This is a genomic window from Calditrichota bacterium (genome assembly GCA_013152715.1).
Lineage (GTDB): Bacteria > Zhuqueibacterota > Zhuqueibacteria > Thermofontimicrobiales > Thermofontimicrobiaceae > 4484-87.
This window is the reverse complement of sequence record JAADFU010000144.1, coordinates 1-51467: the sequence shown is the minus strand read 5'-3', so window position 1 is coordinate 51467 and position 51467 is coordinate 1. Positions and strand designations below refer to the sequence as shown.

Below are 51467 nucleotides of genomic sequence, written 5' to 3'. Positions count from 1 at the left end.
TTGTTTCATCGGAATCGAGATAACCTTGATTGGCGACCATGGTGATGGATTCAGTGACCAGCACGGTGAAAGAAATTGTTACCGTTTCCGATTCATTGGGCGCAACGGAGCCAATTTCTACGCGCAAAACAGGGCTTGTGGCAGCTATTGTGCCCTTGGAAGTAAAAGCGGAACCCTGCACGTACTGCGTGTAATTGGGGATCGAATCCGTAAAAACTACATTGTGCGCAGTTCCCTGGCCTGAATTTTTAACTGTGATGGTGTAGCGAATGGAGTCGCCGGCATCGATTTTGCCGTTATCGTTAGCATCAAAAAAAGAATCGCTTTTTGTAAGATCCGTTGCGCCGGTGAAGTCCGGAACAACGGTAATTGTTGGATCGTCTTCTTCGTCCGTGTCCGGGTCGTCAGTCGGAATGGAATCGTTCTCTTCGCTGTTTAAAAACCCCTGATTTTTAACGCTGTCAGTGGGGCTTGTGACGCGAACTTGGTAAGAGATGGTAACTCTTTCTTGACTCCCGGGCGCCATGTTGCCAATTTCAACCTCAAAAACAGGGCTTGTAGTTTGGATTGTTCCTTTTGTCGTGCTCCCACTGCCGGAAATGTAGGCGGTATTAGCAGGAATAGTGTCGGTAACAAAAATATCATGGGCGATCCCCTTGCCCGAGTTAGAAATTTCTATTGTGTACTCAATGACGTCCCCGACAGATAAAGTATTACTTCCGTCCGCATCAATGAAACGGTCCTTTTTGGTCAGATCGGTTAATGCGCGAAAATTTGGGTGTCCGTAAATAATCATGCTGTCAATGTGCACACTTTGTCTGTCACCAATGCTGTCGCCGACAACGATAGCCATCAATTCAGATTCAGGCACATTGGCGACCAACTGGCGCGAAGTCTGTTCTTTGAAAACAGCATTGTAGTGGTGCATGAGAATTTGATTTTCTCCGGGGAGAAGATAAAAAAGTCCGGTGTTTCGCCAGAGTGTGTCCGGCACTGCCGAGGTATCTCTGAGCACTTTTATCATGCCCAGATTTTTATCCAAAGGCGTGATTATAGAATCGCCATTAACAACAGTAACGAAAACGTGCTCATTAAGCTGGGCGTCTCCGCTGTAGGCGAGATGGAAGAATATCCTATACCAGCCGGCTTGGTCGGTGGTTAGTGTAACCCGATCGATGGAAGTGTGCCTGGCTGCAGAGTCAGGCAGACCATCCACGTAAACGCGGAAATTCGGATCAATAAGTTTAGCAATGAAAACATTGTCTGAACTTTGGGGAAAGGCATTTGAAACGAATAAAACAAACAGAAAGATAATGAAATTTCTGATCGTTTGAGAAGGGGGGTATTTTTTCATGTTGGCGCACCTCTTTTATTCCGGCACCTAACACGCAAACTTCATACCAATACAAAATTAAATGCAATAATTTCAAAAGAATAAGTGCAACTTAATTGCACGGGTAATGTTTGTGACGTAACTGTCGCAGAATATTAAATATATGCTATTGGCTAATAGGTAACAAAATAATAAACAAATTCAAGTAAGCCAATGCGAAGCAGCCTGTTGGAAATTGTCAGTGTCAGATTGTATTAAGGTGAGACAGTTAGTTAAAAAAAATAGCGGATTAATTACAGAAGTTGCAACATGAAATGTCAATTTTGTTCCACTGTAGTGGCGATAATCAGTTTTTCCAATCCACTCAACCGGGCAATGTCCATGACTTTCACTACTGTGCCGTGAGGAATAGTTTTGTCAGCTTTCAACACAAGAGATTTTTCCTGCAGCCGGGGTAACATTTCCTTAAATTTATTTTCGAGATCGTTCATGGAAACCGGATTGTCGTTAAGAAGTAAAGTGCCATCGGCAGTGATTTCCACGACCAATTCTTTGATTTTTTCCGCAGTTGAGGATTTCGATTCCGGAAGCTCCAGTTTCATACCCGGCTGCTCTACGAAAGTAGAGGAGACCATAAAAAATATGAGCAATAAAAACAGCACGTCGATGAGAGAGGTAATGTTGATGATAGGTTTTCGCTGTTTTTTTTCACTAAACTGCATGTTTCACCTCGTCGATCGCGGTATCCATTTGAAAACGCACAAATTTGCGCAGTAATTTTGAAGTATATTTTTCAATGTCCATGATCATATTTTCGGCTTTATCGGCAAAATAATTGTAAAAAATGAGCGAAGCGATTCCAATGGATAACCCTGCCACGGTGGTAATCAACGCTTCTGATATTCCGCCGGAAAGCGCTTTTGTTTGTCCCAGTCCCTGTTCTGAAATGACGGTGAAAACTTTTATCATCCCCAAAACAGTTCCCAGCAAACCGAGCAGCGGCGCGATGCCGGCAATCGTTTCAATAATAACCAGTCCTTTTTGCAGCGAGCGAACTTCCTGCCGGCCCTGGTCTGTAATTAATTCTTTCAATTCATCGCGCGGCAGGCCGTTATTTTCAAGCCCCAATTGAATGATGTTCGCAAAGGCGCCTTTATTCTGATTGCAGATAGAAATCGCCAGATGGATGTCGTCTGGCTTTTTGATCTCTTCGATGACGCGAATGATTTCCGGGATTAGTATTTTTTTCTTTCTCAGGATAATGGAGCGCTCAATTACAATTGCTAATACAATAATTGACGACAACAATAACGGAATCATCATGATTCCACCGCGTTCAAAAAACAACCAGGTTTCTTGCATATTTTCGTTTCCGTTTTTATTTGTTAAAAAATTTTATTTTCTCTGAATGTAGTAGGAGAATTTCGCTGTAACTTCCAAATAATTCTCCGGAAAATCAGCCGGCAGCGGCTTAAATGGTGATGAGTTCAAAATTGCCTGCACGCTGGTTTCCTTCAAGGATTTGTGCCCTTTGTATTGTAAAACTTCCACATCTTTCACTTCGCCGCCGGGCAAAACTTTGAATCGCAAAATGGTCTCACCGCTGATCAGTCCCATGCGCGTGAAAGCGGGTGGCGGAAAAATATTGCGCTCCACTTTACGCTTCATCCCCAGCATATACGGCGCAAAATTCCAGGCATAAGTGTTAAACGTCAAACCGCCGAGGTCTTCGGCACGAAATTTTTGATTATTGTACGTGGGTCTGTTCGCGGATTGGGTTTGTGCCATGCTGAATTGTTTTCTGGCGTCTCTTTTTATCAATTGCTGGCGGCTGAATTTCTCAAATGTAAACCCGTCTTTTAAATCTGCTTGCTGTTGTTTTTCTGCTTCATTTTGTTGCTGCGCCGATTGGTTCGCCGGGCTGGCAGGCCTTGCCATTGAAGCAAATGTGGGCAATTCGTGCACATTCATATCGCCCCGCGCGTAAGGGGCGCCGACTGGCAAGTCAGCCCTTTGCTGCTGATTTCTGGCACGGGAATTTTTGTCCGAAACAAGATTTGTGTTTTCTGGCGGCGTTTCGCTGCGGGCGTCTTCCGGCGTTTCCACCAGCTCAAATTCGATTCTTTTTTCAACTTCATTGGGCTTGTCCTGCTTGAGAAGCTCGGCAATGGGAAAAAGCTGCCATTGCGAAATAGGACGGTAGAGCAGCAGAAAAAGAAAATGAATGAGCAAAGAAATGAGAATCGAAATCTTTAACAGATGCTTCTGAAAAGTTTCTTTTTGAATGAAGTACATCGCTTCTATTTGAATGAATTTTCTTTATTTTTTTGTCATTCAGCCGTCAAGACTCCAAGGCGCCAAATTTTAATTAAAATCTTTGCGCAGCCCTCATTTAAAAATGACGTTATCATACTTGATTGGACTATCCGCCTGTTTTTTGTCGTTGAGTTTTCGTTTGCACAATTTTTAACAAAAACAGGCTTTATATATTTTTTTAAGCGATTCAGAACCGAAATTTTATGCGTGTAGAAGAGAGGTATCTACAATTTTTTTGCTGAAAATTTTTCTTTGTTGATGAGAATATATCGGTTCTTTTTTTTGCCCTTTGAGTCTTGGAGAGTTCAAGGCTGAAATAAGTGCATTTCTTTTTGAATATTGCAATAAAAATTGACACAGAAACGCGGAGAGCGCAGCATCCCTCTACCAATTTTCTTTGGATTTTTCACTCTTACTTGCTATCTTCTGAGTCCGGCAGCAAAAGGTTCATTCAAGAATTAAACACTGACAGTCATGAAATCTTGCGCCAAAGACAATTTTCCTTTGAATATTTTAGGCACGACTTCGCGAATCTCGGCAAACAACTCCTCCTGTGGCGGATAAAAATGCGTTAGAATCAAGTGTTTGCATTGAGCGACTTTGGCGATTTCCGCCGCTTCCTCAGGGATCAAATGTCCTGCTAATTTTCTTTTTTCCGGAAAAGAGCATTCCAAAATGAGCGCGTCAGCTTCGTGCGCCAGATGGATAATTTCATCAGTAACGTCAGTGTCGCCGGAATAGACAATCGATTTTCCTGCTGCATCTTCAATGCGATAACCCACGGCATTTTTACTGCCATGATTCATGGGGCTCGTGGAAATGCGCAGCGACGGCAGAGAAAACACCGACTGTTCCATCTCTTTGATTTCTAACGGAAATTCCGGCTCGTAAATCCAGTCGCCGAACGCCGCTGCCAGATTTCTCAAGAATTTGTCTAATCCAATAGGTCCCAAAATCGTCAGCGGCTCTGTCCGTGCGTAAAACGGCGTTGTCCATAACGCCTGAATCAGCGGCGCCAGATCGCCGGCGTGGTCCGAGTGAAAATGCGTCAGAAAAACCCAGCGCAGTTGCGTGTAGCTCACGCCCAGTTTTAGCAATCGGACTAATGATCCCGGGCCCATGTCAAATAAAAGAGGACCATCGGCTGTTTCCAGCAGAATCCCCGGCGCGCTGAACTCCAGCGACGGGATCCCGCAGCCGGCGCCTAAAATCACGATTTTCATTTTATTTTTCCAATCGCATCAATTGGGGCTTAGCCGATTTCATTTTTCACCCAGTTCAGGTAGCCCTCTGATCCGGCAATTATGGGCAGCGCGATGATTTCCGGCACCTCGTAGCTGTGCAAATTTTTCACTTCGGCGACGATGTCGTCCAGTTTCTCGCGCGTCGATTTAATCAGCAGTAAGCATTCTTCTTCGCGGCAGATTTCCCCTTTCCAGTGAAAAATAGAAGAAATTTTTTCCACGATATTGCAGCAAGCTGCTATTTTTTTTTCAACTACAGCCTGCCCGATTTGTTCCGCCTCTGACTTTTTCGAGGCAGTTACTAAAATTAAGACGAATTCCTGGCTCATAATGTTCTATCTTTTTACTTTTCTGCCTAATTTTTCCTCGATGGATTTGGGTTTTCCCTCGAGACGATTAGTTGCGCCTTTTCTGTCGTCGATGGCGATGTGGGTAATGACGCGCCGCGACATCTCGCGCATTTTCAAATGGCATTTTTTGATTAAATCAAACATTTCGTCAATATCGCCTTCGACGGTCGTGCCCATGGGGCCCAAACGGTAGTCCAGACCGCTTTTGTCGATCAAGTCGATGATTTGCGCCACGTAAGCGCTGAGGCTTTCGCCTTTGTCGAAAGGCGCGATGCTGAATTCGGCTAACATGGTGGACTCCTGTAATTTAAGGTGCAAAGTTTTTAATCAAATATGTAAACTCGAAACTTACAAAAACAAATCCACAAAATCGAATTTTTCCACATCAACCAATCCTAAATCAGTGAGTTTCAGTTTGGGAATGACAGGCAGCGCCAGAAAAGACAGCGCCATGAACGGATCGCTCAGCGTGCTGCCTAATTTTCGAGCGGCATTGTTCAGAGCGGTCATTTTTTTATTTACCACCTCAATGGGTTCGCTGGACATCAGCCCGGCGATGGGCAGTTCGAGCGCTGCCCGAATTTCACCCTTTTCTGCGACAGCTAATCCGCCGCCCATTTTGTCGACCTGTGTGACTGCTTTAAGAATATCCTTGTCGTCGACGCCGACAGCAATGATGTTGTGCGAGTCGTGGCCAATGGAAGAGGCTAATGCACCCTGTTTTAATTCGAAACCTTTAACAAGTCCCTTGCCGATATTTCCGGACGCGTGATGACGCTCCACCACAAAAAGTCGCAGTACATCGCGCTCCGGATCGGAAACGACGTTGCCGTCAGTAATTTTCGCATCGGTAAGGAACTCTCGGGTAACAATTTGATCCCGGACTAATTCGATCACGCGGCATTTTTTCCCTTTGGCCGGAATTTGAAATTCGTTGCCTTCCAGAAATTTGATATTCACGGAGCTGCGCAACTTGACTTCCGGCCGAGTCAGCGGATCATAAATTGCCTCGCCGTCGCGTGCGACGATTCTGCCGTTTTTCAGCACCATTTTGACGTTGAAATTTTTCAGATCGTCTAAAATGACGATGTCTGCGAAATTTCCCGGCTTGATGGCGCCCAATTTGCGCAGGCCAAAATATTCAGCGGAATTGAGCGTCGCCATGCGAATGGCGTCAACCGGATTGATGCCGTATTTGATGGCGGTTTTAATCATGAAATTAATATGTCCCTCTTCCAAAATGTCCCGCGGATGGCGGTCGTCAGTGCAAAATAAACAGCGCCGGCTGTTTTCCGGTGTAATGATGGGAAGCAGCGCGTTGAGATTTTTGGTGCCGGTTCCCTCGCGTATCATAACGAACATGCCGTTGCGCAATTTTTCCATCGCTTCCTCGGGCTCGGTTGACTCATGGTCTGAGAGAATACCCGCGGCGATGTAAGCCATCAAATCTTTGCCTGTCACGCCCGGCGCGTGTCCGTCGATGCGTTTTTCAGCGGAAATTTTTATTTTGTCCAGCACGTCGGGATCGCCGTGAATAACGCCGGGGAAATTCATCACTTCGCCGAGGCCGAGCACCCATTTTTCCTGAAGAAAGGGAAAAATGTCAAAAGCGCGCAATTGAGAGCCAGCGGTTTCCAAATTTGTCGCCGGGACACAGGACGGCAGCATGAAAAAAACATTGAGCGGATTGTATTTGGCGTACTCCATCATAAAACGAATGCCCTCGTAGCCCATCACGTTAGCGATTTCATGGGGGTCAGCGATGACAGAAGTTGTCCCCAGCGGAACGACTGCCCGGGCAAATTGCGGCACGACGACCATCGAGCTTTCGATGTGCACGTGTGAGTCGATAAACCCGGGCGCTGCAAAAAGTCCTTTTAAATCCAGAGTTTCTTTTGCGTCGTAATGATTGCCTATTCCGACAACGAGTTCATCGTGGATGGCGATGTCTGTGGTGTAAATTTCTCCGGAAAGCACATTGATCAAATTGACATTTTTGAGCGCCAAATCGACGGGATGTTCGCCGTGGGCAGCTTTGATAATTTCATTCAAGGGCTGCATGAGGAGGATTCCTTTCGCAAAAAAACGTGATGCAAATTTGCTGCTGTGAAAAAGAAGTATTCGATGAGTTACCACTCGGGCATGTGGACAATGATTTCTTTGACTAAACGAATAAATGTATCTTTAATACGATTGGCTGTTTCCTGCACTTCTTCGTGATCCAATTTTTTCTGAGAAATTCCCGTGGCTAAATTTGTGATGCAAGAAATTCCCAGCGTTCTGATATTTTGCTGCCGCGCAGCAATGACCTCCGGCACTGTTGACATGGTCAAAGCATCGGCGCCGATAGCTTTTGCCATGCGAACCTCTGCCGCTGTTTCGTAAGATGGCCCTTTGGACGTGAGCAAAACTCCTGATTGCAGTTGAATGCCGAGAGAGCTTCCCAAGGCGAGCGTGTTTTTGATGAAAGTTTTGTCGTAAGCATCGGACATGTCAACAAATCGCTGCTCCGCGGGAACCTGATTGTCTCCGAGGAGCGGATTGTCGAATAAGAGGTTGATGTGATCGGTAATGACCATCAGGTCGCCCGGAGAAAAATTGGGATTTGCGCCGCCGGCAGCATTTGTCACAATGAGTTTTTCGATACCGAGTTTTGCCATGAGCCGAATGGAATAAGTCACTTTGCGCGCCGAGTAACCTTCGTAAGTGTGCACTCTGCCCTTGAGTGCCAAAATGGGCACATCTTTGACAAATCCGAGAACCCAGATTCCCGCGTGGTCCGGAACCGTAGAGATCGGATAGTGCGGGATTTCCGCCGTGGGAATGACGGTGCTGTTTTCCAGTGTGTCCGCCAGCGAGCCAAGTCCGGAACCCAGAATGATGGCTAATTCTGGCTGAATGTCAATTTTGTCTTTTATAAATTGAAGCGATTTTGCTAATTGTTGTTTTTCATCCATTTGACACCTTTTAGCCGGCAAACTTGAAATTTCAAAAATAATTTTTTAAATTTCTGACAAGTTCCAATGAATAAAATTGATTAAACAAGGAACATCCCTCAGCCCGCTCGAGTGGTTCCGGCATATTTTCTTAAATCTTTTTTGTGTAATCCGCGGAAATCCGCGTGCCATTTTTTATATCAAAATACCGGCAATTGTCGCTGTCAGCCATGATGCCAGAGCTCCTGCAAACATGGCTTTCAAGCCAAGCTTTGCAAGTTCGTGGCGCCTTTCAGGTGCGATGCTGCTGATACCTCCGATCTGAATGGCAATGGAGCTGAAATTCGCAAAACCGCACAAAGCGTAAGTGGCGATGGTGTAGGAGCGATCAGAAATTACGCCCTTGAGTTGGGCCAAGTCCACGTAAGCGACTAATTCGTTGATAGAAATTTTCGTTCCCAGGAGATTGCCAAATTCGCCGATGTCTTTGAAATCTACTCCCATGACGAACGCCAAGGGCGAAAAAATGACGCCGAAAATTTTCTTCAGGCTCAAATCCCAGGCAAAATGTGTATGGTGAAAAGTGGCAAGATTCACGATGTCATCAATCTTGCCAAGGAAAAAATTGAGCATGGCGATTAACGCGATGAATGCCAGCAACATGGCTCCGACATTCACGGCAAGCTTCAGTCCGTCTGCGGCTCCGCTGGCTGCCGCGTCGATGACGTTGGACGTTGTCTTTTCCACTTTGAGTTTGACGCCGCCCCTTGTTTTGGACTCATCGACTTCAGGGAATACAATTTTTGCCATTACCAGTGCCGCCGGAGCTGACATAACACTGGCGGCCATCAAATGTCCCGCGTCAACGCCGAACCGGACATAGGCCGCCATCACGCCCCCGGCAATTGTGGCGAAACCTCCCGTCATAATCGCCATTAGCTCGGACTTTGTCATCGATGAAATGTAAGGCTTGATGAGCAGCGGCGCCTCGGTTTGTCCGACAAAAATATTCCCGGCGGCAGAAAGGGATTCCGAGCCGCTGGTGCCCATGGTGATTCGCATAATCCAGGCGAAAAATTCGACAATTTTTTGCATGATGCCCCAGTGATACATGATTGCCATGAACGAGGCAAAAAAGATGATCGTGGGCAAAATGTGAAAAGCAAAGATGATACCAATATTTACGAAATGCTGAGTGGCCGGATCCCAGAGCTGATAAGGGCCTCCCTGCCCCATGCTTTCTGCGATTCCCGGGTCGCCCAGATACAGATTGCCAAATAGAAATGAAGCGCCGGCGTCGGTGAAGCTGAGCAATTTGGTGATGAATGCCCGCGCGTAGAAAAAAAGCGCTTGCCCGGGGCCTGTTTTCAAAATGATAACAGCGAAAAGAATTTGCAAGGCAATGCCCCAAGCCACGACGCGGTAATCAATTTTTCTGCGGTTGTTCGAAAGCAGCCAGGCAATACCTAAAAGGACGAAAATGCCGATGATGCCAATTAATCTTTGTAGCACGTCATGTTTCTCCTTATTTTAAAAATCGGTTCGATTTCATTTTTTTTGTCGGATTAAACCGGCGGTTGATAGCATTCCCAGCACACCGGCGCATAAAACTCTTTGCGCAGTTCAATTTTCGGATCATCTTTTGTAATGGGAACGGTATGCTCTTTGTCGCGAAAACGCTGCGAAATGATCGCCGTTTGTTTTTTGCATTTTGCGCACACGCCGAGCAAAACAGTGACATTTTCCGCGCGTCCCATGAGTTCTACCATGGCTCCAAAATTTTCGCCAAAAGAATTAAGCTGAAGCCCAGCAATAATAATCTCAATTTTTTTTCGGTTTCGGTTACAAAAATTGATCAGGTCTTGCGCTTCAAAAAGTTGAGCGTCGTCGATAGCGACGGTTCCCACGTCAGGTTCCAACGCCGATTCAATTTCTGCGACCGTGGGCACCGTAATCGCCTTCGATTTGAATCCCACTCGTGAAACAACGTGTCCCTCGTGAACCGGAAACGCGAAAACCTGAACTTTTTTCCCCATGAGTTTCGCATCGCTGATTCGTTTGTACAAAAGCCAGGTCTTTCCTGCCTCCATAGCGCCGGTGATCACTTCAAGCATGTAAACCTCGTGTGTTTTATGGTTATGTTTTGAATTATTTCAATGGCCTCTTTCCCGAAGCAATGCGCGGATTTTTGTTTTTAACAAATCAATGGCAACGACATTGTAACCGCCTTCCGGAAGAATGATGTCGGCATATCGCTTCGTCGGCTCGACAAATTGAAGATGCATGGGCCGGACGCTTTTTTCGTACTGTTCGAGAATGGAATCCAGACTGCGGCCCCGTTCCTGCACGTCGCGGCGGATGCGGCGAATCAAGCGAATGTCGTCCGCAGTATCCACGTAAACCTTGATGTCCATAATATTTCTAATTTCAGGGTAATGGAGAATGAGAATTCCCTCGAGAACAATAACCACATTGTCGCTGACTTTTTGCATTTTTTTTCGTCGCGTGTGGTTTTTGAAGTCGTATAGCGGCACTTCAACTTCATGTCCGGACAGCAATTCGATCAGGTGATCGAATAGTAATTTGTTGTCGAATGCATCGGGATGGTCAAAGTTCTGCTTTTTTCGTTCGTCAAAGTCGAGATGACCCAGGTCTTTGTAGTAAGAATCTTGTTGGATAATTGTGACTTTGTCCGATCCGATTTCGTCATAAATCCGTTTGGAAACAAGCGTCTTTCCTGATCCCGACCCCCCGGCGATGCCAATCAATATTATTGATTTCATAAATTATCCTAAAAAATCGTAACTATTCAGCCTCGAAGCCGCCAAGGCTCCAAGGTTTAATTATTTAGTAAAAAAATAATTTTTTGGGAACCGCTTTGAATAAAAATGTGTTTTGAACAAGCGCTCAGGTTCATTCAGAGGTTGCAATCAGTCAATTTGTCCAAAACAAATACGTTGCGATTGTTGAATCCGAGAATCATATTATTTTAAAAAGTCTGACGTAAAAGTATTTCTAACATTTGGAATGTCGTTTTGTGTTAATTTGTTACTAATTTAAACCTGGAGTCTTCAAGCCTTTGTGGCTGAATGGTTACAAAAAATCAAAGAAACGAACGATCAAATCCAACTGGCAATAGTTGGCTCATTTTCATTGTTTTGTGTTCTCCGTTGCGGTTGATCATAAAAACTTCAATGTCGCCGGCAAGTTCCCACAAAACCTGACGGCACGCGCCGCAGGGAGAAGTTATCTTTTCCGAATCCGAAGCAATGAAAATCGCTTTGAATTTTTCAACGCCATCGGCGCGGGCTTTGAAAACAGCCAGTCTTTCCGCGCATATCGTCAGCCCAAACGAGCTGATTTCAATGTTGACGCCTTCATATTTGGCGTTATTTTCAGTTACTAAAATTGCACCCACGCGGAAATTGGAGTAAGTAGCGTGAGCTTTCTCTCGTAATTTTAAAGTTTCCTGAATTAGTTTCTCGATGTCCATAAAATCCTTCTTGTCTCGCTACCCTTTAAATATAGGAATTTTTTTTTTAAAGGCAACAATTTTGATAAAAAAATCCGAGAATAGTTTTCTCGGATTTTTTTTGATAGGCGTGATAAAAACGCTAAAATTAAAATGGCAAATCATCATCTACCGGTTCCTCGGGAGCGACATCGGCTTCCGGCGGCGGAGCAGCGCTTGTTTCCTGAGCCGCCGGCTGCGCTTGCTGTATGTCGCCTACTGCTGATTTTGGCCCTACCATCTGCACTATTTCGGCGATTATTTCTGTCTTATAATGTGTGACCTCATTTTGGTCGGTCCATTTGCGCGTTTGGAGACGGCCTTCGACGTAAACCAACGAGCCCTTTTTTAAATATTTCTGAGCAAATTCCGCCCACTTACGCCACACCACAACATTGTGCCAATCTGTTTCTTTGACTTGTTCATTTTCCTGATTGCGCCATACGCGATTTGTTGCCAGCGAGAAATCTGCCACCGCAGCCCCGGATGGAGTATATCGAATTTCCGGATCCTTGCCCAGTCGTCCCAAAAGAATTACTTTATTGACTGTTCCACTACCGATAGCCATTCGACCCTCCTCTTTCTAATTTTATGATTTATTTAATTCGTTGAATTTTAATAAAAAAAAGGAAAATAGTCAAGTAATTTTTTTCAAAAAAGCGTATTTATGAAAACAAATTTATCCGTTTGCCCGCTATTGCACGACCAATACTTTGGCGCCGCGTATCTTGCGTTCTTTCAATTCAACTAATGCCTGATTTGCTCGTTCCAGCGGGTAGGTTTGAAATTCAGGTTTGATGGGAATTTTCGCCGCGAGCTCCAAAAATTCCGAAACATCCTGCCGCGTCACATTGGCGACGCTTTTGATTTCTTTCTCCATCCACAGGTGCTCGGGGTAGTCCAATTGCAATAAATAATTTTGGTCGATATTTTCTTTGCGAATGGCATTGATGACTAATCTCCCGCCGGGTTTCAGATTTTTCATCGCTTCCACTACCGGCTTCCAGACCGGCGTGGTGTCGATGATGCAATTCAAATTTTCCGGAGCGGTGTCAGTCGTATTCCCTGCCCAGACAGCGCCTAATTCATGAGCAAATTTGCGCTCTTTTTCGCTACGGGCAAAAACATAAATTCTGGAATTCGGAAATTGGAAGCGAACCATTTTCAGCACGAGATGCGCTGAAGCGCCAAATCCCGTGAGCCCTAAATTTTGGCCATCTTTTAAGCCGGTTAATCTGATCGACCGATAGCCGATTGCTCCGGCGCACAAAAGAGGCGCCGCTTCGGCGTCGCTGAAAATTTTCGGAATGGGGTAGGCAAATTTTTCCGGAACGACCATGTATTCCGCGTATCCGCCATTGGCGTCGCGTCCCGTCGCCAAAAAGTCCGGACATAAATTTTCCTGTCCGCTGCGGCAAAATTCGCACTCTCCGCACGCCGAAAAAATCCACGCCACGCCAACGCGGTCGCCTGATTTGAAGCGTGCGGCATTTTTTCCAAAATTTACCACGCGTCCCACGACCTGGTGGCCTGGAATCATGGGATAATTCGGTGGCGGAGTCCTCCCCTCGATTTCGTCCAATTCTGTGTGGCAGACGCCGCAGGTGGAGACTTTAATCAAAATTTCCTTTTCCGCAGGTTCAGGAATGGGAACATCTCTCAGAGTCAGAGGCTCTTTGTCCTGACGAAGATCGATAACTTTTTCCATAAACAATGCCTTCATCGCTGCACCTCTTTGATTAGTCAAGTAAAATTTTCGGATGGACGCTGTGAGTGTTATAAGATAATAAGAAAATTTTTGGTCATTGTCAATAGGTTTTGCCAGATGAAAAAAATTCCTTGAATATTTGAAATGAATTAGTTAATTTAACAAACAAGCTGATGTGAGAGAAATTTTCTTGTGGAAAAAATGGAGGTGCCAATGGAGTGTAAAAATTATCAGAAAAATTTGAGTGGTTGCAATTGTACCTATGAACCTTGCAGCAGAAAAGGCTATTGCTGCGAATGTCTGGCGTATCATCGTCGGCTCGGAGAACTGCCTGCGTGTTATTTTTCTGATGATGTCGAAAGAACTTACGACCGTTCCATTGAACGATTCATTTCTCTCCATCTGTCGTAAAAGTGAATTTTTTCATTCAAAAAACAGCAGGGGTTTTTATGATTAAAAAATTATTTAGAAAATATTTTCCGGCGTTATTGACAATTGCAGTCATTAGCCTTTTAATTTTCTCTTGCCAGGCGAATCGGGAATTGCCAAATGAAGTGACTCAAGTGATCGAGCAAGTAAAGCAGAAAGCTGCGCCTGACAGACGCGTCACAGTTTTTTCCGTGGACGGCTATCGCTCCGGGAAAAAAATTATTCTGCGCGGAGAATTGTTATCGCCTCAGGCAAAGAAGGATTTGCTCGATGGAGTTCGCGCTCAAACAAAACTTACAGTTGTGGACAGTTTGACTGTTTTGCCGGATATTTCTTTGGGGGCAGATACTTGCGGCGTGATCCGCGTGAGTGTCGCCCAGGTGCGCCGCCGGCCTGACGTAAACCAGGAAATTATCACTCAGGGACTGCTGGGAACGGAAGTGCGCCTGCTCAAAAAAAGAGACGGCTGGTATTATTTGCAGTTGGAAGATCAGTACCTCGGCTGGGTGATGCGAAAATCCGTTGCGGTGGGAAATATCGAATTTTTGAATGACTGGAAAGATAGAGAAAAATTAGTCGTCAAACAAAATTACGGACAGGTCTGGGAAAATCCTGCCGCGAAAAACTCGTTTCCGATTTGCGATGTCGTATTGGGCAATCGGCTGGGTTTTGTCAGCAAAAAAGGCGGCTATTTTCGGATTGAACTTGCCGACGGCAGAACCGGATTTGTCGTGCCCGAGTTGGTCGAATTTGAGAAAAAATTAAACGCGAGAGAAGCGCCCGGTGCGAACGATTTAATTCGGACGGCGAAACAATTCATGGGTATTCCCTATTTTTGGGGCGGAAAATCAACCAAGGGCTTTGATTGCTCGGGATTCACGCAGACGATTTACAAATGGAACGGAATTCAATTGCCGCGCGATGCAAATATGCAAGTGAAAATTGGGACGGGAATTCCCATTGATGATTCACTGAGTCAAGTGAAGCCCGGTGATTTATTATTTTTCGGCAGCGCAAAAGATCACATCACCCATGTCGCCATGTATTTGGGGGGCGGAAGATTCATTCACTCGGATGGTCTGGTGCACATCAATAGTTTGTTTCCCCAGCACGATGATTACAGTGATTATCGCAAAAAACATTTTCAGGCAGCGCGGCGAATTTTAAAATAATCAGGTTTCGAGGTTTGGGCGGAAGGAAAAAATCAGCAACTCTGTACTATGAACTTTGAACGATAAACTTTGATTTTTGAACCACAAAAAATAAACCAAAACAAGAAGGGAAATTCCCATGCGAATGAGTCGAAAAGAGTTTTTGCGGACGAGCGGAAAAGCCATTGCTGGCATTAGCTTGCTGGGCACTGGTGCCGCCTCTTTCTCTCAAATTGCAGGATGCCAAAGAACCAATGGAGGAGCCATGCTTGAGTACAAAATTAGAGATTTGAATCTGGTACACACGTGGACCATTTCACGAAATTCATCAGACGTAAAACACAATGTTTTTGTGAAATATACCCAAGATGGCGTCAGCGGCATCGGCGAAGCGGCGCCGAACGTTCGCTACAATGAAACGGCGGAGAGCACTGTCGAGGTCATCAAAAAAGCCAAACCAATTGTTGAAAAGGCGGATCCCTGGAAATTTGTGGATCTGGGCTATCAAGTCCGCGATTTAGTGGAAGAACAAACCGCTGCCAAATGCGCTATTGACATTGCCATCATGGACTGGGTGACGAAAAAATTAGGCGTGCCGCTGTATCAATATTTAGGTCTCGACAAATCCAAAACTCCGCTCACCACATTCAGCATCGGTATCGACAAGCCAGCGGTGATGCAGCAAAAAATCCGCGAGGCCGAAAAATATCCGATTTTGAAAATCAAAGTCGGAAAAAAGAACGACCCGGAGATCATGGCTGCGGTCAGGGAAGTGACGGACAAGCCACTGCGTGTGGACGCTAACGAAGGCTGGAAAACAAAAGAAGAAGCGTTGGAAAGAATTAAATGGCTGGAAACTCACGGCGTAGAATTTATCGAACAGCCCCTGCCGGCAGAAATGTTAGAAGAAACCCGCTGGCTGCGCGAACGGATAAATATTCCGATAATCGCAGACGAGGCAGTAAAATCCGCGCACGACATTCCCAAATTAGCCACAGCGTACGACGGCATCAACATTAAACTCATGAAAAGCGGCGGTATTCAGGAAGCTTTGCGCATGATCTGGATGGCGCGCAGTCTGGGCATGAAAATAATGCTCGGCTGCATGATCGAAAGCAGCGTCGCCATCGCCGCAGCAGCACACCTCAGTCCGCTTGTCGACTACGCCGATCTGGACGGAAATTTGCTCATTAAGAATGATCCGTTTCATGCGGTGGATGTTGTCCAGGGGAAGCTGATTCTACCGGATAGGCCTGGATTGGGGATAGAAGGGGAGTTTTAAATCTGAATTTTGATGATAAAGTGAAATAAAAAGCAATCGCAAGCCAGTATTTTTTGCGGTTGCTTTTTTTATTTGTTAAAACGACTTAAATTTATGGGGCCGAAATGAAAACAAGGAAATTTTTTGTTAATTTTAGATTTTTCTTGACAATACGGGATGTTTTTTGTATAATATAACAAAATTATCATTGCCTCTCAAAAATTGCGAAAGTGGTGAGTAACCATGGTTTGCAAAAGATCCCTCAGGACAATCCTTTCAGATTTTTTTCAAAACTTAAAATCAATATTTTTTGGAGATTTCAAATATGTTCTCAGGAAAGCAGGCCCTTATTTACCCATTGGTATCTATCTGGTCGATGAAGAAGGATATTTTCAATATTGTAATGAAGTTTGCCGGGAGATACTTGGGATATCGTGTGATGAAAAAGTGGATAATTTGAGTATTAGAAATTTTTATCTTTTTCCTGAAAGGCGCGATGAATTACTAGAGAAACTAAAACAGAAGGGAGGTTTTTTACAGAAGCAGCCAATTCAATTTAAAAAGCGCCAAAATGATACAATTATTACTGTGGAGGATTGCTGCCGCGTGCATCAGGGGAGGTTTGGGAAAAAATATTATGTCGGCAGCTTGACGGATATCACTGAGGAATCGCATTATAGAGAGATGTTTGATGATTTGCCTTCCGGAGTTTTTCGGGTTAATAATGATCATAAGTTCGTAACTGTAAATAGAGCAGTGGCAAAGATTTTTGGCTTTGAGGATCCTGATCAGTTAATTAGACGCGATGTACGGGAGTTTTGGAAAAATAAACAGAAGTATAATCAGTATTTGGAGCTTGTAAATAAAGAGAAACAAGTAATCAATTTTCATGCGCGCATGACGCGTCGCGACAGGAAAAATATACATATTTCAATAAATGCAAAATTGTGGATCGGCGAAGACGGAAAAGTGTTGGGCAGAGAAGGGACGTTTACGGATGTTACAAATGAAATTAAGTATTCTCAAAGTTTTGAAAAATTTTCTATCGGATATTACGAAGTGCATTACGAAGACGGAAAACATACTATTGTGAAATGCAATGATACCTACGCGAAAATGCATGGTTACCATTCACGTGAGGATGTGATAGGCCAAGACATCATGAAATTTCATGCCGATCCTACGCAAAAAGAAATTTTTTTAAAAACGCTGAGAAATGCTGAAATAAGTGGTGGGAATATAGTAAATAATATCCGGCTTAAAGCGAAAAAAAAAGACGGCACAGCTTTTTGGGTTCAAGTTGACTTTTCAATTGAAAGAGATGCTGCAGAGCGCGTTATAGGCAGGCAGGGAATTGTTGTGGATATTGATGAGAGAATGAAGCTACAGGAGGAGGTAAACAAAAAGGAAGTGGCGTTATCGAAGACACTGAGAGATATGGATAGGTTTGTTCATCAATATATTGCCCCATTAATGAGTGTCGATAGTACAGCACAAACATTATTTGAAATATTAGAACATCGATTAAGATTTTCAATAGATAAAATCAATGCATTTGAAATTGATCATTCAACTACCTGGAAGCTAATTGAGAAATTAGAAGTCTTATTAGAAAAAATTGAACAAGAGGAAAGAAAGAAAGACTTCGTGCGCGAAGTACATGGTTTGAAACAAAAATTAGTCTTTGGGAAGCAACAATATTTGCAGTCTGATTTATCAGAATTGTTAATCCGAGAAATAATTTTTGATATGTTAAAATTAGCAAATCGATTGGAAAGAAATTTTGCGAAATTGGATAATCGTGAATTTCAAGAGGAACTCAACGAGATCAGGCAGGAAATTAAAGAGATTTATGATACCTACATTATGCAATTGCTCAGAAGAATCTTGAATAGCACTAAAATAACGAATAATGTCATCGAATCTTTAAGGCGATATCTCTTTTCCGGCGAAGAGGCTGAGTTCGAATTTACAAAGACCAACATCATTAATATCATAAAAGAAAATATCGCCATGTATTTCAATCTTGCCAAGCAAAAAGGTTTAACCATCGTGCCGCCAAAGCAAAATTATGTCATGATAGAAATATCAGTGCCCCACGTAGATCGCATGTTATCTAATCTTATTCAAAATGCTATTAAATACTCCTATCATCGAAAAGGCGGGTTTGTTGATATTCGTTTATTTGAACAAAGAAACCTCGTGATAATAGAAATTGTAAATTATGGTGTACCCGTGGAGAGAGAAGAAATAGATAGGTTGTTTGAATTTGGCTATCGAGGAAAACATTCATTCGACTGGAATCGCACCGGATCCGGAATTGGGCTTGCCGACGCCAAAAAGACAGTGGAAAAACATGGCGGAGATATCCATATAAAAAGCGAGCCTATGGATAAAGGTGAATCTATGGGAATAGGCCCGAGAAAAGGAAGGAAAAAGCCCCCGTATTTAACAACAGTAACAGTCATTTTGCCAAAACGAAGGGAGAAAAAATAAATGGCAAGAATTTTATGGATAGAAGACGAAGCAAAAGATCAGCTTATTGAATATGTTGCACCGCTGCTTCGCGCCGGTCATTTTGTGGAGTTAGTCGGTGATGCCTCAGAGGCTTATCAGCGATTAAATGAAGCACGTTTTGATGTCATCATCTTTGATTTGTTGATCGGAATCGGAGATGATTTTGTGGCAGACACTGACTACCCAGGATTGGATTTGTTAATAAAGCTTTTTCGAGATGATTCGAAGGCGCCAAGAATCGACAAAAATCGGGTCATTGTTTTTACTGTTGTGACAAATCCAAACATTATTGATGAGATCAAAAATTTAGGGATTCAGAATATCAAAACAAAGCAGCAGATGCATCGGACCATGCTTATGCGATTTGTCGAAGAAGTGCTTGCCAAGAACAGTCATGGGGAAATTTATGAAAGCAAATGACAATCAATGGAAAGATATCGTTTGTGAAACGTTAGCGAATTTATTCGTTCTTATGTTTGCTTTTTTGTTTGCTCTTTTTACCTGGGAAAGTCTTGGCTCAGATCGCACAGTAAATCATAATCTGGCGGATATTTTGGCAGAGATACTTGGATTGATTTTTATTCTTCCTCAAGTTGTCATACAATTAACTATCACTCCCCAGCAAAAAGATTTAAAAACAATTTTTAAAAGTTTTATTTCATGGTATTTGTCATTTTATATTGTGGCCATTGTTTTTTTATCTTATGATTTTGTTTATGATTGGATTGATGAGAAATGGGCTGACATAATCTGTATAGCGATTTTTATTAGTGCTTTGTTACAAATCGCACCTTACCTTTATTTTTTTATTAAAAAACATTCGACTTCCAGCAAGATAAAGAAGTTAAAACAGAGAATTTTAAAGCGAGCAAAAAGATTAGCTACATGTGCAGAGAAAACTCCCGACGAAAATAAAGTGAGAAAATTAAGGAAAGTTTTAATCGCAGATATTGATAGTTTGGGAGAATATATTTCTCTGCAAGGGAATGAAAACGAGGAAATTGTAAGTCTTGGCGCTGAAGTTCTTGTAACTTTGATAAAAAAATTGCATGAATTTGAAAACAAAGAGATTGATATTTTTTTGTTATATGTGATAGATGGTATTGGAGAAGTAGGGGCCAGTATCAAAAAAGAAGGAAATTCAGAAATTATATTGGAGTCGTTGAAAGAAACAGCTCTCTACATTATTGAAGGAAATTGTCCTCCGGAAAGGATGACCAAGTTTGTGCTTCCAATGATAGTGAAAATCGCCGATATTTCCCTAACTAACGCTGGCAGATTGTCTGAAATGACAATCTTAAAAAGTATCAAAGCGTTAGATGAAATTTCAAAAACTGGGCTAAGGCACAGACCACCCAAAGAAATAGAATACCATAATATAGTTGTTCAAATTACTCGATTCGGAATGTTTTCCATGGCGAGAAACTATACTTATGCGACAAATGCCGTATTTAATTGCCTGAATCAAATGTCGCAATTGTCATTTAGATTCCTGCCTCAAAAAAGTTCGCCCATTCTGAAAATTTCCGATGCTATGGCAGATCTGGGAAAATTTGCTACTCAAAAAAGGAATGAGACTTATGTTTTTGAAACCTTTAATAGCCTTGAACAAATTATAATCGAAGTAAAAAATAGACCTGAATTTGAGTTGGATTATTGTATCGCGTGTTTTATGCAGTTGGGTGGCGCAGTATTTCAAAACATGCCTCTTTTAGAAGAATGGCTATGCAGAAAAATGAAAAGTCTTGAGAGAAATGCAAATATTAAATTGAGTGACTTTTTCGAATCGTCAGAAAGAATTATTTCGGACAAGAGCGAAGTGGAAAGACGCTGGTTTCTCGATTTTCTCGACTTCCTCAAAGACTGCCTCGGCATTTCTGATGACGAACAACCTGAAGAGGAGGTAGAATAAAATCCAATTTGCTGTTTATTTTTTCGCCGATTTTGCCACAACAACAGCCTCGCGTATTTTTTTCACCACACCTTTTTGATAATGAATCGCCTCTAACAACACAATGTAAATCCCCACCCGGCAAATATGCCCAAAATTATCCCGTCCGTCCCAGATGAGCGAATTTGACGTCGCGCTGGGTTGGTTGTCCGTAAGTGTGCGAATCAAGCGGCCGCGGGAGTCGAAGATGGAGATTTTTACGCGGGAGAGGTTGAACGGTAAATTGTATTGAATGATGGTCACGTCGTCTCTGCCGTCGTTGTCGGGGGAAAAAGGATTCGGCGAAATTGAAAGCGTCGCCTGTCCCGGGAGTTTGGAGACAAAGACGCTGTTTTGCTTTCCCGGCGTGGCGCCAGCTAAAGCGACGCAACCGGCCCAGTTGCTGCTGTCTTGCGAAGAAATGTCGGGATTGATGCGTTCCAATGAAACGCCGGTTTTGTCGCTCCACTCAGGAAGGAAATTGACATGGTCGATGATGTTGTTGTTGGGATCGAAAAGGAAGATCGCGTCGCCGGAGTTGTTCAGCCCCGGGAAATTTTTGGGGACAATGATATTTCCGTCTGATAAATTGAATTCCGAAATAACCGCTGAATCGGCTGCGATCAGGGCAAAAGATAGCGATGGAATTTCAAAATTTTCATCTGCCAAAATTGATCGTTGGCCGGAATCTGCGTCTGAAAAACACCACTCTTGCAAATTTATCGGAAAATCCTGGCGATTATAAATTTCAAACCACTCGCTATTGCCGCTGTACGGCGCGTACATGATTTCGTTAATGACAACATCTGCCGCGGAAAAGTTAATTGCGATGCGGCTGAAAAGGGTGTCGTTGGCGGGATTGTCATCTGCTGCCTCTACGGCGCAGGCAAGTTCAAATGCGCCGGAGCGATCGAGTGAAAACTGCAATGGAATCTGCAAGGAGTCGTTCGGCGCAAGCGGCTCGGAAAAGTTTTCGCTGGCGGCATATTTTTCTTGTTCCGAAAAGTGGTTGTCGAAGTTTATGTCTACAAAAAGTGAAACGCGGAAATTAGCAACAGGGTTTACACCGAGATTTTTTGCTAAGACCGTCGCGGCAATTTGCTGATTTCTGTCCGGTTTTTGGGGTGAAAATGATATTGATGAAATCGCCAGGTCGTAATTTTGCGGTGTGGCACTATTTCGAAATCCTGGCGTGCCGTTCAATGCCAGACTGTTCGCCCAGTTTGCCGGAGAGTTGTCGTTGTTCATTTGAATTTTTTCGTCGGAGTGGCCTGGTTCGTTGTCCAGGGAATAGGTGTATTGTGCGACGGTGTCGCCGGCGCTATTGATGAGCGTGACTGTTTCCGCCGTAGAATTGGATAATCCGCCTGACCCAAAGGCAGAGTTGTCTATGGTTAAAATTAAGGCATTTTTCGGAACGAGGCTGTCATATTGAGTAGAGGAAGTAAAATAGCCGGGATCAAGAATGAGTCCGAATTGCCCCGGCGCTATTTTTGTGCCGAAGAGATGTTCGATGATGAAGTCGGCAGCGGTGCCGTCGCTGATTTGCCAGCCGGACAGGTCAACGGTGTCCGTCGGACTCGAGTTGTAAATTTCGATGAATTCATTGTAGTATTCGCTGCCGGCAGGATCGAACATGATTTCCGATAAAATGATTTGGCCCAGCGCAAAGGCAGGGGCGACCGACAGGAAAGTGGAAATTAAGAAAAGAGAGATAGCGGAGTGGAAATATTTTTTCCTCATGGAAATTCCCGAAAATGTTTACAACGAGAAAATTATTTTTTCAACAAGTAATATAACAATACTTCAACAATAATCAAGTCAAAAAATTTTGCTTTTCATTTTTTCTTGTTCGGAAATTTTCAGGGTTGGCCGGATAGCAGATGCCAGCCCAAATCAGGTGTCTGACTCTTGAGCTTGCGATAAATTTTTATTGACTTTTAGTCTAAAAAAAACTATATTGTGGGTTCAAAAATTCAGAATTTGTCAGCGAAAACATTGCTCACAAAAAGTTGATATATAATTCACGGGAGGTTTTTTAAAATGAAAAGGAAATTATTGTCGCGTTTCATTTTAATTGCTACATTAGTGCTTTTGGCTCTGTGGCAATTGTATCCGACTTATAATCTTTCTCGCTTAAATAAGCAGTACGATCAAAGTGTTGAGAAACTGCTGACCATGGTCGATTTGTCTAAAAAAGACGTGAAAACCGCTTTGATCGATGAAAATTTAGAGGCATTGGTAGTTGGACATTTGAAAGATAAAGCGACAGAAAAAGAAACGCGTCAATTAGCGGCGAAAATTCAGGAGTTGGATCAGAGAATATTTGAAACTGAAAAAAAATCCATCAAGCGCGGTCTTGATTTACAGGGCGGAACGTATCTGGTTTACGAGATCAATTTCCCGGATTTTTTGAGCAAACTGGCTAAAACCAGCGACGAACAATTTCAGACATTGCTGAAAGAGGTCGATCTGGAATCCAAGCAAAAGGACATGGAATATTTTGACGTGTTGGTTGCGAAGTTTCACGAAAAAAATATTCCGCTCAATCGCTATTTTGGAAAGAAAGGCGATTCCGACAACAAAATTCTCACATTTTTGCGCAAAGAGGCAGAGGATGCAGTGGATCGCAGTCGCGAAGTTTTGGTCAATCGCGTCGATCAATTTGGCGTTTCCGAGCCGACAATCGTCAAGCAGGGGAATCATCGAATTGTTGTTGAGCTTGCCGGCGTGCAAGATGTGAATCGCGCTAAGGCCGTAATCGGAAAAACAGCGCAGTTGGAATTTAAGCTACTTCGCGAACCGGATTACACCAGCTCGATTCTGATGAAGATAGATAAGGTTGTAAAGTCCCGCCGTCTGGGGGCGTTAGATTCGACAAAATTGGCGGAAGTTTTGCAGGCTGATTCGACGGCTCAGGATTCTGCGGCTAAAAAGAAAAAGGTTCGCTCCGAAGCCGAAGTGGATTTGAACGAACTTTTTGGCCAGAATACTCCCGGCCAAGTGAAAAGCGGCGATACGACTCTTTCGGTCGATAAAGATATGTTTGAAGCGAATCCGTTTCTCGCTTTGTTGGGAAATGTGGGCAACATGGTTGCCGCGCCCAAACAGAATATGCGTGCGGTAGATGTTATTTTGAATTACCCGGAAGTGAAAAAAGTTATTCCAAAAGATTCTCAATTTCTCTGGGCAAATAAGCCCGTGAACGTCAAGGGAAAAGAGTGGTATTTTCTTTATTTCGTGAAGAGGAATCCTGAATTAACTGGTGATTATATCGACGATGCTCAGGTTCAAGTCTCCGGCGGAAGCAGTAATCGGATGAGTCGCGCAGGACAGGCGGAAGTACATTTAAGCCTGAATTCCGAGGGAGGAAAGAAATTTGCGCGTATCACCGGCGCCAATGTTGGTAAGTTTTTGGCGATTGTACTGGATAACAAGGTTGCCAGCGCGCCGCGTATCAAAGAAAAAATTCCTTCGGGAACTGCTCGCATTGACGGGCTGGACGATATTCAAGAAGCAAAAGATCTGCAAATCGTGTTGCGAGCTGGCGCTTTACCCGCGCGGTTGGAAAGTATTGAAGAACGCACAGTAGGTCCATCGCTGGGAAAAGATTCCATTCAAAGAGGACAATATTCCGCCTTGATTGGCCTGGCATTGGTCGTTCTTTTTATGATGGTTTATTACAAACTTTCCGGCGCGATTGCTGATGTGGCGTTGGTTTTGAACATCGTTTTTGTGATGGCTGTACTGGCGGCATTTCACGCAACACTGACGCTGCCGGGCGTTGCCGGAATTATTTTGACGATTGGTATGGCGGTTGACGCCAACGTACTTATTTTTGAACGTATTCGAGAAGAGCTGAGGTCGGGGAAAACTATCCGGGCGGCGATTGACGCCGGTTACGGTCGCGCTTTTGTGACAATTTTAGACGCCAATATCACCACGCTGCTCACAGCAGTTGTGTTGTATCAGTTCGGTACCGGCCCCATTCAGGGTTTTGCCGTGACATTGATGATCGGCATTATCGCCAGTATGTTTACCGCTATTATAGTAACGCGGTTTATTTTCGATTACATAACTTCAAAACGCGAATTGAAACAGTTAAGCATCTAAATAGGCTGGTAGAAAGCTGACAGGACAAGTTAAACAAAGTTAAGGAAAAGGGAAATGCAATTCATAAAAGAAACTCATATTGATTTTATCGGAAAGAGAAAAATTGCGATAGCTATTTCATCTCTCCTCATTCTTATTGGTATTGTTTCTCTCATTGTCAGAGGTGGTCCCAAGTATGGCATCGATTTTACCGGTGGTACTTCGCTTCAGGTGCAATTTCAGAAACCGGTGAAAATTAGCCAAGTGCGCAAGATTCTTTCGACGATTGGCGTGGGCAACGCTGAAATCAAAGAATTTGGCGTGGAAAATGAAATTTTGATTCGCATTCAGCAGCAACCGGACATGCAGGACATCTCAGATAAAGTGATTTCTACGCTCAAGGATAACATGTCCGATAATCCGCTTGATTTGCGCATGAAAGAGGCGATAGGCCCTCGAATCGGAAATGAGCTCCGTCGCGCCGCGATCTGGGCGATCTTGATTTCTTTGGCGTTGATTTTAATTTACATTAGTTGGCGCTTCGAGTTCACTTTTGCCGTCGGCGCTGTCGTCGCTTTGTTTCACGATGTGATGATTACGCTGGGTATTTTTTCGTTGCTCAATTTGGAAATTTCTCTGGATGTCGTCGCGGCGTTTCTCACCATCATCGGCTACTCGCTGAATGATACGATTGTGGTTTTTGACAGGATTCGCGAAAACATGAAAACATTGCGAAGGGAAAACATTATTACCATCATGAATGTCAGTATCAATCAAACTCTTAGCCGAACTATTTTGACGTCATTGACCACATTTCTCGTTGTAGTTATATTGTTTTTCTTCGGCGGCGAAGTGATTCATAATTTTTCCTTTGCTCTGGTGGTCGGTGTGATTGTAGGTACCTATTCCTCAGTTTTTATTGCCAGCCCGGTAGTTGTTGAGTGGAAACTGAAAAGAGAAAGAGATAAAAAGAAATAAAGAAATCGCCGATGAAGGCGGAGAATTTTGATGTTTGATTTCTGTCGCTATTTTTAATTGGAGGCTTCACAATGACCCTCAACGAGAAAGAAATTCAGGACGTTGTTGTACTGGAGTTGTCGGGAAAGGTCATGGGAGGGCCGGACGCCAGTGCGTTTCGGCAACGGCTGCATTCGCTGGTAGATGAGCGGAAAACAAAAGTTATCGCCGATCTGAGCGATGTCAGTTGGATGAATAGCTCCGGTCTGGGGATTCTCATCGGCGGCTTGACAACGTTGAAAAATAACGGCGGAGATCTGAAGCTCGTCGGGGTCACCGGAAAAATCGAGAGTCTGCTCATCATCACCAAGTTGATTAAAATTTTTGATTCTTTTAATACAATCGAAGAGGCAGTCTCCAGTTTCGGTTAATGGAAAAATTGAAAGAAGTTACAATAAAAAGGCTCCGAACATTTTTAAGGTTCGGAGTTTTTTGTGAAAAAAAGGACAACTTATGGCCGTTACAGTCATTGTTGGCTGCCAGTGGGGGGACGAAGGCAAAGGGAAAATTGTCGATCTGTTGAGTGAAAAAGCCGATTTTTGCGCTCGTTACCAGGGGGGGGCAAATGCCGGCCATTCCATTGTCGTCGGCGGAAGAAAGATCATTTTGCATTTAATCCCCAGCGGAATTTTGCATCGACAGACAAAATGCGTTATTGGCAATGGGGTCGTGGTTGATCCGGAGACGCTTTGCGAAGAAATAGATTTCTTAAAAAAAAATGGCATCGAAGTTGCCGGCCGGCTATTTGTGAGCTCCTTGGCGCATGTTGTTTTTCCCTATCATAAACTCATCGATCTTCAGTCTGAAGCGCAGAAGTCCGAAGATAAAATCGGTACCACCGGCAGAGGAATTGGTCCCACTTATGCCGACAAATATAATCGCGTCGGAATCCGCCTGAAAGATCTGCTGGATGAAGACCTGCTTTTTCACAAAATCGATTTCAATTTAAAACAAAAAGAGCCGCTTTTTGAAATTTTGGGGATTAAAAAGTCGTTTTCTGGGGAAAAATTATCAGAGCAATATTTCTCCTTCGGCGAAAAGTTAAAACCTTTCATCGCCGACACTTCTGTTTTGCTCAATCAGGCAATTGTGGGAAAAAAGAATATTTTGGCAGAAGGAGCTCAAGGTACCTTATTAGATGTGGATTTTGGCACCTATCCCTTTGTGACGTCGTCAAATCCGATCAGCGGCGCCGCCAGTACCGGACTGGGAATCGGCCCCAATCGAATTGATCGTGTTGTTGGCATTTTGAAGGCGTACACTACTCGCGTGGGTTCAGGTCCCTTCCCAACGGAATTTTCGGAAAATTTTAACGCCCAAATTCAGCAATTGGGCGATGAGTACGGCGCAACCACCGGCAGACCGAGACGCTGTGGCTGGTTCGATGCGCTCATCGCCCGCTACGCCGTGCGTCTCAGCGGCGTTGATTATTTTGCGCTGACAAAATTGGACGTTTTGGATACGCTTGAGGAGATCAAAGTTTGCGTTGGCTATCAGATAAACGGAAATACCGTCACGGAATTTCCGACCAATTTAAGTGATCTGGAAAATGCTATCCCGCAATATGTCACTTTGCCCGGATGGCAGACTTCGACGTCTAATATTCATCGCTACCAAGATTTGCCCCAAAAGGCAAAACACTATATCGAAATGATCGAAGATATTTCCGACGCGAAGATCGGTATTGTGTCTGTAGGGCCGGACAGAAAAGAGACTATTTTTATGGAAAATATTTTTTAATTCCCATGTTTTTGGTCAATAAAAAAAATATTGGTTTTTGGAGTGGCTTTGTCGTTTGTGGGTAGAGCCACTTTTTTTGTGTCAACGGGGGAGAATAAAATAGAAATATAATGAGAATGGATATAAAAGAACATGTCGTGTCAAATTTTAGCGATAGTGAAATACTATTAAAATTTTTTGTGAAAATCGGGACAAACAATCTAAACGCTGCCAATAGAGTGACTTGCAAATTACCTCAAATTTCTTATATTATTGCGCAAAATTAGCACTCTCTCTACAAGGGTGCTAAAAAGTGATTTTAAGTAAATAAAAAATAAAATGATAATTGAGGAGGTGAAGTCAGTATGAACATCAGACCCTTAGCTGATCGCGTTGTTGTTAAACCGGTTGAGCCGGAGGAAAAAGAACAAAGCGGCATTATCATTCCGGATACGGCCAAAGAAAAGCCGATGCAAGGCAAGGTCGTTGCCGTCGGTCCCGGCAGAAAGTCGGAGAACGGCGAAAAGATTGATATGGAAGTGAAAGTCGGAGATATTGTTCTGTACGGCAAGTATTCAGGAACAGAGGTAACTTTAGATGGGGAAGAATATTTGATCATGCGCGAAAGCGATATTTTTGCGATTATGTAAACAGAAAAATGGGTAAATAATAATTTTAGGAGGAGTAAGAGAAATGGCAAAAATAATAGATTTTGAGGCTGAGGCACGTAGCAAGTTAAAAACAGGGCTGGACATGTTGGCCAATACAGTTAAAGTGACTCTGGGGCCCAAAGGCCGAAATGTTGTCATTGACAAAAAATTTGGATCGCCGACGGTGACGAAAGACGGCGTAACGGTTGCCAGGGAAGTGGAACTGGAAGATCCGCTGGAAAACATGGGCGCTCAGATGGTTAAAGAAGTTGCCTCTAAAACGAGCGACATCGCTGGGGACGGAACCACGACAGCGACCGTATTGGCGCAGGCAATTTTCAAAAAAGGGCTGAAAAATGTGACGGCTGGCGCTAATCCCACTCATTTGAAACGTGGCATCGACGAAGCTGTGAAAGTTGTCATTGAAGAAATTAAAAAGATGAGCAAAGAAGTTCAGGGCAAAACGGAAATTGCTCAGGTCGGCGCAATTTCTGCAAATAACGATCATTCCATTGGCGAGTTGATCGCTGAAGCTATGGAAAAAGTCGGAAAAGACGGCGTGATTACAGTCGAGGAAGCAAAGTCTACCGATACGACGCTTGAGGTTGTAGAAGGTATGCAGTTTGATCGCGGCTATCTGTCTCCCTATTTTGTGACCGACGTGGACACGATGGAAACCTTTATGGAAGATCCGTACATTTTGATTCATGACAAAAAAATCTCCGTGATGAAAGACCTGCTTCCCATTCTGGAAAAAGTGGCTCAGACAGGTCGCCCCATGTTGATTATTGCTGAAGATGTGGAAGGCGAAGCGCTGGCAACTCTGGTCGTCAACAAAATTCGCGGCACGTTGAAAATCGCGGCGGTGAAAGCCCCCGGCTTCGGCGATCGCCGCAAAGCCATGTTGGAAGATATCGCCATTTTGACCGGCGGACGCGTGATTTCCGAGGAAACTGGTTTTAAATTAGAAAACACAACTATGGACGATCTCGGCACCGCTAAACGCGTCAGCATCGACAAAGAGAACACCACAATCGTCGAGGGCGCTGGCAAAACAGAAGACATCAAAGCGCGTATCAACCAGATCAAAAAGCAGATCGAAACAACAACTTCCGACTATGACAAAGAGAAACTTCAGGAACGTCTTGCGAAATTGGCAGGCGGTGTGGCAGTGTTGAACGTCGGTGCGGCAACGGAAGTTGAAATGAAAGAGAAAAAAGCCCGCGTGGAAGACGCGCTGCACGCAACCCGCGCAGCCGTGGAAGAAGGAATTGTTCCCGGCGGCGGCGTTGTTTACATTCGTGCGCAGAAGGCTTTGGAGAAAATGAAGTTGGAAGGCGACATGAAAGTCGGCATGGAAATCGTGAAACGCGCGCTGGAAGAGCCGCTGCGTCAGATCGCTGAAAACGCCGGTTGGGAAGGATCCATCGTCGTGCAGAAAATTCGCGAAGGGAACGAGACCTTTGGTTTCAACGCGGAAAATGAAACTTTCGGCGACATGATCGAAGCCGGAATTATCGACCCGACAAAAGTCTCTCGCATTGCGCTGGAAAATGCTGCCAGTATTTCCGGATTGATGCTCATGACAGAGGCGACGATTGTCGAGAAGCCGGAAGAAGAAAAAATGCCGCCTATGCCTGCCGGTGGTGGCGGAATGGGTGGTATGTATTAATTTTAATGTTCAGGTTTTAAATTCAAAAGCCCTGCTGAGTTCTTTGGCAGGGCTTTTTGTATTTTGCGGGTTAAATATTGCCAATCCGGGATTTTCGTACGAAAGAAATTGAACAATCTCTTGATTTCACTTTTTTTAGCTTGACAAAATTGAATTGTTTTAATATATTTAAATTTGCTATATTTAGTTCATTTTGGAGATAACTTTCAATATCGTGAGCGTTTGATTGTGGGAGCGGCAGGAATTTTTCTTGGTCTGGGGACGAATTTGGGAGATCGGGAGCGAAATCTCATTCATTGTCTGAAAGAATTAACCGTAACAGATCAGGTGGAAATTTGTCGCATCTCATCAGTTTACGAGACAGCGCCGGTCGGCGTAACTGACCAGCCTGATTTTTTGAATATGGTTGTGGAGATTGAGACGTCGCTGTTGCCGTGGCAATTGTTGCACTTCGTAAAGAAAGTAGAAAAAAAAATCGGCAGAAAAAATGGCCGCCGTTGGGGACCGCGACTGATTGATGTCGATATTTTGGCGTATCGAGATGTCGTATTAGAAGCGAACGAACTCAAGATTCCCCATGCGCGTCTTGCCGAGCGGCTGTTTGTTCTCATTCCGCTGCAGGAGATAGCGCCTGACTTTTTCCATCCCCAATTGAATGTGTCCGTAGCGGAACTTATTCAGCAGTGTCAGGATATAAAACAAGTTAGAATTTACTGAGGGGAAGGGTAGGAGAAAAAAGAAGAAGGCTGGATAAAGGCGGGGACGGGGCTAAAAGGTTTGTTGCAGCAATTAAAAAGAGAGTTTAATATAATGAAGGCATATTTTAGTGATATAGGGCTGCGCTTGTATCTTGGAGATGTTATTACAATATTAAATCAATTGCCAGAAGAAACGATTGATTTGATTTTTGCCGATCCGCCCTACAATTTATCGAACGATGGCTTTACTTGTCACGCCGGCAGAAGGGTTAGCGTTAATAAAGGCAATTGGGACAGGAGTAAGGGTGTAGAAGAAGATTTTGGATTTCACTATGAATGGATAAATGCATGCAAAAGAGTTTTGAAACCAAATGGGACATTATGGATTTCAGGTACCTATCATTCAATTTATGCGTGTGGCTTTGCATTACAAAAACAAGGATGGCATATCATAAATGATATTTCCTGGTTTAAACCTAATGCAGCTCCAAATTTGTCATGCCGGATGTTTACTGCCAGCCATGAAACACTGCTTTGGGCAAAAAAAACAAAGAAAGCCAAGCATGTTTTTAATTACGACCTCATGAAAAATGGGGATTGGAATGGTGATTTTTTAAAAAAACCGAATAAACAAATGAGAAGCGTATGGGCAATAAATACCCCCAAAAATGGGGAAAAAAAGCATGGAAAGCACCCCACGCAAAAGCCAGAAGAATTATTAAAACGAATTATTTTATCCAGCAGCAATGAAGGCGATACTGTTCTTGATCCTTTTTGCGGAAGCGCAACTACCGGGGTTGTTGCCATTAGATATAAAAGAAAGTTCGTTGGAGTTGATTTAGAAAAACAATATCTTGATGATTTAGCGATTCCCCGTATGAAAGACGAAATTTTAATTAGTAACCAAGTTACATTATTTAGCTCTCTTACTGTAAAAGATCAAAAAAATGAATTCGGATTATTGCCCTAAGTGAGTTTTATGGATAGAAAAGAAGCTGTTACCAGATTAAAACAATTGGTTGGGCGGATTACATTTTTTCTCAAAAATCCGTTTTTGGGCCTTTAAGAGTAAACTCAAATATAGTAACCAAACGTTGCATATTATCATATTACCGGGCATCGTTAGCGGCTTGTGAGATTAATTGTTCATTTGATGCAGAAGAATTCAGAATTAGCGCAGAAACTCCAATGGAAATCCAGAAACAAAAATTAGATTATATCGCCATCGAGGGCGTCATCGGCGTGGGGAAAACTTCGCTGACGAGAATGTTGGTGGATCGTTTCAATGGCCGCGGCATCTATGAAATTGTGGAGGAAAATCCTTTTTTGGCGGATTTTTATCGCGATGCGGAACGCTATGCCTTTCAGGTGCAGATGTTTTTTTTACTGAGTCGCTATCGCCAGCAAATGGAAATTCCGCAGCGCGATTTGTTTCATCAAATGCTCATCGCCGACTACATTTTTGCCAAGGATAAAATTTTTGCCTATCTGAATTTAGAAGACAGAGAGCTTTTTTTGTACGAAAAAATTGTTACCTTGATGGAGCGCGATATTCCGAGACCGGATTTGGTGGTTTATTTGAAATCCACGCCGGAGCGGCTGATGCAAAATATCAAAAAGCGCGACAGGCCTTTCGAGCGCGAGATGAAATACGAATACATTGATTCTCTGAATCAGGCTTACAATCGATTTTTTAACCATTATTCGGACACGCGATTGTTGGTCGTCGATGCCACGGAAATGGATTTTGTCGCCAAAAGGGAAGATTTTGAAACGATTGTGGGGTTGATTCGAAACATGGAGGGACAGCGCGCAGAGTATGTTGGTTAACAGAAAAGGTTTAGCAAATGTTATTTAGAATGTTTATTTACGGGGTTATTATCTGGCTTATTGCCAAATTTGTCGGGCTATTTTTTCGCTCTCAGGGGGACCGCACCACGGTCAAGGGACGCGTCAAAGATCCCGATCCGCTGGATTTGAAAAACGCGGATGTTGAGGACGCGGATTTTGAGGAGATTGATGAATGAATTTTATCAGAGGAAAAGCGGAAGGATTTTAATAAATTAAATTTGGGAGGGAATTCACCGAGATAATTGGTAATGGAGGGAGTTAAGGGAGACGATGATGTCAAATGACAGCATGAGTGAAGGAAAAATTCCGCAACTGATCTTTGAAAAGAGACTTGCATTCTACAAAGAAGAACATCAGCGGTTGACGACACTGTTGAATGTCACGCGAAATATTTCCAAAGAGTTGGAGTTGAACCGGCTTCTGGTGACGATTATGGACGAGGTGAAACGAGCGCTGAAGGCTGACCGGTGTACTGTTTTTTTAGTTGACAAAGAAAAAAATGAATTGTGGTCAAAAGTTGCCCATGGCGAAAATGAAATTCGGTTTCCCGCTCACCTGGGCATTGCCGGCTATGTTGCGAAAACCGGCGATGTGCTGAATATTCCCGACGCTTACGCTGATTCCCGTTTTAACCCGGATATTGACAGGAAAACCGGCTACCAAACGCGAAACATGTTGACTTTTCCCATGCGGAACAAGTTGAACGAAATTATCGGCGTTTTTCAGGTGTTAAATAAATTCGAGGGCGCGTTCACGCGGGAGGATGAGGGACTACTGGACGTGATTTCTACCATCGCGGCGACGCAGTTGGAAAATGCCCAACTTTACGAAGAGCAGAAAAAAACGCTGGACAGTTTTGTCGAGACTTTGGCGAGCACCATCGACGCCAGAGATTCTCTGACCGCGGGTCACTCCAAGCGCATTGCTCAATATTCCATGGAAATCGCCGAAATAATCGGCTTGCCGGAAAAGCGGAGAGAACTGCTGCGCTACGCGGCGCTTTTGCATGATTACGGCAAAGTCGCCATTCGCGAGCAAGTTTTGTACAAAAAGAGCAGTCTCACGATTGAGGAATATTGCAAAATCCAGGAACATCCGGCGATTACCAGAAATATTTTGAAAAAAATTAATTTTAGTCGGGATTTCAAAGAATTGCCGAAAATCGCCGGCGCACACCACGAGCGCTTGGACGGCAGCGGCTATCCCGAAGGTTTGGCGGGCGATGAAATTCCGTTGGAGTCGCGAATTTTGAGTATTGTGGATATTTTTGACGCCATGACTTCGCGCCGGCCCTATCGCGACCGCATGGATTTCGAAAATGTGATGGAAAATATCGAGCAAAATGTCGGGAAACATCTTGATCGCGATTTGTTTGTCGCGTTCAAAAAAATCCGGCTGGATCGATTGATTGAAATTTTGGCGAAAGAAGAAGAGGATCATTCGGACCATTTGATCAAGGAAGACCTGGAGTTCATGAGCCAGTTTACCATTCAGGATTTGATGGATATCATTGAAAATAAGCCGCTGGAGCCAAACGGACAGAAAATAGTGAATAAGTTTTACAAATATTACTATCGTGATTACCTTAACGGCGAGGGTGAGAAATTCAAAGACCCGCTAAAAGTGGCAACGTTGTTATGAAATATTTTGCAATTGGCACAACGGCTTTGATGATGGTGTTTTTGTCCGGGAATTTTTTCGGAGAAGGCTGGTGTCAACAAGCGCTCACCGACTCGGTTCAAATAAAAAAGCCACAAAGCAGCGAAAAAACAGATACGCTGAAACTGGCGGTCAAGTCGCCGACGGGCGCGTTTGTCCGTTCTTTGATATTCCCGGGCCTGGGTCAGTGGTACAATGGCAAAAAACTGAAAGCCGTCGTTATTTTTTTTGGTCAGACAGGCCTGGCGGCGAACGCGATCTATTTAAACCAGCAGCTTGTGAAAAGTCACACCGATAACGAGCGGGAGTTTTATATCAACAATCGAAATCTTTCCGTGTGGTGGCTTATCGGCGTGACGCTTTTTAGTATGGCTGACGCTTACGTTGACGCGCAAATGTCGGATTTCGATGAAAGTCTGGATCTCTCTCATTTTCAAATACAGCCGATGATCGAGGAAAAATCCGCGAGCGTGTCGATTCTGCTTAGCTATCGATTTTAGCTTGCGAAAGCAGCGACAATTTGGTTGCTATTTGACCTGTGCGGCATCGGGGTAATCTTTATTTTTCAATGACGAAAGAAACGAGTGAATTCATCGACTAACACAGGAGGAAGCGGTGTCTTCTACTGAATTAGACCGTGGAAATTGGGGCTCTAAAGTTGGTTTCGTTTTAGCGGCAGCGGGTTCTGCGATTGGGTTGGGCAATATCTGGCGTTTTCCTTATGTTGCCGGTCAAAATGGCGGCGCTGTTTTTGTTCTCATTTACGTGATTTTTGTGGCGATGATCGGTTTGCCGGTGATGATTTCCGAGCTTTCCATCGGCAGGCGGACGCAAAAAAATCCGGTTGGCGCCTTCAAAGTTCTTTTTCCCAAATCATTTTGGAAATACGTTGGCGGACTGGGCGTAGCGACTGGCATCGGTATCCTCTCATTTTATGCCGTTATCGCTGGTTACACTGTCGGTTATTTTGTCAAAATTATTCTCGGCGATTTTAATCATGTTCTTACCGGCGAAGAATCGGCGGCGATTTTTACATCTTTTACCGCGAATCCGTACATTTCCATCAGTTTGTTGCTCCTGTTTGTCGGGTTGACAGTGTTGGTCGTCATGGGCGGCGTGTCCTCGGGAATTGAGCGCTGGTCTAAAATCTTAATGCCAATTTTGTTTTTGCTGCTCATCTTGTTGGCGATTCGTGCGGTGACGCTGCCGGGGGGGCGCGCCGGATTGAGCTTTTATCTTAAGCCGGATTTCAGTAAATTGTCGTTGACAACATTTGCCCGAGCGCTGGGGCAGGCGCTGTTTTCGTTGAGTCTGGGAATGGGGACGATGATCACCTACGGCAGTTACATTTCCAAAAAAGATAATTTAGTGACTTCCGCGGCTTACGTGGCTCTTTTTGACACGCTCATTGCCATTCTGGCGGGATTGGTGATATTCCCGGCTCTTTTTGCCATGGGATTGGATCCGGCAGGCGGCGCCGGATTGGTTTTTGTGGTGCTGCCGTCCATTTTCGCCAAAATGCCCGGCGGGATGATTTTTGGCGCGGGAATTTTTCTGTTGCTGGCAGTGGCGGCGCTGACTTCGACTATTTCGCTGTTAGAGGTGCCGGTCGCCTACTTTGTCGATGAACACAAATGGTCGCGGAAGAAAGCGGTCATCTGGATGGGAATCATCACTTTCATCATTGGCATTCCCTCGGCGCTGTCCCTGGGAGCAAATTCGTTTTTGAGCACACTCATCCGTAAGGATTTTGGTTTTCTGGACATGATGAATGCCGTGTTTGGCAATTACTCCCTTTCTATCGGTGCGTTTTTCATTTCCATTTTTGCCGGTTACAAGTGGGGCGTGCACGCTGTCGCTAAAGAAATCGAGCAAGAAGGGAATATTTTCTTTTACAAAAAACTGTGGATGTTCATCATCCGATTCATCTGCCCGGTGGCGATATTTTTCATTCTGGCCTACATCGCCTGGACGGGGAATTATTTTTAATTTCAGAAAAAGTTCATTTCTAATTTTTCCAGAAAGGTTGCTGGCGTTTTTTTGCATTCTCCGGAAAGGTGTGAAGATCGAATGTATTCTGACAAACGTTTAATTTTAATATTGATCGCTTTTCTGGTTCTAGCGGTCTTGCAGGCAATATATTTTTATCCAAAACTTCCGGATAAAATCGCTACTCATTACGGAGCAGACGGCGTTCCTGATGGTTACAGCGACAAAACGAAGGCTCTAATTTTCGACATTGCCCTGCTTGTCTTCATGAGCGGAGTTTTCTTTGGGCTGAGCTGGATGATGAAAAAAGTACCGGATAATCTGATCAATATCCCCAATAAAGATTTCTGGCTGAAATCGGAAAATAAACCTCTGACAGTGAAAATCATTTCTTCGTTTGGCTTGAAAGTGGGAATTGTAACTGAACTATTTTTGCTGATGCTGTTTCAGAGAATTTATTCGATTAACATCAGCGGCTCACGTCTCAACAGTACTAATTTTTGGTTTGGGCTTTTAGTCTATTTTGTCGCCATCGGGTTTTTGGTCTGGCAGTTTTATCAGTTTTTCCAAAGCAAAGAGCGAATTAACAGATTTCAAAGATAAAATTAGAGGGAAGATGATGGACAGAGAAGCAGCTTATGCTCTGGCGAAATCACGTTTTAAAAATAAAAATCTCTTCAAGCATGTTTTGGCAGTGGAAGCAGTGATGCGCGGACTGGCGGCACATTTCGGCGAAGACGAGGAAAAATGGGGACTTGCCGGCTTGCTGCACGATTTGGATTATGAGGAAACGCAGCACGATCCTGACCGGCATACTTTGATCACTGAGGAGTTGCTCGCTCCCTACGAACTTGATCCGGAAATCATTGAATCCATCAAAGCGCACAATGATAAAGCGCCGCGGGAGAAATTAATTTGCAAAGCGATTTACGCGGCAGATCCGGTGACCGGGCTGATTGTCGCGGCGGCGCTCATGCACCCGGATAAAAAACTTAAGTCTGTGGACGTGCCGTTTATCATGCGCCGCTTCAAAGAGAAACGATTTGCCGCCGGCGCCAATCGGGAACAAATTCAGGCGTGTTCAGAAATGGGACTGTCTTTGGAAGAATTTTTGGACATTGCCTTAAAATCGATGCAAAATATTGACGGAGAATTGGGCTTGTGAAAAAGGTCTTGACATTATTTTTGTTGCTGTCCGTTTTTGCTCTTGACGGCATGGCGAGTGAAAAAACGCCGGCGGACACATCGGTTTCTATTTTAAAATTAAAGCCAATTACTTTTACCGTCGAAGATTCCTGGTTCAGCCGGGACAAGGCGCATCATTTTTTGACAAGCGCCTTTCTGGCATCGGCTGGCTACTATTATTCGCGCGAAATGAGCGGAAAGTCGGAAATGCGCTCTCGAAGCGTGGGCGTGGGTTTTTCGCTTTCACTGGGGATTTTGAAAGAGATCAGAGACGGAATGCAGCCGCGGAACGATTTTAGCTGGAAAGACCTTGTCGCAGATTGTTTGGGCACAGGGTTGGGAATTTTGTTAATGAAAGAATAACCCCTTTTTTTATTGCTTTTTAGATTTAAATTGAGGAGGGTTGCCTATGGAAGAAGAAATCAAGGTTGGTTGTGCTCGACCAACAGGAGGCCCTGTCGGTGAAGCGGCAGAAAAAAATCCGGAACAAGAAGAAAAATCAATTACGGAGGTGCAAAGAATGATTAAAGTGGGACAGAAGGCGCCGGATTTTACCGCCCCGGCGTATTTCAAGGGCAAGTTTGTCAATATTAAGTTGTCAGATTACCTGGGAAAATGGGTTGTATTGTGTTTTTATCCCGGCGATTTCACATTCGTCTGAGCAACGGAAGTTTCAGCAGTTGCTGAAAAATTTTCTGAATTTCAAAAATTGGGCGTAGAAGTTTTGTCGATGAGTATCGACAGCGTTTTCGTCCACAAAATGTGGAATGATTACGAATTATCAAAAATGGTGGGTGGTGGAATTCCGTTTCCCATGATGTCGGACACCGGCGGAAAAGTAGGCACGATTTACGGCGTTTACGACGATGCTGCTGGCGTAGAAACCAGAGGCCGTTTTCTTATTGACCCGGATGGCGTTATTCAAGGATACGAAGTATTGACTCCCCCCGTAGGCAGAAATGTAAATGAAACGCTCAGACAAATTCAGGCTTTCCAATTAGTCAGAAAGAGCAAGGGCGCCGAGGCGACTCCTTCCGGTTGGAAGCCGGGGAAAATTACTCTAAAACCCGGCCCCGATTTAGTGGGTAAGGTCTGGGAAGTCTGGAAAACTGACATGGCGTTCGAATAGTTTGTCCAGCTAATTTTTGAAAAATAGCAACGGTGGGAACCGGACATGGGGGATGCATTTGTTGTTGTAAGTTGCGTTTTTTTGACCGGTTCCTGCCTTCATTTTTTTTGTGAAAATTTATTTTGATTGAATAGTCCTGTTTAGTCAGATTCGGTTTAAACATCCCCCTTTGCCCCCTTTCAAAGGGGAGAACCAGAAAACTCCCTCTTTAGAAGGGGGATGTCCGGTAGCTTGAATGACAGAAATATTGTAAATCTGACTAAGCAGTTATAGTTGGCTGATTTGTTTCGACGGCAATTAATCTGAAATGGTCTGGATCGAAAAAGAATGAAGCAAGTTTTTGACGACAAACTTCGGGAAAAATGCGCGGTAATGGGCGTTTACAATCATCCCAAAGCCGCCAATTTAACATATTTGGGCTTGTACGCATTGCAGCATCGCGGACAGGAAAGTTCCGGCATTGTTTCCAACGACAACGGGACATTTTACAAACACATCAACCTGGGGCTGGTTGCTGATGTGTTTTCCGATGTAAGTAATCTGAAAAAATTAAAAGGCAATATCGCCATCGGCCATAATCGCTATTCCACAACAGGGTCGACGAAATTAGTGAACGCTCAGCCGTTAGTTGTCAGTTCAAAATTTGGCCCTATGGCGATTTCTCACAACGGAAATTTTGTCAACTCCCACGCATTGCGTGAAGAATTGGAAGAACAGGGCGCCATTTTTCAGACGACCACGGACACGGAAATTGTCTTGCATTTAACCGCGCGATCAAAAAAAACAACGAAAGTGGAGAAATTCATCGATTCTCTGGACAGAATCGAAGGAGCTTTTTCTCTGGCGATTTTAACGCAAGAAATGATGATTGCCGTTCGTGATCCCTGGGGATTCCGGCCGCTGTGCATTGGCAAAAAAGGGGATGCTTATTTTGTGGCCTCTGAATCCTGCGCCCTGGATATTGTTGACGCAGAATATCTGCGGGAAATCGAACCCGGCGAGATGGTTGTCTTTGACAAAAACGGAATGACTCCCCACCATCTCGGTCGCAAAGTTGAAAACAAGGCCTGCATTTTTGAATACATTTACTTTTCCAGACCCGACAGTCGAATTTTTGGGGAAAAGGTGGACAAGGCTCGCCGGAAATTGGGCAAAACTTTAGCTCGCGAAGCGCCTGTGGAGGCGGATCGCATTATTTCTGTTCCTGATTCCAGTAACACGGCTGCACTCGGCTATGCGCAGGAAACGGGAGTCAGGTTTGAAATTGGTCTGATTCGAAATCACTACATCGGCAGGACTTTCATTCACCCGGTGCAGTCGATGCGGGATTTTAATGTGCGCATCAAATTTAATCCGGTGAAAGGTGTGCTCAAAAATAAAAGAATTGTGATTGTGGAAGATTCGATTGTTCGCGGCACCACGCTGCGCCATCTGGTACGCATGGTGAGAAATGCCGGCGCCAAAGAAATTCATATCCGCGTGAGTTCGCCGCCGATTTTGTATCCCTGCTACTACGGAATGGATTTTCCCACAAAAGAGGAACTCATCGCATCGACGAAGTCTATCGAAGAAATTCGGGAATATTTAGAGGCAGACTCGTTGCACTATTTGTCCATCGAGGGGTTGCTGGAAGCCGTGCCCTGTCAAAACTGCGGCTACTGTACCGCTTGTTTCACCGGCGCGTATCCGATTGCGCCGGACAGGTTTGCGAAAAAAGGTCAACTCGAAAACGGAATCATGGATGACTGATCCCAAAGAAAATAAATTTTTGCGGTATTTGGATTATTTTTTTATCATGAGGCCCACACTATTTTTCCCTTTGTGGACGTTTTTTTTAGCGGGATATTACGCGGCGGAACGCACTCACCCCGGCGGTGCCTCTGCGCGCTCACCGTTTTTCGCCGTAATTCTGTTGACTTTGCTCATGGGAGCGGTTTTCATCGTCAATCAGATTGTTGACGAGGCGACTGACGCGAAAAATGATAAACTTTTTTTCATTGCAAAAGGTATCATCAGCCGATCTGCCGCAATCAAGCAGGCGACTTTGCTCATTGTCACGACGATTTTTCTGGCTTCTCTTTCAGAGATTCGATTGGGCGTTATTTTCATTGTTGTTGCTTTTTTTACCGGCTATTTGTACAGCGTAAAACCGTTTAGCTGGAAAGACAGGCCGCTGCTGGGATTAGTGACAAATTTTGGGGGAGGGTGGTCAATTTTCGTCAGCGGCTGGCTGTCGTCCGGGAATTTTAATTGGGAATTTGCCTTTCAGGGGCTGCCTTATGCCATTGCCATCGTCGCCGTGTTTTTGTTGACGACGATTCCTGACATCCCCGGCGACATGGAAGTGGGAAAAATAACCTTCGGCGCAAAATATGGTGTAAAAAAGACGACGTTTTGGGCGTTGATTGCGGAACTTGGTTGCGCCGGCGCTTCTCTCTGGCAGAAAGAATGGATTTTATTTTTTCCGTCTCTGGCAGCCATGCCGTTGTTTTTGGCAGCAGCGATAAAAAATGATGAAGTTTCCATTGCCCGCGCCATTAAATTTACTGTCCTTTTTGCATCGCTTGCGGTGTGTGTCGTTTTTCCGGTGTATTTTCTGGCGTTGGCGGCTAATTTTTATTTTTCCAAATGGTACTACCGAAAAAGATTTGATCTGGAATATCCAAAATTTGCAGCGTAATTTCAGGAGATTGAAATGGTTCAGGTGAAGTTGGATTTGTGCGATTTTTGCGGAACGTGCGTTTCTGTTTGCCCTGTGGACGCCATTGAATTGCTGGAGGCGATGCTACTTGTCGATCAGGACAAATGCATTGATTGCATGAAGTGCGTTATTGTGTGTCCGTTGCGCGCACTGGAGGGAACAGAATGAAGGAAATGTACGATATTGTTGTCGTTGGCGCTGGCCCTGCCGGTTCCACGGCGGCGCGAGTTGCCGCCCGAAATGGCGCCTCGGTTTTGATGCTGGAAAAAGACCGCGAAGTGGGCATTCCGGTTCGCTGCGCAGAGGCAGTGGGCGAAATCGGAATGAACAGAATTGTGAAGCTTCGCCCGGAATGGATCGCTAATCGCATCGAAGGCGTGAGAATCATTGCACCGGACGGAACGCGGATAAATGTGCAGCACGACGAAATTGGCTTTATTTTGGACAGAAAAAAATTTGATTACGATCTGGCGCGCATGGCAGCGGAACAGGGCGTCGAAATTTTGACCAAAGCTTATGTTTTTGATTTAATCAAAGAAAACGGATTTGTCAGCGGCGTGAAATTTCGCTATTTGGACGAAGAATATTCAGTGCGCGCGAAAATTGTCATCGGCGCTGACGGCGTGGAATCGCGTGTGGGTCGCTGGGCAGGATTGAAGACGCATTTGAGTTTGCAGGACATCGAGACCTGTGCGCAGATGACGATCACGAATATTCCGCTGGAGAAAAATTACTGTGATTTTTATTTCGGCAGCGACATTGCGCCGGGCGGTTATTTGTGGGTTTTTCCCAAAAACGAAAATACCGCCAACGTCGGACTGGGCATTTCCGGCGTGGAAGCGAAGGACAAACCGCCCATTGAATATCTCAAAAAATTTGTCAAAGAACATTTTCCCGAAGGCGCTGTGCTGACGACCGTCGCCGGCGGCGTGCCTTGCGCTCCCCTGATGAAAAAAATGGTCGGTGACGGTATTATGCTTGTCGGCGATGCGGCGCGTCAGGCGTTTCCCATCACGGGCGGGGGAATTTATTCCGGCATGTTGGCGGCAAAAATCGCCGGAGAAGTAGCGGTGGAGGCGATTAAATCCGGCGATTGGAGCGAAAAAATTCTGTCACGCTACCAAAAATTGTGGGAAAAAGAAGGCGGCACAGATCACAAGCGGGCGTATCGTTTGAAAGACCCGCTGTTCAAATTGACCGACGACGATTTGAACAAAACAGCGGCTGCCGTGGTGAAAAAACCGAAAGAAAAGCACACGATAGTTACTATTTTTAAAATAGCTCTGCTGAAAAAGCCCAAATTAATTGCGGAAGTGCTGAAGCTATTTTTGCGATAGGCGCTTTAATTTTTAATAAAAATAAGCCGAAGCACGGAATTAACCTCGGGAGGAAATCATGGCAAGAATTAAAACATTGACCTTGGTGATGGCAATTTTTGTTTTCATTGCTGCGGTAGCGGCGGTTGCCCAAACTCCGAAGCAGATAAAAAAATCGGATCAATTGACAAAAAATGCAATTGCGCTTTATCAGAAGAAAAAATATGACGACGCCAAAGAAAATTTGCAAGTAGCGGTGCGTCTCAATCCGAAAAATGTCAAGGCGCACGAGATGTTGTCTTTGTTGTATTACATTGAGCGGAATTTTGCCTCGGCGACAAAACAGGCGCAGATTGCCATTTCCATCAACAATAAATCCGCACCCGGCTACTACGTTTTGGGCATGATAAATTATCAAAATAAAGAAAAAGAAAAAGCCCGTTTCAATTTGACGCAAGCGCTGAAATATTTGCGCAATCCGGATCGGCGTGGCAAGGCGCAGCATGTGCTCAATAATTTGAAGAAAAATTTTAGCGAAACCAAGGCGAAAAAACCCATTCGCAGCAAAATTAAGAAAAAATTGAACCTGTCGACGGAAGCAACACCGACTGAAAATCCTGGTTATCAGCCCTATGTGGCGGTTTTTGCGTTTGAGGAATCAAATTCGCAAGCGCAGGGTCTGGGAAAAACCCTGTCGGAGATGTTGACAACGGCGCTGATTCAAAAGCAGAAATTCACTGTCATGGAGCGGACGCAATTGGAGAAAATTTTGCAGGAACAATCTCTCTCGCAAACGGGTGTCATTGATACGGAGGTGGCGTTAAAAGTTGGCAGACTGGCTGGTTTGCAGGCGGTGATATTGGGAAACGTGAGCCGACTGAATCGCAGAATCGAAGCGGACGTGCGATTGATTGACGTGGAGACGGGAAAGGCATTGGGCGCAGCGAACGGAAAAGTGGACGATGTGGAAAATGTGCGCGATTTAGCCAAACGTCTGGCTGATGATCTGGGAAATTTGGCGTCGACAATTCAGCCCAATAATGAAGAAGGTCCGGATTCGACGAAAACCGGAAAATAAAGTTACTAAAATTTGAAATAGGAAGCAGCGGATGGTTGGGAAGTTAAAACAAAAATTGACCAAAACCAGAGAAGGCTGGCTGGGAAAAGTGACCGCAGTGGTCAAATCACAGCCTGACATTGATGAGGATTTTTTTGATTCGCTGGAAGAAGTGCTGATCTCCGGCGACTTGGGCGTAAATTTTGTCATGGAATTGATGGACAATGTTCGCGATACTGTCGAAGAATTAGGCATTAGAAAATCGGAAAATATTTTACGCATTCTAAAAACCGGTATGTTGCGGTCTCTGAAAGAAGATTTTCAGAATACGAGAGACGAAGTCGTTCATGAAAAAAACCCGTTTGTGATTATGGTTGTCGGCGTGAACGGCACGGGAAAAACTACCACTATCGGCAAACTGGCGGCTCTTCTCAAACGAGACCATGAAAAGGTTTTGCTGGCGGCGGCGGATACGTTCAGGGCGGCGGCGTCCGAACAATTGGAAATCTGGGCCGATCGCGCGCATGTGGACATTATTCGCAACCAGCCCGGCGCTGATCCGGCGTCCGTTGCTTTTGACGCGTTACAAGCGGCGGTCAGTCGCGGCGTGGCAACGCTCATCGTCGATACGGCGGGCAGATTGCACACAAAGACCAATTTAATGGAAGAATTAAAAAAGATTCGTCGCGTTTTGGGCAAGCTCGTTCCGGACGCGCCCCACGAAACATTGCTCATTCTGGACGCGACAACGGGGCAGAATGGTCTGAATCAGGCCAAACAATTCACTGACGCGGTCGGAGTGACCGGCATTGTGCTCACAAAATTAGACGGAACAGCTAAAGGCGGCATTGTTTTTTCCATTACGAAAGAGTTGGGGATTCCGGTGAAATACATCGGCGTCGGCGAGAAAATTGGTGATCTGGAAGTTTTCGATCCGGAAGAATTTGTCGAGGCGCTTTTTCAATGAAAATAAATATCATCACCCTGGGCTGCCCGAAAAATGTGGTCGATTCGGAAGTGCTGCGCGCTCAAATCGATAGCGAAAGAATTCAGTTCGTCGATGATGCGGAAAAGGCAGACACGATTGTCATCAACACGTGCGCGTTTATTTTGCCGGCGCGCGAGGAGGCAATTGAAACTATTCTGGAAGCTGTGGAATTGAAAAATTTCGGGCAGGTGGAAAATATTTTTGTGACCGGCTGCCTCGCGCAGATGAGCGTCGCTGAACTGAAAAGGGAAATTCCGGAAGTGGACGGATTCTTTCCGGAGAAAGATTTTGAAATCGTTGGCAAACGCATCGCCGATTATTTGAAAATTGAGAAAAAGAAAAACGGTCTCCGGCGAAATCTGGAAACGCCGTCCCATTATGCCTATTTGAAAATTTCCGACGGTTGCGACAATCGCTGCCGCTATTGCACGATTCCGCTGATCAAAGGCGGGCATCGCAGTCAGCCGTCGGAGAAACTGATTTGTGAGGCAAAGGAACTGGCGGAGCATGGCGTTCGCGAGCTAATTTTGGTGGCGCAGGACACGACCTACTACGGCAGAGATTGGGGAGAAAAAAACGGACTGGTCAAATTAATTCGTTCTCTGACAAAAATCGACAATTTGCAATGGATTCGATTATTGTACGCGCATCCGGCGCACGTGTCCGAGGAATTGATTCGGCTTTTTCAGGAAGAAGAAAAATTGTGCCGTTACGTGGATCTGCCGATTCAGCACATTTCTGACAAAGTGTTGAAATCAATGGGCCGGCCTTCTTCCTCAGCAGATATTCGCACAACAATCGAGCAGTTCAGAAAATTCGTGCCGGAGATGGCAATTCGCACCACGGTGATGGTGGGTTATCCGGGCGAGTCGGATGAAGATTTTTCCATTTTAAAAAGTTTTGTCAAAGAAATTCAGTTTGACAGACTTGGCGCTTTCAAGTTCATTCCGGAAGACGGGACACCGGCGGCATCACTACCGGAACAGATTGACGAATCCGTGAAAGAAGACCGAATGCAGGAACTGATGGAAATTCAGTTCGAAATTTCTCACAAAAAAAACAACGGCTTGGTGGGAAGAAGCCTTCCCGTAATAATTGATGAGGAAAACAGCCAGAACGGTTCCTTCTCGGGGAGAACAGAATGGGACAGCCCGCTTATTGACAATCTGGTTCACGTGAGCGGAGAAGTGTCGCCGGGTGAAATTTTGCCGGTAAAAATTGAAAAAGCCGAAAGCTATGACCTTTGGGGAAAATTAGTATGATGTTTTATCATATCAAATGACCATCGGCAACGCCGGTGGCAGGAGGTTTTTATGAAATTAAGGCAATTCAGAATTTTCGCAGCGCTGGTCTTGGCATTGATGTCATTCAGCGCGGCAGGTCTGAGTCAGACGGAATTGCAAACAGGAGCGCCGGGAGTTTTGCCGACATTCCACTGGGACGTTGTTGGCGCGGACGCGCCGCGTCCTGAATTGAGCCGAATTTATCTTTACGTGAAAACTCCGTTTGACGCATTGACTTTTGTCCGGGCGGACAGCGGCGGCTTTGAAGCAAGCTATGAAGTTTCGGTTACTGTTGACGATAAAGACGGTTTTCAAGTTGACGGAAAAACCTGGCAGGAGAAAGTGACTGCGGATAATTTTCAGGCGACAAATTCCAGACGAAGATTCAGCGTCACTCACGAGAAATTTGACATTGCTCCCGGAAATTACAAATTGACGCTCGGGTTCACCGATCTGGAGACGAAACGCACGAAAAAAACGGTCAGAAAAATAAAGCTGAAGAATTACTCAAAATGGAAATTGAGCGTCAGCGATGTGTCGTTCGTCAGAAATTTAGAGATTGATTCCGTCGGCGTCAAAACTTTCGTGCCCGAAGTCGCGGACTACATTGTGGATTTGTCCCGCAAGTTATTTTGTTATTTTGAAATTTACAATACGACACAATCTGCGGAAGACTACCAGATAGACTATGTGATCAAAAATAGCCGCAACAAAAAGGTTGTCGAACACAGCTACAAAAGAAAGAGCGATGGCCCTCGCACACTGGAGGCTTTTCCGCTAATTTCCAACAATCTTTCTCAAGGCGCTTATGAAATTGAAGTGAAAGTCAGTCAGGGCAAAACCAAGGCAAAAGTGAAAAAGCGTTTCATTGTGCGTTGGGCTGATTTGCCTTCGTCAATTTACGATATTGAACTGGCGATCAAGCAGGTGAAGTATATTGCCGGGAAAAAAGAGTGGGACAAGCTGAAAAAAACGCACGCCGATGAAAAACTGGAAGCTTTTCGCAACTTTTGGGCAAGAAGAGATCCCACGCCCGGTACGCCGCAAAACGAATGGATGGATGAATATTACGAACGCGTCGCTTACGCTAACGCGCGATTCGGCGGTTTCCGCGACGGCTGGAAGAGCGATATGGGCATGATTTATATCATTTTTGGCGCGCCGTCTGATGTTGAACGCCATCCGTTTGATCCGGGAAGTAAACCCTACGAAGTCTGGTACTACTACACAATTAACAAATCTTTTGTGTTCATGGACATGACGGGCTTTGGCGAGTATCGTCTGTTGACCCAATCGTGGGAAGACTGGCGCTATTTGATTCGACACTAATGGCGGGAAAAAATCCGGAAACAGATTTTGAAGCGAATGAGCAGAACGGAAATTTTATGCCACAAAAAGAAATTCTCAAACCCCCGGCTTTGCGTTTCGGAGCGACCATCGGCGTTGTCTCTCCGGCGAGCAGACCTTTGAATGATGAAAAATTTGACCGCGGCATCGAATATCTGAAACAGCGCGGCTACCAGGTCGTGGAAGGTGCTCACGCGAGAGACCGCTACGGTTATCTCGCCGGCAAAGATGCCGACCGCGCGGCTGATTTGAATCAGATGTTTGCTGACCCGGCAATTGAAGCAATAATTTGCTCGCGCGGCGGATACGGCACGCCACGCATGATTGATCGGTTAAATTTTGACATCATTCGACAAAATCCGAAAATTTTTGTCGGTTACAGCGACATCACGTCGCTGCAATTAGCAATCTGGAAGGAAACTCAACTAATTACCTTCTCAGGCCCCATGGTCGCAGTCGAGATGGGCGCCGGAATAGATGATTTCACAGAACAAAGGTTCTGGCGCATGATCACAGACGCTGCGCCTTCGGGGCTTTTGCATCCGCCGGAAGGACATGAATTAAAATTATTTTCTTCTGGCCGGGCAACAGGTCCGCTGATTGGCGGGTGTCTGTCTTTGATAAACACAGTTCTCGGCACGCCTTACTGTCCTGATTTCGAGGGCGCAATTTTCTACATTGAAGACATTGAAGAAGAACCATATCATTTAGACCGCTATCTGGCGCAAATGAAGATGGCGGGCATTTTTGAACAGATCGCCGGACTTGTGTTGGGGCAATTTGTCGATTGCGAGCCCGGAGAGCCGGAAAAACCCTATTTAACAGTGGAGCAGATTTTCGAAAATTACTTCAGCGAGTTGAAGATACCTATTGTGGGAAATTTTCCCTACGGCCACGTTCCGGTGAAGCACACCATGCCTCTCGGAGTAGAAGCAGAAATAAACACTGACGCCGGCGGACTGATTTTGTTGGAATCGCCGGTGACACAGCAAGTCGCTTAAACGGAAAATCAAATATGGAGAAACTTCGCATTGCCATTTTCGCTTCGGGCCGCGGCTCAAATTTTGAAGCGATTTTGAAAAATGTTTTGTCGGGAAAATTGAACGCGGAAATCGTGGTTGTCATTTCCAATAAAAAATCTGCGGGAGCGCTGGAAATTGCCAGGCAGCATGAAATTCCGGCGTATTTCATTTCGACAAAAAAATATCCTGATCAGGAGGATTTCGACAAAGAAGTTTTAAGAATTTTGTCAAAGCGTGAGGCAAATTTTATTGCGCTGGCGGGCTATTTGAAAATGATCGGGGTAGAAATTGTCAGGCGTTACCGCGGCAGAATTTTGAACATTCACCCAGCGCTGCTGCCTTCGTTCGGCGGCAAAGGTATGTTCGGAAACCGCGTTCACGAAGCCGTGCTTGCCTATGGCTGCAAAGTTTCCGGCGTCACCGTGCATTTAGTCGATGAATCCTATGACACCGGCCCTCCTGTGATTCAACGATGCGTCCCGGTGGCGGACGATGACACTCCGGATACTTTGGCGGCGCGCGTGCTGAAACTCGAGCATCAGATTTTCAGCGAAGCCCTTCAGTATTTTGCTGAAGGCAGAGTTCAAATCGAAGGCAGACGAGTGAAGATTCTGCCTGAAAAGAAATGAGCTTTTATGTCGTTTGGGGGTTCAAGTTACGGGTTGTTAGCGCGTATTGGGCACGGGCAACCCGATTCCAACAGTCCAATTAAAATGAAAAGCCTTCGAGCCTTGGCGGCTTGGAGGCATGACACAAAGGAAATCAAAAATGAAAACGAGAAATAATTTTTCCGTAAAGATTTTTCTTTTGTTTTTTCTTTTTTCAAGCGCAGCTTTCAGCCAACAGGAAACTGATCTGGTTGACATTACTGCGCTCGATTCGACAATCATTGTTGATTTGAAATATGCCACAGCGGACAATTTCATGGGCGACACCCTCTATTCGGCGAATATTTGTCTGCTGCGAAAAGATGTGGCACGCCGCATCGTTGAAGTGCAAAAGGAGTTGCGTCAAATGGGCCTGGGCTTGAAAATCTGGGATGGCTATCGCCCGCTTTCTGTGCAGAAAAAGATGTGGAAAAAAGTTCCCGATTCGAGATACGTGGCAAATCCGGCGAGAGGCTCCAATCACAACCGCGGCGCTGCAGTAGATTTGACATTGGTGGACAAAAACGGCAAAGGATTGGAGATGCCCACGGGATTTGATGATTTTACAGAAAAGGCAGGCAGCAATTACCCGAACGTGAGCGAGACCGCCAAAAAAAATCGGGAATTGTTGAAAAAAGTGATGATGCGTCACGGTTTCAAGCCGATCACATCAGAGTGGTGGCATTTTAATGATAAAAATATTCACGACTATCCAGTACTGGATGTGCCGCTGAACGTGTTGAAAAAGAAAAAGGAGAAAGGGACTGTCGAAAAATGAGCGAGAGAAAAATTCGCCGGGCGTTGATTAGCGTTTACGACAAAACAGATGCCCTTGCTTTTGCGAAAGGGTTGGCAGATTTGTCGATAGAAATTATCTCCACCGGTGGCACGGCGAAGTTGCTGCGGGAAAATGGAATCGACTGCGTCGATGTGGCGGATATTACTGGCGTACCGGAAATGCTGGACGGCAGAGTGAAAACGCTGCACCCGTTCATTCATGGCGCCATTTTAGCGAAGCGAGATAATTTGTCACACATGGGGCAACTCGAAAAAATGAAAATTCAGCCAATCGATTTGATTGTAATTAATTTGTACCCTTTTGAAAAAGCCATTCAGCAGCACGATACGACATTAGATGAGGCTCTGGAAAATATTGACATTGGCGGCCCCACAATGATTCGCGCGGCTGCAAAAAATTTTCCCGATGTTGCTGTAGTGACTTCTGTTGATCAATATGACGAAATTTTAGACGAGCTTAAAAATAACAGCGGCGCATTGTCTTCGGAAACAAGAAAAAAGTTAGCGATCGCTGCTTTTCAGAGAACGCATGAATATGATGGTATTATTTATCGCTATTTGCAGCAAGCGGATCCGAAGACCGAACCGGAGAAATTTCCGACATCTTTTAGCTTGAATTTGGGCAAAATACAGGATTTGCGGTACGGCGAAAATCCCCATCAACAGGCGGCATTCTATCGAGATTTGTCGAGTGTAACGCCAGGTCTCGCCGGACTGGAGCAGCTTCACGGTAAGGAATTGTCGTTTAACAATCTCATGGACCTGGACGCTATTGTGCGCATGGTGAGATCTTTTGAGCAGCCATGCTCTGTGATTGTCAAACACAGCAATCCTTGCGGCGTCGCAGTGGGAAACGACGTGCACGACGCATTTGTCAAAGCATTTGCCACAGATTCATTGTCGGCGTTCGGCGGAATTTACGGATTCAATCGCACGCTCGATTTGCAGACGGCAGAGGAATTGAGGAAAATTTTCATCGAGGTGGTTGTCGCGCCGGATTTTGAGGAAGGCGCTTTGCAGCTTTTGTCCAAGAAGAAAAATGTCCGCATTTTAAAATTAGCTTTCGGTCAGCGCGAAGAAAGCGCGCTCACTTTTAAGCACGTGTCCGGCGGTTTGCTCGTTCAGGATGAAGATGTTGCAGATCTGGATGAGGCAAAACTTCGCATCGTCTCTCAGCGAAAACCCACGGCAGAGGAAATGGAAGCGATGAAATTTGCCTGGAGAGTCGTCAAATGGGTGAAATCCAACGCCATTGTTTTCTGCCAAAAAGATCGAACGATTGGCATTGGCGCCGGCCAGATGTCCCGCGTGGATGCTTCGCAGTTAGCGATTGACAAAGCGCGCAAGGCAGGACTTTCGCTGGAAGGAACTGTGCTGGCGTCGGACGCATTTTTTCCGTTTCGCGATGGCGTGGATGTTGCTGCAAAAGCAGGAGCCACGGCAATAATTCAACCGGGCGGTTCTGTTCGCGACGCCGAATTCGCGACGCCGAAGTAATTGAGGCGGTAAATGCGCAAAATATGAGCATGATCTTTACCGGGATTAGGCATTTTCGACATTAGTTGGTGTGAGGGTAAAAAATATTTCACACGGAGCCACAAAGCCACAAAGATTTTCATTGAACACGGGAATTCATGGATTAGTTTTTCTTCGTTCTCCGTGACTTGGTGTGAGGATAAAAAAACATTTCACACGGAGCCACAAAGGCGCAAAGATTTTCAAAAAGATATTGGCACACGGGAATTCATGGATTGGTTTTTCTTCGTGGTTCCGTGGCTTGGTGTGCGGATAAGACATTTCACACGGAGCCACAAAGGCGCGAGGTGCGATACTGAGAGGAAGCGAGGATATGGGATTTTCTCTTTTTTCGGATTTAATGATTAACGATATTGCGATTGACCTGGGAACAGCAAATACACTCATTTACATAAAAGGCAAAGGCATTGTTGTCGACGAACCCT

General features: G+C 44.8%; 51 protein-coding genes and 1 pseudogene. 36 read left to right on the top strand and 16 right to left on the bottom strand.

All coding sequences use genetic code 11. The annotated features are described in order from the left end of the window. The 15 genes from GXO74_11530 to GXO74_11460 all read right to left on the bottom strand — a co-directional run. Nucleotides 1–1354: DUF11 domain-containing protein (locus tag GXO74_11530; protein ID NOZ62304.1), on the bottom strand; the 1354-nt coding region annotated here is incomplete at its 3' end. A 296-nt stretch (nucleotides 1355–1650) separates the two neighbouring features. After that, nucleotides 1651–2055, bottom strand: a complete 405-nt coding sequence (locus tag GXO74_11525) for a biopolymer transporter ExbD (protein NOZ62303.1) — start codon at nucleotides 2053–2055, stop codon at nucleotides 1651–1653. Then, on the bottom strand, nucleotides 2045–2695 hold the full coding sequence (locus tag GXO74_11520; GenBank protein NOZ62302.1) for a MotA/TolQ/ExbB proton channel family protein: 651 nt from the start codon (nucleotides 2693–2695) through the stop codon (nucleotides 2045–2047). The genes GXO74_11525 and GXO74_11520 overlap by 11 nt, the downstream gene beginning before the upstream one ends. 33 nt (nucleotides 2696–2728) lie before the next feature. After that, nucleotides 2729–3628, bottom strand: coding sequence for an energy transducer TonB (locus tag GXO74_11515; protein NOZ62301.1), 900 nt, complete (start codon nucleotides 3626–3628; stop codon nucleotides 2729–2731). A 479-nt stretch (nucleotides 3629–4107) separates the two neighbouring features. Then, nucleotides 4108–4872: an MBL fold metallo-hydrolase gene (locus GXO74_11510; GenBank protein NOZ62300.1), complete on the bottom strand. Its 765-nt coding sequence runs from the start codon at nucleotides 4870–4872 to the stop codon at nucleotides 4108–4110. Between the two features lie 29 nt (nucleotides 4873–4901). Then, nucleotides 4902–5222 (bottom strand): divalent-cation tolerance protein CutA, encoded by a 321-nt coding sequence (locus tag GXO74_11505; GenBank protein NOZ62299.1) that lies wholly within the window; start codon nucleotides 5220–5222, stop codon nucleotides 4902–4904. A 6-nt stretch (nucleotides 5223–5228) separates the two neighbouring features. Further along, complete coding sequence (locus tag GXO74_11500) at nucleotides 5229–5534, bottom strand: MTH1187 family thiamine-binding protein (protein NOZ62298.1); 306 nt, start codon at nucleotides 5532–5534, stop codon at nucleotides 5229–5231. A 57-nt stretch (nucleotides 5535–5591) separates the two neighbouring features. Then, nucleotides 5592–7304 (bottom strand): adenine deaminase, encoded by a 1713-nt coding sequence (ade, locus tag GXO74_11495; protein NOZ62297.1) that lies wholly within the window; start codon nucleotides 7302–7304, stop codon nucleotides 5592–5594. 68 nt (nucleotides 7305–7372) lie between these two features. Beyond that, nucleotides 7373–8200, bottom strand: a complete 828-nt coding sequence (locus GXO74_11490) for a purine-nucleoside phosphorylase (protein ID NOZ62296.1) — start codon at nucleotides 8198–8200, stop codon at nucleotides 7373–7375. A gap of 174 nt (nucleotides 8201–8374) precedes the next feature. After that, complete coding sequence (locus tag GXO74_11485) at nucleotides 8375–9691, bottom strand: NupC/NupG family nucleoside CNT transporter (GenBank protein ID NOZ62295.1); 1317 nt, start codon at nucleotides 9689–9691, stop codon at nucleotides 8375–8377. 53 nt (nucleotides 9692–9744) lie between these two features. Beyond that, a complete protein-coding gene (locus GXO74_11480; GenBank protein ID NOZ62294.1) occupies nucleotides 9745–10293 on the bottom strand; it encodes a hypothetical protein in 549 nt (182 codons plus the stop codon). Between the two features lie 39 nt (nucleotides 10294–10332). After that, nucleotides 10333–10962: a uridine kinase gene (udk, locus tag GXO74_11475; protein NOZ62293.1), complete on the bottom strand. Its 630-nt coding sequence runs from the start codon at nucleotides 10960–10962 to the stop codon at nucleotides 10333–10335. Between the two features lie 320 nt (nucleotides 10963–11282). After that, a complete protein-coding gene (gene cdd / locus GXO74_11470; protein NOZ62292.1) occupies nucleotides 11283–11672 on the bottom strand; it encodes a cytidine deaminase in 390 nt (129 codons plus the stop codon). 127 nt (nucleotides 11673–11799) lie between these two features. Further along, complete coding sequence (locus GXO74_11465) at nucleotides 11800–12252, bottom strand: single-stranded DNA-binding protein (GenBank protein ID NOZ62291.1); 453 nt, start codon at nucleotides 12250–12252, stop codon at nucleotides 11800–11802. Nucleotides 12253–12384: 132 nt separating this feature from the next. After that, complete coding sequence (locus GXO74_11460; GenBank protein NOZ62290.1) at nucleotides 12385–13413, bottom strand: zinc-dependent alcohol dehydrogenase family protein; 1029 nt, start codon at nucleotides 13411–13413, stop codon at nucleotides 12385–12387. A 198-nt stretch (nucleotides 13414–13611) separates the two neighbouring features. Here GXO74_11460 and GXO74_11455 point away from each other — a divergent pair, with 198 nt between their 5' ends. The 6 genes from GXO74_11455 to GXO74_11430 all read left to right on the top strand — a co-directional run bounded on the left by GXO74_11455 (nucleotide 13612) and on the right by GXO74_11430 (nucleotide 20668). Next, nucleotides 13612–13809, top strand: coding sequence for a hypothetical protein (locus GXO74_11455; protein NOZ62289.1), 198 nt, complete (start codon nucleotides 13612–13614; stop codon nucleotides 13807–13809). A 38-nt stretch (nucleotides 13810–13847) separates the two neighbouring features. Continuing rightward, nucleotides 13848–14999 (top strand): C40 family peptidase, encoded by a 1152-nt coding sequence (locus tag GXO74_11450; protein NOZ62288.1) that lies wholly within the window; start codon nucleotides 13848–13850, stop codon nucleotides 14997–14999. Nucleotides 15000–15117: 118 nt separating this feature from the next. Next, a complete protein-coding gene (locus tag GXO74_11445; protein ID NOZ62287.1) occupies nucleotides 15118–16260 on the top strand; it encodes a dipeptide epimerase in 1143 nt (380 codons plus the stop codon). Nucleotides 16261–16482: 222 nt separating this feature from the next. After that, the gene (locus GXO74_11440; GenBank protein NOZ62286.1) at nucleotides 16483–18735 is read left to right on the top strand and encodes a PAS domain S-box protein; all 2253 of its coding nucleotides are present in this window, start codon (nucleotides 16483–16485) and stop codon (nucleotides 18733–18735) included. Next, on the top strand, nucleotides 18736–19176 hold the full coding sequence (locus GXO74_11435) for a hypothetical protein (protein NOZ62285.1): 441 nt from the start codon (nucleotides 18736–18738) through the stop codon (nucleotides 19174–19176). It begins immediately after the preceding gene. Then, a complete protein-coding gene (locus tag GXO74_11430; GenBank protein NOZ62284.1) occupies nucleotides 19163–20668 on the top strand; it encodes a hypothetical protein in 1506 nt (501 codons plus the stop codon). The genes GXO74_11435 and GXO74_11430 overlap by 14 nt, the downstream gene beginning before the upstream one ends. 15 nt (nucleotides 20669–20683) lie before the next feature. On the opposite strand, the gene GXO74_11425 is transcribed toward GXO74_11430, so the two are convergent. Next, nucleotides 20684–22429, bottom strand: coding sequence for a hypothetical protein (locus GXO74_11425; protein ID NOZ62283.1), 1746 nt, complete (start codon nucleotides 22427–22429; stop codon nucleotides 20684–20686). Between the two features lie 300 nt (nucleotides 22430–22729). On the opposite strand from GXO74_11425, the gene secD reads away from it, so the two are divergent. The 30 genes and pseudogenes from secD to GXO74_11275 form a co-directional block, all read left to right on the top strand. After that, complete coding sequence (secD, locus tag GXO74_11420; GenBank protein NOZ62282.1) at nucleotides 22730–24799, top strand: protein translocase subunit SecD; 2070 nt, start codon at nucleotides 22730–22732, stop codon at nucleotides 24797–24799. Nucleotides 24800–24853: 54 nt separating this feature from the next. After that, nucleotides 24854–25756, top strand: a complete 903-nt coding sequence (gene secF / locus GXO74_11415; protein NOZ62281.1) for a protein translocase subunit SecF — start codon at nucleotides 24854–24856, stop codon at nucleotides 25754–25756. A 71-nt stretch (nucleotides 25757–25827) separates the two neighbouring features. Next, a complete protein-coding gene (locus GXO74_11410; protein NOZ62280.1) occupies nucleotides 25828–26166 on the top strand; it encodes an STAS domain-containing protein in 339 nt (112 codons plus the stop codon). A gap of 82 nt (nucleotides 26167–26248) precedes the next feature. Next, on the top strand, nucleotides 26249–27535 hold the full coding sequence (locus tag GXO74_11405) for an adenylosuccinate synthase (protein ID NOZ62279.1): 1287 nt from the start codon (nucleotides 26249–26251) through the stop codon (nucleotides 27533–27535). Nucleotides 27536–27879: 344 nt separating this feature from the next. After that, a complete protein-coding gene (locus tag GXO74_11400; GenBank protein ID NOZ62278.1) occupies nucleotides 27880–28164 on the top strand; it encodes a co-chaperone GroES in 285 nt (94 codons plus the stop codon). A 43-nt stretch (nucleotides 28165–28207) separates the two neighbouring features. Next, nucleotides 28208–29836: a chaperonin GroEL gene (gene groL / locus GXO74_11395; protein NOZ62277.1), complete on the top strand. Its 1629-nt coding sequence runs from the start codon at nucleotides 28208–28210 to the stop codon at nucleotides 29834–29836. Nucleotides 29837–30064: 228 nt separating this feature from the next. After that, nucleotides 30065–30553: a 2-amino-4-hydroxy-6-hydroxymethyldihydropteridine diphosphokinase gene (folK, locus tag GXO74_11390; GenBank protein NOZ62276.1), complete on the top strand. Its 489-nt coding sequence runs from the start codon at nucleotides 30065–30067 to the stop codon at nucleotides 30551–30553. A gap of 93 nt (nucleotides 30554–30646) precedes the next feature. Further along, complete coding sequence (locus GXO74_11385) at nucleotides 30647–31504, top strand: site-specific DNA-methyltransferase (GenBank protein NOZ62275.1); 858 nt, start codon at nucleotides 30647–30649, stop codon at nucleotides 31502–31504. Between the two features lie 218 nt (nucleotides 31505–31722). Continuing rightward, nucleotides 31723–32364, top strand: a complete 642-nt coding sequence (locus tag GXO74_11380; protein ID NOZ62274.1) for a deoxynucleoside kinase — start codon at nucleotides 31723–31725, stop codon at nucleotides 32362–32364. Between the two features lie 17 nt (nucleotides 32365–32381). Beyond that, nucleotides 32382–32561 (top strand): hypothetical protein, encoded by a 180-nt coding sequence (locus GXO74_11375; protein ID NOZ62273.1) that lies wholly within the window; start codon nucleotides 32382–32384, stop codon nucleotides 32559–32561. A 94-nt stretch (nucleotides 32562–32655) separates the two neighbouring features. Beyond that, a complete protein-coding gene (locus GXO74_11370) occupies nucleotides 32656–34026 on the top strand; it encodes an HD domain-containing protein (protein NOZ62272.1) in 1371 nt (456 codons plus the stop codon). Next, complete coding sequence (locus GXO74_11365) at nucleotides 34023–34544, top strand: hypothetical protein (protein NOZ62271.1); 522 nt, start codon at nucleotides 34023–34025, stop codon at nucleotides 34542–34544. Before GXO74_11370 ends, GXO74_11365 begins: the two co-directional genes overlap by 4 nt. A gap of 115 nt (nucleotides 34545–34659) precedes the next feature. Further along, complete coding sequence (locus GXO74_11360; GenBank protein ID NOZ62270.1) at nucleotides 34660–36033, top strand: sodium-dependent transporter; 1374 nt, start codon at nucleotides 34660–34662, stop codon at nucleotides 36031–36033. Between the two features lie 81 nt (nucleotides 36034–36114). Next, a complete protein-coding gene (locus GXO74_11355) occupies nucleotides 36115–36636 on the top strand; it encodes a DUF1648 domain-containing protein (GenBank protein ID NOZ62269.1) in 522 nt (173 codons plus the stop codon). Between the two features lie 16 nt (nucleotides 36637–36652). After that, a complete protein-coding gene (locus GXO74_11350; GenBank protein NOZ62268.1) occupies nucleotides 36653–37198 on the top strand; it encodes an HDIG domain-containing protein in 546 nt (181 codons plus the stop codon). Then, on the top strand, nucleotides 37195–37581 hold the full coding sequence (locus GXO74_11345; GenBank protein NOZ62267.1) for a hypothetical protein: 387 nt from the start codon (nucleotides 37195–37197) through the stop codon (nucleotides 37579–37581). The genes GXO74_11350 and GXO74_11345 overlap by 4 nt, the downstream gene beginning before the upstream one ends. Before the next feature lie 46 nt (nucleotides 37582–37627). Next, nucleotides 37628–38347 carry a peroxiredoxin gene (locus tag GXO74_11340; protein NOZ62266.1) on the top strand — a complete coding sequence of 240 codons (720 nt, stop codon included), beginning with the start codon at nucleotides 37628–37630 and terminating at the stop codon, nucleotides 38345–38347. Between the two features lie 327 nt (nucleotides 38348–38674). After that, on the top strand, nucleotides 38675–40096 hold the full coding sequence (locus tag GXO74_11335; protein ID NOZ62265.1) for an amidophosphoribosyltransferase: 1422 nt from the start codon (nucleotides 38675–38677) through the stop codon (nucleotides 40094–40096). Next, on the top strand, nucleotides 40089–41027 hold the full coding sequence (gene ubiA / locus GXO74_11330; GenBank protein NOZ62264.1) for a UbiA family prenyltransferase: 939 nt from the start codon (nucleotides 40089–40091) through the stop codon (nucleotides 41025–41027). The genes GXO74_11335 and ubiA overlap by 8 nt, the downstream gene beginning before the upstream one ends. A 15-nt stretch (nucleotides 41028–41042) precedes the next feature. After that, nucleotides 41043–41216 carry a 4Fe-4S dicluster domain-containing protein gene (locus GXO74_11325; protein NOZ62263.1) on the top strand — a complete coding sequence of 58 codons (174 nt, stop codon included), beginning with the start codon at nucleotides 41043–41045 and terminating at the stop codon, nucleotides 41214–41216. Next, nucleotides 41213–42385, top strand: coding sequence for an NAD(P)/FAD-dependent oxidoreductase (locus tag GXO74_11320; GenBank protein ID NOZ62262.1), 1173 nt, complete (start codon nucleotides 41213–41215; stop codon nucleotides 42383–42385). The genes GXO74_11325 and GXO74_11320 overlap by 4 nt, the downstream gene beginning before the upstream one ends. Before the next feature lie 58 nt (nucleotides 42386–42443). Next, nucleotides 42444–43442 (top strand): hypothetical protein, encoded by a 999-nt coding sequence (locus tag GXO74_11315; GenBank protein ID NOZ62261.1) that lies wholly within the window; start codon nucleotides 42444–42446, stop codon nucleotides 43440–43442. A 31-nt stretch (nucleotides 43443–43473) separates the two neighbouring features. Beyond that, nucleotides 43474–44388, top strand: a complete 915-nt coding sequence (ftsY, locus tag GXO74_11310) for a signal recognition particle-docking protein FtsY (protein ID NOZ62260.1) — start codon at nucleotides 43474–43476, stop codon at nucleotides 44386–44388. Further along, complete coding sequence (rimO, locus tag GXO74_11305) at nucleotides 44385–45671, top strand: 30S ribosomal protein S12 methylthiotransferase RimO (protein ID NOZ62259.1); 1287 nt, start codon at nucleotides 44385–44387, stop codon at nucleotides 45669–45671. The genes ftsY and rimO overlap by 4 nt, the downstream gene beginning before the upstream one ends. A gap of 51 nt (nucleotides 45672–45722) precedes the next feature. Next, nucleotides 45723–47021, top strand: coding sequence for a GWxTD domain-containing protein (locus tag GXO74_11300; protein ID NOZ62258.1), 1299 nt, complete (start codon nucleotides 45723–45725; stop codon nucleotides 47019–47021). A 56-nt stretch (nucleotides 47022–47077) separates the two neighbouring features. Next, complete coding sequence (locus GXO74_11295) at nucleotides 47078–48040, top strand: LD-carboxypeptidase (protein ID NOZ62257.1); 963 nt, start codon at nucleotides 47078–47080, stop codon at nucleotides 48038–48040. 14 nt (nucleotides 48041–48054) lie between these two features. Continuing rightward, entirely contained in the window at nucleotides 48055–48690 is a 636-nt protein-coding gene (locus tag GXO74_11290; protein ID NOZ62256.1) for a phosphoribosylglycinamide formyltransferase, read from the top strand. A 139-nt stretch (nucleotides 48691–48829) separates the two neighbouring features. Then, the gene (ddpX, locus tag GXO74_11285) at nucleotides 48830–49486 is read left to right on the top strand and encodes a D-alanyl-D-alanine dipeptidase (protein NOZ62255.1); all 657 of its coding nucleotides are present in this window, start codon (nucleotides 48830–48832) and stop codon (nucleotides 49484–49486) included. Further along, nucleotides 49483–51068: pseudogene (gene purH, locus GXO74_11280) on the top strand (bifunctional phosphoribosylaminoimidazolecarboxamide formyltransferase/IMP cyclohydrolase). Before ddpX ends, purH begins: the two are co-directional and overlap by 4 nt. Nucleotides 51069–51355: 287 nt before the next feature. Next, on the top strand, nucleotides 51356–51467 hold a 112-nt coding region (locus tag GXO74_11275), incomplete at its 3' end, for a rod shape-determining protein (protein ID NOZ62254.1).

Coding starts and splice junctions, on each gene's coding strand:
- GXO74_11525 (NOZ62303.1), bottom strand. CDS start 2,055: ATGCAGTTTAGTGAAAAAAAACAGCGAAAACCTATCATCAACATTACC.
- GXO74_11520 (NOZ62302.1), bottom strand. CDS start 2,695: ATGCAAGAAACCTGGTTGTTTTTTGAACGCGGTGGAATCATGATGATT.
- GXO74_11515 (NOZ62301.1), bottom strand. CDS start 3,628: ATGTACTTCATTCAAAAAGAAACTTTTCAGAAGCATCTGTTAAAGATT.
- GXO74_11510 (NOZ62300.1), bottom strand. CDS start 4,872: ATGAAAATCGTGATTTTAGGCGCCGGCTGCGGGATCCCGTCGCTGGAG.
- GXO74_11505 (NOZ62299.1), bottom strand. CDS start 5,222: ATGAGCCAGGAATTCGTCTTAATTTTAGTAACTGCCTCGAAAAAGTCA.
- GXO74_11500 (NOZ62298.1), bottom strand. CDS start 5,534: ATGTTAGCCGAATTCAGCATCGCGCCTTTCGACAAAGGCGAAAGCCTC.
- ade (NOZ62297.1), bottom strand. CDS start 7,304: ATGCAGCCCTTGAATGAAATTATCAAAGCTGCCCACGGCGAACATCCC.
- GXO74_11490 (NOZ62296.1), bottom strand. CDS start 8,200: ATGGATGAAAAACAACAATTAGCAAAATCGCTTCAATTTATAAAAGAC.
- GXO74_11480 (NOZ62294.1), bottom strand. CDS start 10,293: ATGCTTGAAGTGATCACCGGCGCTATGGAGGCAGGAAAGACCTGGCTT.
- udk (NOZ62293.1), bottom strand. CDS start 10,962: ATGAAATCAATAATATTGATTGGCATCGCCGGGGGGTCGGGATCAGGA.
- cdd (NOZ62292.1), bottom strand. CDS start 11,672: ATGGACATCGAGAAACTAATTCAGGAAACTTTAAAATTACGAGAGAAA.
- GXO74_11460 (NOZ62290.1), bottom strand. CDS start 13,413: ATGAAGGCATTGTTTATGGAAAAAGTTATCGATCTTCGTCAGGACAAA.
- GXO74_11455 (NOZ62289.1), top strand. CDS start 13,612: ATGGAGTGTAAAAATTATCAGAAAAATTTGAGTGGTTGCAATTGTACC.
- GXO74_11450 (NOZ62288.1), top strand. CDS start 13,848: ATGATTAAAAAATTATTTAGAAAATATTTTCCGGCGTTATTGACAATT.
- GXO74_11445 (NOZ62287.1), top strand. CDS start 15,118: ATGCGAATGAGTCGAAAAGAGTTTTTGCGGACGAGCGGAAAAGCCATT.
- GXO74_11440 (NOZ62286.1), top strand. CDS start 16,483: ATGGTTTGCAAAAGATCCCTCAGGACAATCCTTTCAGATTTTTTTCAA.
- GXO74_11435 (NOZ62285.1), top strand. CDS start 18,736: ATGGCAAGAATTTTATGGATAGAAGACGAAGCAAAAGATCAGCTTATT.
- GXO74_11430 (NOZ62284.1), top strand. CDS start 19,163: ATGAAAGCAAATGACAATCAATGGAAAGATATCGTTTGTGAAACGTTA.
- GXO74_11425 (NOZ62283.1), bottom strand. CDS start 22,429: ATGAGGAAAAAATATTTCCACTCCGCTATCTCTCTTTTCTTAATTTCC.
- secD (NOZ62282.1), top strand. CDS start 22,730: ATGAAAAGGAAATTATTGTCGCGTTTCATTTTAATTGCTACATTAGTG.
- secF (NOZ62281.1), top strand. CDS start 24,854: ATGCAATTCATAAAAGAAACTCATATTGATTTTATCGGAAAGAGAAAA.
- GXO74_11410 (NOZ62280.1), top strand. CDS start 25,828: ATGACCCTCAACGAGAAAGAAATTCAGGACGTTGTTGTACTGGAGTTG.
- GXO74_11405 (NOZ62279.1), top strand. CDS start 26,249: ATGGCCGTTACAGTCATTGTTGGCTGCCAGTGGGGGGACGAAGGCAAA.
- GXO74_11400 (NOZ62278.1), top strand. CDS start 27,880: ATGAACATCAGACCCTTAGCTGATCGCGTTGTTGTTAAACCGGTTGAG.
- groL (NOZ62277.1), top strand. CDS start 28,208: ATGGCAAAAATAATAGATTTTGAGGCTGAGGCACGTAGCAAGTTAAAA.
- GXO74_11385 (NOZ62275.1), top strand. CDS start 30,647: ATGAAGGCATATTTTAGTGATATAGGGCTGCGCTTGTATCTTGGAGAT.
- GXO74_11380 (NOZ62274.1), top strand. CDS start 31,723: ATGGAAATCCAGAAACAAAAATTAGATTATATCGCCATCGAGGGCGTC.
- GXO74_11375 (NOZ62273.1), top strand. CDS start 32,382: ATGTTATTTAGAATGTTTATTTACGGGGTTATTATCTGGCTTATTGCC.
- GXO74_11370 (NOZ62272.1), top strand. CDS start 32,656: ATGATGTCAAATGACAGCATGAGTGAAGGAAAAATTCCGCAACTGATC.
- GXO74_11365 (NOZ62271.1), top strand. CDS start 34,023: ATGAAATATTTTGCAATTGGCACAACGGCTTTGATGATGGTGTTTTTG.
- GXO74_11355 (NOZ62269.1), top strand. CDS start 36,115: ATGTATTCTGACAAACGTTTAATTTTAATATTGATCGCTTTTCTGGTT.
- GXO74_11350 (NOZ62268.1), top strand. CDS start 36,653: ATGGACAGAGAAGCAGCTTATGCTCTGGCGAAATCACGTTTTAAAAAT.
- GXO74_11335 (NOZ62265.1), top strand. CDS start 38,675: ATGAAGCAAGTTTTTGACGACAAACTTCGGGAAAAATGCGCGGTAATG.
- ubiA (NOZ62264.1), top strand. CDS start 40,089: ATGACTGATCCCAAAGAAAATAAATTTTTGCGGTATTTGGATTATTTT.
- GXO74_11325 (NOZ62263.1), top strand. CDS start 41,043: ATGGTTCAGGTGAAGTTGGATTTGTGCGATTTTTGCGGAACGTGCGTT.
- GXO74_11320 (NOZ62262.1), top strand. CDS start 41,213: ATGAAGGAAATGTACGATATTGTTGTCGTTGGCGCTGGCCCTGCCGGT.
- GXO74_11315 (NOZ62261.1), top strand. CDS start 42,444: ATGGCAAGAATTAAAACATTGACCTTGGTGATGGCAATTTTTGTTTTC.
- ftsY (NOZ62260.1), top strand. CDS start 43,474: ATGGTTGGGAAGTTAAAACAAAAATTGACCAAAACCAGAGAAGGCTGG.
- rimO (NOZ62259.1), top strand. CDS start 44,385: ATGAAAATAAATATCATCACCCTGGGCTGCCCGAAAAATGTGGTCGAT.
- GXO74_11300 (NOZ62258.1), top strand. CDS start 45,723: ATGAAATTAAGGCAATTCAGAATTTTCGCAGCGCTGGTCTTGGCATTG.
- GXO74_11295 (NOZ62257.1), top strand. CDS start 47,078: ATGCCACAAAAAGAAATTCTCAAACCCCCGGCTTTGCGTTTCGGAGCG.
- GXO74_11290 (NOZ62256.1), top strand. CDS start 48,055: ATGGAGAAACTTCGCATTGCCATTTTCGCTTCGGGCCGCGGCTCAAAT.
- ddpX (NOZ62255.1), top strand. CDS start 48,830: ATGAAAACGAGAAATAATTTTTCCGTAAAGATTTTTCTTTTGTTTTTT.